The organism is Bradyrhizobium sp. GW821-FHT12B03, assembly GCF_058807535.1.
Window position 1 is genome coordinate 55386 of sequence record NZ_JBXAQU010000015.1, and the last position, 57534, is coordinate 112919.

Below are 57534 nucleotides of genomic sequence, written 5' to 3' on the forward strand. Positions count from 1 at the left end.
TCCTGCCGCAGCGCATTCAAAATAGCGTTCTTGGCGCTTTCGCAAGCACGTTTTTGCTGCCCGATTAACCGTGGCGCACAAAACGGTAGCGTGACCCCTTTGAAAATGCTTATTTTGTTGCGTTGCGTACTCTTCCCGCCCTGCGGCATAGCCCGCCGGGTTCCCGTTCTCAGCGTCTTGCAAGTGAGAGCCCATGGCGAAATCAGACCAACCCACCACCATCAAGAAATACGCGAACCGCCGGCTCTATAACACCGGAACGAGCACTTACGTGACGCTGGAAGACCTCGCCGCCATGGTCAAGGACGGCGAAGATTTCCTGGTCTACGACGCCAAGACCGGCGACGACATCACCCGCTCCGTGCTGGCCCAGATCATCTTCGAGCAGGAGAACAAGGCCGGCCAGAACCTGCTCCCGACCACCTTCCTGCGCCAGCTGATCCGCTTCTACGGCGACAGCATGCAGATGGTGGTGCCGAAATATCTGGAGCAGTCGATCGCGACGCTGACCCAGGAACAGGAGAAGTTCCGCAAGCAGATCGCCAACTCGCTCTCCGGAACCCCGTTTGCGCCGCTGGAAGAACAGGTCCGCCGCAACATGGAGCTGTTCCAGCAGACCTTCTCGATGTTCAAGCCGTTCGTCCCCACCGCGGGCCGCCCGGCGACAACGCCAGAGCCGGAGCCCGATGCCGGCGCCGAGCCGGCCAAGGACACCAACATCGACGATCTGCGCCAGCAGATGAAGGACATGCAGGAACGCCTCGAGCGGATGTCGAAGAAGGAAGAGTAGGTCCTTCGTTCGCGCTGCTGCGCCCGCATGCGGCGGGCGCGTCCTCGGGTGCTTTGCGCAGCCCCGATTTTTTTCTCGCGAACTCTAGCCCCGTCATCCCCGCGCAACGGCGAAGCCGTTGTCGCTGGAGGTGCGAGGCGCGCGGTGCATCGCATTGCGCGCCGAGCCTCGAAGGATGAGCGGCCGCGATGCAGCCGGGCTGTCGCCCTTCGAGGCCTCCGCTTCGCTCCGGCGCCTCAGGGGTGACGACCTCAGATTCATGCTCGCAGCACGAAGCGGCCGGCCCCTTACGCCGCCAGCTTCACCGCATGCGCAAAGTCCCAATAGAGCTTGCGCGCTTTGGTGTAGAACGGGCCCGGCTTCAGCTCGCGCTCGTCGATGCGAATCACCGGCGCGACCTTGGCGAAATTGCCGGTTGAAAAAATCTCGTCGGCGGCAAGGAAGTCCGCATAGCGCAGCGTCTTCTCGACCACGGTGACGCCGTCGCCGCGAAGCAGGTTGATGACGCGCTGGCGCGTGATGCCGTTGAGGAAGGTGCCGTTCGGCACCGGCGTGAACACCACGCCGTCCTTGGCCATGAACACGTTGGAATTGCCGAACTCGGCGACGTTGCCGAGCATGTCGAGCATCAGCGCGTTCTGGAAGCCGCGGGAGACCGCCTCCGCCAGCGCACGCGAATTGTTGGGATAAAGGCAGGCCGCTTTCGCCTCGACCGGCGCGCATTCGGCGGTGGGCCTGCGGAACGGCGACAGCGTAATCGCGTTGCCGACCGGTTTGGGCATCGGCGCCTCGTAGATGCACAGGCACCAATTGGTGGTCTCGGGGTCGAACAGCACGCCGCCGCCCGACCCGTTCTGCGCCCAGTACATCGGGCGGATATAGAGCTCGGCCTTCGCCGCGAAGCGCGCGATGCCTTCGTTCGCGAGCGTGAGCCAGGTGCCGGAATCGACCACCGGCTTCAGGCCAAAGTTGATCGCGGACTGATTGGCGCGGGCGACGTGACGGTCGAGATCGGGCGCGACGCCCTCGAACGCGCGCGCGCCGTCGAACACGACCGAGCCGAGCCAGGCTGCATGCGTCCGCGGCCCCATGATCGGCACATTGCCGTCATGCCATTTGCCCTCGAAGAAGGTCCAGCTCGGCGAATATTCGATGGGTTTCTTGATCTCGGCGATGACCGGCCTCCCCTGGAAAGATCCGGACACTATTATCCCAATTTCTAAATGATTTCCTGCGGGGAATGACCACCCTCCAGGGGAGGGTAAGACAGAGCAAACCGGATATAATCCCGGCGACGTTACGGAGGCCTCCATGCCGCTCGATCCGCTCGCAAAGCGTTTGTTGACCATGATGGCTGCGGCTGGGCCGCAGGCACGGAGTCGGCCGAGCGTCGAGGCGCGGCGGCAGTCGCTGGCGAAGCTGATGCAGTTTGCGCGGACTGACGCGCCTGATGTGACCGCGTCCGACGGCACGCTGCCCGGCCCCGGCGGCGAGCTTCCCTATCGGCTGTATTCGCCCGCAAGCGCCGGCGCGCGCGCGCCGGGCTTCGTGTTCTTTCATGGCGGCGGGCTGGTCGCCGGCAGCATCGCCACGCACGACCGCATCGCGGCGGCGCTTGCGCATGCTACCGGCTGCCGCCTGGTCTCGGTCGACTACCGCCTCGCGCCGGAGCACAAATTCCCCGCCGCCATGGACGATGCGATCGCCGCCACCGAATGGGTCGCGCGCGAAGCCTCGTCCCTCGGCATCGACGCCGAACGTCTCGTCGTCGGCGGCGATTCCGCCGGCGCAACGCTCGCCGCGATCGTGTGCCAGGAGGCGCTGCAGACCACCGGCCTCTCCATCGTCGCGCAATGCCTGATCTGCCCGGTGCTGGATTTCGAGGAGACATCGCCTTCGCGCGAGGCGTTCGCCGAGGGCCATCTGATCGATCGCATCACGATCGAAGCCGATCTCGCCGACTATCTGCCCGGCGACATCGATGCGGCCGATCCCCGCATCTCCCCTCTGCGCGCGACACGCCTTGCGGGCCTGCCGACCGCGATCATCCATACCGCCGAGTTCGACCCGATGCGCGACGAAGGCAATGCCTATGCGCGCAAGCTGCTGACCGCAGGCGTCGCCGTCGAGCACGTCTGCCATGACGGCATGGTCCACAATTTCCACGCCATGGGCGCAATCCTGCCACAAGCGCAGCTCGTGCTGTCGCAGATCGGCGAGCAGGTGCGGCGGGCGGTGGAGGCGTAAAGTCGCGAATCACGCGCGCGCATCGAGCACGGCCCTGGCTGCTACAACATATTCGGGCCAATGCGCGTCCGCATAGCGCTCGGCCTCCCGCACGCAGGTGATATCGGGCGCATGCGCGGCCGCAATCGTGCGTGCGAAGCGCTCTTCGGCGACCGTTACGTCACCGGGTTCGGCCGATGGCACGGCGGCGGCCACGGTGGTCGGAGCAACAGCAAGGCCCGCGATTCCGGCGAGCAGGATGCGGCGTGACGTGTTCATGGCTGTCGGTCTCCATTATCCCCGCCGGCGCTCTGGCCGGTGAGTATGTCAGTGCAATCGCCGCAGGGTAACCGCGCACCTCCGCGCCGTCCATCGATTGCGGCTGACGCTCAAGGAGCAACAACGTCACATCACCGCCCAAATGGCGCGGATGGCAAAGCCGTCCCATCAGACGACGCAGCGGCCGCCGCCCTGCCCGGAGCGCAACTGGCTGCGATCGTGGTGGATTTTCGGTAAGCGCCGCTCCCGAAACTTCACGGATATCGGAATACCCGGTGCAACCGCCTGTCATTGATGATGAAGGACTTTTCGCTCCCGGCGCGGTCCGCCCGCATCGCCCGGCGCGAGGGCCGGTGATTACCCCTCCCCGCGAGATCACCCACCGAGTTACCTCTCGGCAAGATGCTTGCGGCAGACTGGGCCGGTTTCGCCTGGGAGGTCGGAAATGCCCCGCTTGGTATCGGAACGAACGTTTCTGGCCGGCAAGATCATCTTCAATTTCGGTCAATCGACCATCGATTGCGTCGTGCGCCGGATGTCTGAAGATGGCGCGACGCTTGAGATGCAGAGCAGTATCGGCGTGCCCGAACGGTTCCAGCTCAGGCTCGCAAGCCAGGAGATCATCTCCTGCCGGGTGCTGTGGCGGTCGGACCGTCAGGTCGGGGTCGCGCTCGGAGCGGAAGATCATATCGGTCCCAAAGCCGAGAATGAGCAGGAACGACGGGCCGACTCGCTGATGCGCGGACAGATGCTCGCGCTTCGCGCTGCGCTCGATTTCGTCCCGCTCGGCATTGTGCTGCTGGATGCCAATCTCCGCGCGCAGTTGATCAACCGCGCGTTTCGGCGGATGTGGCTGTTGCCCGATGAAGTCGCCAACAGCAATCCGTCTTTCGCGACGCTGATGCACCACGGCCGCGATACTCTGGCCTACGAAATTCCTCCGGCCGACCTGGAGGCCTATGTGGCCGAGCGCGTGCGTCACGTGCAGGCGGGTGACGCCTCGCCGCGCGACCTCCGCCGCTCCGGCGGCGATGTCGTGCGCATGCAATGCACGCCGCTGCCTGACGGCGGGCGGATGCTGACCTATACGCCCGTCACCGATATCGTACGCTACTCCGACGAGCTGAAATTGCTGCGCGACGCGCTCGAGAATGTCGAGGACGGCGTGCTGTTGCTGGACCGCGATCTCAACGCCAGCTTCATGAACCGGCGGATGCGACGGTTCTGGGAGGTGAGCGAGCAGGAGGCGGATGGACACCCGACCTATGCATCGCTGGTGAGCCGGGCGCAGCGCGCGAGCGCCCCCAATCTCTCGACGAACGAAATGACGAAATTTCCCGCCAAGCGCGTCGCCGAGGTCAAAGCCGGGGACCACGTGCGCGACCTGCAGACGCCGGACGGCCGGCGCATCAGGGCGCATTGCACCACGATGTCGAATGGCGGCCGCATGCTGACCTATGTCGACATCACCGATCTGACGCAAAAAGCCGCGATGCTGGAGACGCTCGCAACCACCGATCCACTCACCGGCCTGTACAACCGCCGCCACTTCCTCAACAACCTCGATGCGGAATGGAGCCGCTTTCAGCGCTACTACCGCTCTGTCTCGGTGCTGATGCTCGACATCGACCACTTCAAGTCGGTCAACGATCGCTACGGCCACGCGGTGGGCGACGCCGCGATCAAGGCCGTTGCGGCCGCCTGCCTCGATGGCAAGCGCAAGTCGGACATCGTCGGCCGCCTCGGCGGTGAGGAATTCGCCGTTCTCCTGCCCGAGACCAGCATGTCCCGGGCAAGGATAGTCGCCGAGCGCATCCGCAAGCGCGTGATGAGTACACAGGTCACTGCCGATAAGATTCAGTTCGGTCTCACCGTGAGCATCGGCATCGCCGAGGCCACCGTCAGCATGTCCGGCATCGACGCACTGATGGGCGCGGCGGATCAGGTGCTCTACCAGGCCAAAGCCGAAGGCCGCAATCGCTGCATCGCCTGGGCGCCTCCACCGCCCGCAAGCAAGGCAGCGGAGTGATCGGGCAAGCCGCGTCTATTCAGGTACCGGCACGTCGAACGTGTTGAGCGTGACCGAGACCATGCAATAGACGCCGACGAGATAGGACAGCTCGGCCGCGCCGTGCTCGCCGAATTCCTTGACCGCCGCCCGATAGGTCAGCTCAGGCAGCACGCCGCCGCTCACCAGTGCCGAGGCCATGTCGTAGGCGACGGCTTCCTGCTTGGTGAGATCCACCGGCCGCTGTCCTGCGACGATGGTGGCGAGCTTCTCGTCGGACAGGCCGCGCTGCTCGGCCACCAGCACATGGGCATAGAGCTCGTAGCCGGACCGGAAATGCGAGCCTGTGACGAGGATCGCGACCTCGCGCACCGGTGCCGGCAATATTGGATTCGAGGCGATCGCCTTGACCAGTTCCCACACCGGCTTGCCGAAGCGCGGCTCGCGGATCCAGGGATTCCAGGGACCGAGCAGCGCGCCGTCGTCGCGCATGTTCACGAAGCCCTTGAAATGGTCCTTGATGCCGGCTCGCATGTCGTCATAGAGCGGCTTCTGTTCGTCGGTCAGATCTTTCGGATCGAGAATGGGAAGGCGCACGGCGAAATCTCCTCGTTGAGAAGATGCGAGGCTCGCTTGCGTCCGCGCCCAAGGCAAGTGAAGTTGCCGTGACATCCGGTCCGGGCCGTGGCCGCCCAACGGCGTCGGTTACGACGCCTCCGGGCGCGCCAGCGGCTCGCCCAGCGTATGCATCAGCCGGTTGGCCCAGCCAAAGATCGCAGCCGACAGCACCAGGTCGAGCTGCTCGAGCTCGCTCAGCCCGGCCTCGCCAAGTGCGCGCGCATCGTCTGCGCTCGCTTCGATCGGAGTCGTCGAGAGTTTTGTGGCGAAATTGAACAGTGCCTGCTGGCGTGCTTCCAGCGTGGCGTCGCGCTCGTCGGCAAAGATCTCCTCAACGACGTCGTCGCGCCCGGAGTAGTTGATGAAGCGCGAGGCGTGCACGGCGGCGCAATAGATGCAACGGTTCACAACCGAGGCACTCAACGCGCCGAGCTCGCGCTCGGCCGGGGACAGGCCGTCCTTGCCATACATGATGAGGTTGAACAGCGGTGAGCGCACGCTAAGCGATTCCGGGTCATGCGCCAGCGTCAGCACGTAAGGCGACACGCCCTTGTTGGAGGGCGTGACCTTCATCGCCGCGAGCTGTTCTGATGTCGCCGAGGCGAGCTCGACCGGCGTGACGTAGGGCGACCACGTCGGGATCGTGGCGGTGAAGCTGTGGACGACCTCGCTCATTGGGCCTGGACCTCCTTCAGCAGCCTGAGGCCGGCCACGACCCGCAACTGGTAATTCACGAAAGCGGCAAGCTCGGACAGCCGCACGATATCGGCCTCGCTGACACCGACCGCCTTCAGCGCCGCGATGTCCCGTCGCGTCGCCTCGCGCGGCGCCAGCGTCAGCAGGTCGGCGTGGCGGGCCATAGCGTCGTGCACGGAATCGCCACACACGCCGCCGGGCCGGGCAAGGGCAGCCAGGTCGAGATCGGTCGAATGCGCCAGATAGGATTCGTAATGCGCGGTCAGCGCCTCGTCGCCGAGATGCCGGCACATCCGCGCCGCGAGCGACGCCCGCAGGCCGTGGCTCAGGCCGCCGGACTCACGCGGCAGCAGCACCGCGTCATGGGCGGCTTCGCTGAGGCGCAAGATCTCGGCGCGGGCGTTCAGAGCCTGCCCGAGCCGCGACGCCGCCGGCACGCCGGCAATGGTTTCGATCAGCGTGGTCAAGCAATACTCCGCGGGCTCTGTGGGTTGGCAACGTCCTCCACGGCGAGCGTCAGCGGCTGCGCCGTATCCAGGAACGACAACAAGGCGGCCTCGTACGGCGCCGGATCGAGGCTGCGGGCTGTCAGCCATGCGGGGTCGTAATAGGACTGCCGGTAGCGCTCGCCGGAATCGCAGATCAGCGTGACCAGCGATCCGGTTTGGCCGGCGCTGCGCATCTCCGAGGCGATGCGGCACAGCGCCAGGAAATTGGTGCCGGTCGAGCCGCCCACCGGGCGGCGCAGCCGGCGCGACAGCACATTCATCGCCGCGATCGTCATCACATCCGGGATCTTCATCATGCGGTCGACGACACCAGGCACGAAGGAAGGTTCGCAGCGCGGCCTGCCGACGCCTTCGATCAGCGAGGGCCGCTCGCAAACATGGGAGCGGTCCTGCGAACGGAAGCAGTCGAAGAAGGCAGAATGCTCGACATCGGCGACGCACAGCCGCGTCGGATATTGGCGATAGCGCAAATAGCGCCCGATGGTCGCCGAGGTGCCGCCGGTGCCTGCGCCCATCACGATCCAGTCCGGCAGCGGGCGCGGCTCGCCCTGCAACTGCGTGAAGATCGACTCGGCGATGTTGTTGTTGCCTCGCCAGTCGGTGGCGCGCTCGGCGAAGGTGAACTGGTCCATATAGTGGCCGTTCAGCCGGGTCGCGAGCGCGGCGGCCTCCGCATAGAGCGCGCGGCCGTCGTCTATCAGATGGCAATTACCGCCATAATGCGCGATCGCGGCGATCTTCTCCGCCGAGGTCGTGCGCGGCATCACGGCGTAGAAGGGCACGCCGATCATCTGCGCGAAATAGGCCTCCGACACCGCGGTCGATCCCGACGAGGCCTCGACGACGGGCGTGCCCTCGCGGATGTGCCCGTTGCAGAGCGCGTAGAGGAACAGCGAGCGCGCCAGCCGGTGCTTCAGGCTGCCGGTCGGATGGGTGGATTCGTCCTTCAGATAGATGTCGATGCCCGACAGCGCCGGCACGATCAGCCGGATCAGATGCGTGTCGGCGGTGCGGCACTGGTCGGCCTCGATCGCGGCGACGGCTTCGTCAACCCAGCCGCGCCGGTAGGCCGGCCCGGCCGGATTGTGGTGGCGAAAGGCAGTTGGCTCGATCGGCATGACGTCAATCTCTCATAATACTTCTTGCGCATCAAGAAATATTGTTCATTCTATATACACATAATGCAGGCGACGTAATGCAAGCGATTTGGCCATGAACCAGGACGTTATCGATATCCGCCTTCTCGAGGCCTTCGCCGCCGTGATGTCCGCCGGCAGCATCACCGGCGCGGCACGGCTGCTTGGCCGGTCGCAGCCGGTCGTGACGCGTCAGATCCAGGATCTCGAGGCCGACGTCGGCTATCTCCTGTTCACGCGGAATGGTCCACGTATCAGCCCGACGCCGAAGGGCGTGCTGTTTCACGCCGAGGTCGAGCGGCTGCTGATGGGCTTGAAGCACATCCGCCAGCGCGCCAACGCGATCGGCGCGGGTGCGCTTCCCGTGCTCAGCCTGGCGGCGATCCCGGCGCTGGCAGCCGGCTTCGTCCCGGCCGCGCTCGCAGCGCTCGAACGCGAACTGCTGCCGAACCAGGTCCATGTGCAGGCGCTCGCGGCCGAGAATGTCGTGCAATCGGTGCTGTCGCAGTCGGTCGATTTCGGCCTTGCGAGCCTGCCGATCCAGCATCCCGGGCTCGACGTGCAATGGGTCTGCGAGGTGCCGTGCGTCGCCTGCCTCGCGATGGATCATCCGCTGGCGAAGAAGAAGGTCATTCGCCTGAAGGATCTCGGTGGCGTCCGGCTGCTGACGATGGCCAACCCCTACCGGCTTCGCCGCCGCGTCGAGGAAGCGCTGGAGCGCGAAGGCGTCGTACCCGCCGAGGTCATCGACACCAACGCGTCGCTGACGGCGATCGCCATGGCCAAGCAGTCGCTCGGCATCGCCGTGGTCGAGCCGGTGCTGACCTCCAGCCTGCCGGTGGAGGGCGTCGTCACCCGGCCGCTGGACGTGTCCATTCCCTTCCTGTTCGCCGCGATTGCGCCGACCGGGCGCGAGCTGTCGCCGACGGTCGCCGCGCTCAACGACGCGCTGCGCGCCGCGGTCGCGCTGATGCCCGGCGCAAAGCTGCATAGCGGCGCTGCCGCACTGGCCGAGGCCGGCGACGAAGCCGGTGAATTCGAGAAAGCTCCCTCATGACGACGACGACACCTGACACGGCGGGCCTCGCGGCCCTTGAAGCGCGCCTGAAGCAGGATCTGGCCTGGCTCGAACTGCCGGCCAAACCATGGGTGCCGCGACGCGTCGTCGATGGCGAGAGCGTCGTCGACGTCGTCATCGTCGGTGCCGGCATGGCCGGCCTGGTCGCCTCCGCCATGCTCAGGCGTCTCGGCATCGACAACCAGCTCGTGCTCGATCGGGCGCGCGCCGGCGAGGAAGGCCCCTGGGTCACGTTCGCGCGGATGCGGACGCTGCGCTCGCCCAAGGAATTGACCGGACCCGCGATGGGCATGCCGGCACTGACGTTCCGCGCCTTCTACGAGGCGCAGTACGGCAAGGAAGCCTGGCAGGCGCTCGACCGCGCGCCGCGCACGATGTGGATGGATTACCTGATCTGGTACCGCAAGGTGCTGGATCTGCCGGTCTGCAACGGGGTCTCGGTCGAGCGAATCCACGTCCGTTCCGACGAATTGTTCGCGCTCGACCTCAGTGAAGGCGGCACGTCGCGGCGAGTTCTCGCCCGGCACGTCGTGCTGGCGACGGGGCGCGACGGCCTCGGCGGCGCTTACGTGCCGCCGCTCGCCGACGGCATCGACCGCCGATTCTGGGCACATTCCGCCGACCCGATCGACTTCGAAAAGCTACGCGGCAAGCGCGTCGCCGTCGTCGGCGCCGGCGCATCGGCGATGGACAACGCGGCGATGGCGCTGGAGGCGGGCGCCGCGCGCCTCGATTTGTTCATCCGGCGCGCCGACATCCCGCGCGTCAACAAATTCACCGGCATCGGCAGCCAGGGCGTCGTGCACGGCTTTGCCGGGCTCACTGACGATTGGAAATGGCGCTTCCTCGATCACACGCTGAAGGCGCAGACGCCGCCGCCGCGCCAGAGCGTGCTGCGCGTCTCCACCTATCCGCAGGCGCATTTCCATCTCGCAAGCCCGATCGACGAACTCGCCGTCGCGGGAGATCATCTCGTGGTGACGACGTCGAAGGGCCGCTACGCGACCGATTTCATCATCTTCGGCACCGGCTTCAAGGTCGACCTCGCGCTGCGCGACGAGCTTGCCGCGTTCGCGCCGCATATCCGGTTCTGGCGCGACCGCTTCACGACGCCCGACGGCATGGACAATGCCGAGCTGGAGAACTCGCCAGACCTCGGCGACAGCTTCCAGTTCCAGGAGAAAGAGCCCGGCGCCTGCCCGATGCTGGCGCGGCTGCATTGCTTCAACTATCCGGCGACGCTGAGCCACGGAAAACTCTCCGGCGATATCCCTGCGATCAGCGAGGGCGCCGACCGGCTCGCGCGCGGCATCGTCCGCCGCCTCTTCGTCGAGGATCGCGAGATCCATTTCGCCAACCTCAAGGCCTTCGCCACGCCGGAACTCGCCGGCGACGAATGGCAGGATGCCGACGCCACCCATCAACCCGCCGAATAGGCCGAAACGGACAGGCAAGCGAGAGATGCAGACGAACAGGAAAGCCATCGCGGCCGCGATCGCCGGCAATGCGCTGGAGTGGTACGACTTCACGGTGTTCGCGCTGATGACACCGGTGATCAAGAACCTGTTCTTTCCGGTCGATCCGAAAGTCGCGGGCAGCGAGATCAACGCGCTGCTGCTGACCACCGCGCTGTTCGGCACCGGCTTCTTCATGCGGCCGATCGGCGGCCTCGTGCTCGGCTATTTCGGCGATCGCAGGGGGCGAAAGGCGGCGATGACGCTCGGCATGGGCATCATGGCGCTGTCGGTCGCGCTGTTGGCGTTGACGCCGACCTACGCCACGGCCGGCATCGTGGCGCCGCTGATCGTGCTGCTGGCGCGGCTGCTGCAGGGCTTTTCAGTCGGCGGCGAGTTCGGCACCTCGACCGCCTATCTGATCGAAGCCGCGCCCCCCGGCCGCACCGGCTTCTATGGCTCGTGGCAGATCGCCGGCCAGCTCATGGCGAACGTGCTCGGCGCAGTGCTGGGCGCCGCCCTGACGCTGACCTTCACGCAGGAGCAGCTTGCCGCCGGCGCCTGGCGCATTCCCTTCTTCGTCGGCCTCGTGATCGTTCCGATCCTGCTCTACATGCGCGCCAGCGTCATCGAGCCTGAGGCCTCCCGGCGCAGCATGGCGACGGTGCACAAGGACAATTTCATCGCCGCGCTGAAGAATCCCGGCCGCAATTTCCTGATCGGCATGGGCATGGTGGTGGCGAGTGCCGTGTCGTTCTACATCACCTTCGGCTACACCGTGACCTACGCCAAGGAGGTGCTGAAGCTGCCGCTGATGCAGAGCTTCCTGGTGCAGATGATCGCGGCGATCGTGATGGTGATCGTCGTCCCCATTGCCGGTGCCATCTCCGACCGCTATCCACGCAAGCCGTTGCTGCTGGTCTCCCTCATCGGCTATTTCGTCTCACTCTATCCGCTCTATGCCTGGGTGATCTCGGAGCCGTCGATCGCAAAGCTCCTGGTCGCCCAAATCGTCATCGGCTTCTTCAGCGCCTTCTTCCTCGGCGTCTACTGCACCACGCTGGTCGAGCTGTTTCCGATCCGCGTCCGCTCGACCGCGCTCGCGATCGTCAACAATGTCGCGGTGCTGGTGTTCGGCGGCTTTGCCCAGTTCTTCGTGACCTGGCTGATCGCGCTCACCGGCTCCCCGCTGGCGCCGATCTTCTATGTGATGATCGGCGTCGGCCTCGGGCTGATCGCGGTGATCGCGATGCGGCCGGAGGATGCCGGGCGGGAGCAGATCGTCGCGGACGGCGCCGTCGAACAGGCATCGTGAAGCCGCTCAAAACTCCAGCGGTGCGTTGTCGACGACCTCCTTCATGACGAAGAAGGTGCGGGTCTGGCGCACGCCGGGCAGCGCGATGAGCTGCTCGCCATGGATGCGGTTGAAGTCCTCCATGTCGCCGACGCGGATTTTCAGGAAATAGTCGAAGTCGCCGGCGACGAGGTGGCAGTCGAGCACGAATTTCAGCTTTGCGATGGCCTGCTCGAAGATCGCGAAGCTCTCCGGCGTCGAGCGGTCCAGCACGACGCCGACCATCACCAGCGTGCCCTTCGCCACCTTCTTCGGGGCGACCATGGCGCGCACAGCGGCGATGAAGCCGTCCTCGAACAGGCGCTGGGTGCGGCGATGGCAGGTGGCGGGGCTGAGAGCTACGGTTTCGGCCAGCTCGGCATTGCTGAGCCGGCCGTTATTTTGCAGCAATCTCAATATCTTGAGGTCGACGCGATCCAATCGAGAGGACATGGAAGAAGCTTCCGTTATTGAATTTATTTCTGAAAGAAATATTAGCCAAATCGACGATATCCGCAAGATAACGCGCAATATGGGCGCAGCATTCGAGAGCACATTCCTTCTCAGGTATGCTAGTCGCTGCGGCCAGATCAACGCCAATCGGGATGACCTGACCATGCTGGAAAAATTCGCGCGCTATCCGCTGACCTTCGGCCCGACGCCCATCGAGAAGCTGGAGCGGCTGTCGAAGCATCTCGGCGGCAATGTCGAGATCTATGCCAAGCGCGAAGACTGCAATTCCGGCCTCGCCTATGGCGGCAACAAGCTGCGCAAGCTCGAATACATCATCCCGGACGCGATCGCCTCCAACGCCGACACGCTGGTGTCGATCGGCGGCGTGCAGTCCAACCACACCCGCATGATCGCCGCCGTCGCCGCCAAGATCGGCATGAAGTGCCGCCTGGTGCAGGAAGCCTGGGTGCCGCACGAGGACGCCGTCTATGACCGCGTCGGCAACATCATGCTCTCGCGCATCATGGGCGCCGACGTGCGCCTGGTCGACGACGGCTTCGACATCGGCATCCGCAAGAGCTGGGAGCAGGCGATCGAGGAAGTGAAGGCGGCAGGCGGCAAGCCTTACGCGATTCCGGCCGGCGCCTCCGTGCACAAGTTTGGCGGCCTCGGCTATGTCGGCTTCGCCGAGGAAGTGCGCAAGCAGGAGAAAGAGCTCGGCTTCAAGTTCGATTACATCGTGGTCTGCACCGTCACCGGCTCCACCCATGCCGGCATGCTGGTCGGCTTCGCCGCCGACGGCCGGGCGCGCAAGGTGATCGGCATCGACGGGTCGTTCACCCCGGCGCAGACCAAGGCCCAGGTGCTCTCGATCGCCCAGAACACGGCCAAGCTCGTCGAGCTCGGCAAGGACATCGTTGCAGACGACGTCGTGCTGATCGAGGACTACGCCTATCCCGCCTATGGCGTGCCGTCGGAAGAGACCAAGGAAGCGATCCGCCTCACCGCGCGTCTCGAAGCCATGATCACCGACCCCGTCTACGAGGGCAAGTCGATGCAGGGCCTGATCGACCTGACGCAGAAGGGCTATTTCGAGAAGGGCGCGAAGGTCCTCTACGCCCATCTCGGCGGCGCGCCCGCGCTCAACGGCTACGGCTACGCGTTCCGGAACGGCTGAGGTTGCCCGCCTCGCGCCTCATTGACCGCTGTCGTCCCGGCGAAGGCCGGGACCCATACCCCAGGGAGAAGTTTGGCGAAGAACGTCGTCGCGCCTGCCCCAAGACAAATCACGCGGCATGGATCCCGGATCTGCGCTCCGCTTGCCCGGGATGACGATGTGAAGAGAGTTGGCGCGCTAACAACCGCTACCGCGTCCTGACGATCTGCAGCAGCTCCTCGCCATAATGCTCGAGCTTCTTGTCGCCGATGCCGGGCACGTTGCGCAGTTCGTCGAGCGTGGTCGGCCAGGCCCGGACGATGCCGTCGATGGTGGCATCGTGCAGCACGACATAGGCCGGCACGCCGCGCTCGCGCGCGATATCCGAGCGCCAGGCGCGCAAGCGCGCACGCAGCTCGGGATCGACATCGCCCTGCGGCGCGCTTGCGGCCGGCGCGAGATCGCCGCGGCGGGATTTTGTGCGACTGGAACGGATGCGGGTGCCGGGCGCCTCCTCGCGCAGCCATACTTCCGTCTCGCCACGCAACACGCCGCGCGAGGAATCCGTCAGCTTCAGCGCGCCATAAGCTTCGCTGTCACTCTGCAGATGGCCCATCGCCACCAGCTGCCGCAGCACAGTGCGCCATTGCTTCTCGTTGAGCTCGCGCCCGATGCCGAACACCGACAGCTTGTCGTGGCCGAACTGCGTGACCTTCTCGGTCAGGCGGCCGATCAGCACGTCGATCAGGTGCATCGCGCCGAAGCGCTGGCCGGTACGATAAGCGCAGGAGAGCAGTTTTTGCGCCAGCACCTTGCCATCGCGCATTTTCGGCGGCGTCAGGCAGTTGTCGCAATTGCCGCAGCTTTCGCCGTGCACGCTCTCGCCGAAATAGGCGAGCAGCCGCTTGCGCCGGCACTGCGCAGTCTCGGCGAGCCCGACCAGCGCGTCGAGCTTGCCGATCGACACGCGCTTGAAATCGTCGGAGCCGCTGGACTCGTCGATCATGCGGCGTTGCTGCACGATGTCGGAAAGGCCATAGGCCATCCAGGCGGCCGACGGCTTGCCGTCGCGGCCGGCGCGCCCCGTCTCCTGGTAATAGGCCTCGATGCTCTTGGGCAGATCGAGATGGGCGACGAAGCGCACGTCGGGCTTGTCGATGCCCATGCCGAAGGCGATGGTCGCCACGATGACGATGCCGTCCTCGTTGAGGAAGCGGTCCTGGTTGCGCGAGCGCACGCTGCTGTCGAGCCCGGCGTGGTAGGGCAGCGCGGCGATGCCGGCATCGTCGAGCGCGGCGGCGACCTCCTCGACCCGGTTTCGTGACAGGCAATAGACCACACCGGCGTCGCCGGCATGGCGCTCCCGGATGAACTCCTTGAGCTGCGACACCGCATTGCGCTTGTCGACGATCTCGTAGCGGATGTTGGGGCGATCGAAGCTGGAGACGAATTGCGGGGAACCGGCAAGCTGGAGCCGTTCGACGATTTCCTTCCGCGTCAGCTCGTCGGCGGTTGCGGTCAGCGCGATGCGCGGCACGTCGGGGAACCGCTCGGCGATAATGGAGAGGCCGACATATTCGGGGCGGAAGTCGTGGCCCCATTGCGAGACGCAGTGCGCCTCGTCGATGGCGAACAGCGCGACCTTGGCCTGCGCCAGCATCGACAGGCAGCGCGGCGTCACCAGCCGTTCCGGCGCGACATAGAGCAGGTCGAGATCGCCCGCGATCAGGCGCCGCTCGATGTCGGAGGCTTCCTGCGGCGTCAGCGACGAGTTCAGCGCGGCCGCGTTGACCCCGGCCTCGAGCAGGCCGGCGACCTGGTCGCGCATCAGCGCAATCAAGGGCGAGACCACGATGCCGCAGCCTTCGCGCAGCAATGACGGAAGCTGATAGCACAGCGACTTGCCGCCGCCGGTCGGCATCAGCACGAGGCAATTGCCGCCATCGGTGACGTGCCGGATGATCTCTCCCTGTGCCCCGCGGAAACCCGGCAGGCCGAACACCGAATGCAGCACCGACAGCGCATCACGGCCGTTGGCCGGCGCAGGCAGCGGAGCGGTGGAGGGGGCATTCATGGGCGTGTCGGAGACCGTGGGATTCGTCACAAGGCCAGTCGCATGCTGGCGCGGGCGTTGCAAGACTATCTTCTCCCTCTCCCGCCTGCGGGGAGAGGTGAAGAAATGTGCACTCTGAAAAGGAGGACGTAGAGCGTCCTACGCCCCGATCCGCCGCAGCGCCTCCGCGACGGTCACGATCGGCATGTTGCGCTTCCCGGCGGCCTCAAGCGCATGGCGCATCAAATGCGGCGTGCAGCCATAGGGGCTCGGCGCATCGACGACATCATGGCTGTAAAAGATCAGCCAGCCGCCGCTTTCGAGCGCTTCGTCGAAATAGCGATCGACGCCCGCTGCATCGATCTCGTAATTGACCAAAGGCGAGGCGCGCAGGAACTGGAGATCGATGACGTCGCGATTGACGCCCGGCAGGATGCCGCGCGCCGAGCGGAAAGCCTTTGTGAGCTGCGGCTTGAGCCAGACCGAGGCGATCCCATAGGGATAGGCGAAGTTCTCCAGCGTGATCGAGGAATCGATGCTGCGGAAATGGCTGCGGTTCCGCTCGATCTCCTGCGCCATGGCGGCCGCGTCGAGATCCGCCGAGCTCTGATGCGAGAAGGTGTGGCAAGCAATCTCGTGGCCGGCACGGTGAAGCCGTACCACCGCGTCATTCGACAGCCCACGCCAATGATCCGACGGCTGGTCGATCAGGCTGCCGGCGATGTAGTACGTGCCGCGGCCGCCATGCCCTTCGAGCAGCGAGGCGCCCTCGGCGGCGGCGCTATCGGGGGCGTCGTCGAAGGTGAAGCTGACCATCGGCGCGTGCACAGGCAAGCGGTGCGGCGCGGCGCGGAAATGCCGGGCCAGCCGATTGCTCACGCGTCCCTGGAGTGCCGACCACACGATCGCATGTCCCGTGATTCCGTATTCCTCTACTGAACCATTCGCACGCCGGTTGAGGCAAGCTTAACGCTTGGGTAATCCTAACGGGGATCACCCCCGTGGGCTAGCGCGCAAGGACCGACGCATCGGCGTCCGCGCCTAGATAGTGCAGCCAGTTACGGAATAGCGCCGCCGCCGCGCTGCCGGCGGCGATATCGGCGCGCAAATTCAGCGCCGGCAGCTCGTTGCTGAGCGCGGGATGGCGCTGGTGCCTCGCCTGCTTCTCGAAGCGCACAAGTTTCTCTTCCGTCGCTACGTCAAAATAGCTCACAGGCAGGTGCGGATAATTGTCGCGCTCACGCGCGAGGTAGCGGCCGATGTCGCGCAGATATTCGCGCTGGAGCGACAGCGCGTCATATTCCGGGTGGCCCTGGAAGAACACGAAGCGGCTGGCATATTGGCGGACGAAGACGTCGACACCGGCCTGGGCCGAGCGTGTCAAAACCTGATAACCGGCCTGGTCGAGATCGCTCTCGACGATCTCGTTCAGGCGCGAATGCGAGACTTTGAGCGGTGCCGGCACGGCATGCGTCAGGGAATCGCTCGTGACGGCTTCGCAATCGAAGACGCCGTGACATTTGGCCGGCAACCGTCGCCGCTTGATGCCGTCGAGGTGCAGCACCGCGGCATGCGCGGCGAGGCACGACCAGATCGTCGAGCGCGTATTGACCCTGGCCCAGTCGATCAGATCGGTGAGATCACGCCAATACGGCTCCTGATCGAGCTCGGGCGCGACCGGCTCGGCGCCGGTCACGATCAGCCCGTCGAAGCGCTGGCGCTTGAGATCGGCGAGATCGGAATATTCGCTCTCGACATGCCATTTCGCTTCGGGCGAGCGCTTCACCGACGGCAGCGAGAAGCAATGGAAGCGGATGCGGCGCGGGCCCGCGGCGGCCTGAAGCAGCTTCATGAACTGCCGCTCGGTCGCCTTCAGCGCCGGATCCGGCATGTTGTTGATCAGCCCGATGGTGAGCTCGGCGGCGGCATGATCGCGCGCCAGGTCGCCCTCGGCCGGCACCAGCGCCGGGCTCGATATGCCTTGATCCCTGTCGATCAGGACCGTCATCGGGGTCGTCGCCTACTCCGCGGCCTGGAGGCGCGACAACGGACAGGCCTTTTCCAGCGCCTGGTCGATATCCTCGATGATGTCGGCAGCATGCTCGATGCCGATCGAGAGGCGGATCGTCTCCGGCAGCACGCCGGCGGCGCGCTGCTGCTCCGCCGACATCTGACGGTGCGTGGTCGAGGCGGGATGGCAGGCCAGCGACTTGGCATCGCCGATATTGACGAGGCGCGTGATCAGCTTCAGGGCATCGTAGAAGGTCTTGCCGGCCTCCATGCCGCCCTTGATGCCGAAGGTGAACAGCGAGGAAGCGTTGCCGTCGAGATACTTTTGGACCAGCGGATAGTAGGGACTATCGGGAAAGCCCGTGTAATTCACCCAGGCGACACGCGGATCGTTACGCAGGAATTCAGCGACCTTGCGGGCGTTCTCGCAGTGGCGCTCCATGCGCAGCGCCACGGTCTCGATGCCCTGGAGCAGCAGGAAGGCGTTGAACGGCGAGAGCACCGCGCCCATGGTGCGCTGATAGACGCTGCGCGCGCGCTCGATATAGGCGGTCCTGCCGAAGCGCTCGGCATAGACAAGGCCGTGATAGGAGGCGTCCGGCTTGTTGTAAGCCGGGAAACGCTCGGCGTGCCTGGCCCACGGAAAATTTCCGGAATCGACGATGGCACCGCCGAGCGTGGTGCCGTGGCCGCCGAGGAATTTGGTCAGGGAGTGCACGGCGATGTCGGCGCCGTAGTCGAACGGCTTGAGCAGGATCGGGGTCGCGACCGTGTTGTCGACGATCAGCGGCACGCCATGGGCATGCGCGATTCTGGCCAGCGCCTCGATGTCGCAGACATTACCGGCGGGATTGCCGATAGTCTCGGCAAACACCGCGCGGGTGTTCTCGTCGATCAGCCTTTCGATCGCTTCGGGCTTGTCGCTCTCGGCGAAGCGGCCGGTGATGCCCTGCCGCGGCAGGATGTGCGACAGCAGCGTGTGCGTGGTGCCGTAGAGCTGCGGCACGGAGACGATGTTGCCGCCGTGATCGGCGACATTGACGAAGGCGAAATGCAGCGCTGCCTGGCCGGTTGCGACCGCGAGCGCGCCGACACCGCCTTCAAGCTGGGCGATACGCTTCTCAAGCACCGCGCTGGTCGGATTGGCGATGCGGCTGTAGCGATAGCCTTCGGCCTCGAGATTGAAGAGCGCCGCGCCGTGATCGGCACTATCGAAGGCGTAGGCCGCGGTCTGGTAGATCGGCACGGCAACCGCGTGCGTGGTGGCTTCGGGCTCATAGCCGGCGTGAATAGCGATCGTCTCGTTGCGCATCGTGCCACCTCCGCGTGGAGCGGGCCGCACTTATTGGCCTGTATGAGGCATGTGCGTTGTCCGCCGTCCTCGTGTTAGAGGCGGGTGGTAAAGCGGGCAATAATTCGTCTAGAGATCGAGGAAGTAACCCTAACACTTGTTGGGGAATTGGCTAAAATTCGAGTTAAATTGGATTAATGGATTGGTGCGGCTTGCCGCTGCCGCCACCGTGCCGTCAGGGCGGCGCGCCGAAGCCCTGCAACGCCGGGCCGGTGCGGCATAATGCCGGGCCGACGCGGCATCGTCGATGCGCGTGGCACGAACGCTCGGTGTCGCCGAGCTGCCGAATCCTCTCCGAGAGTCGCAGCTCGTCGAGATGACGCGGAATGATCGATCGAGCGATCGGTCGGCATGTCGCTCTCCCATACTGCAAGTCGACGCGTTCCTGCACGGCGCGGCATCCGCGCATGTCGGGGACAGGCATCAACGCAGGTCGCGCATAGCCCCGGGAGACCACGGAGCTCGCCGGGCCAGGCGCGCAAGATCAGCTGGTCTTTCTCGGCGATTTTCTCACGCTGATGAGATGATCTGAAACGATGCAGACACGCAGATTCACACTGCGGTCAACCCTTGCGTAAGTTCCGCGATGCTAGCGTCCGCGCCTCGATTTCGTCCAGGGATGCGTCTGCTTGACCTTTACCACCAGGAATGCTCGTCGCCTGTTCTCGCGTTTTGCTTCCGATCGAAATGGCAACATCGCCATCATCTTCGCGCTTGCGCTGGTCCCGTTGTTGTCATTCGTCGGCGCCGCCGTCGACTACTCCCTCGCCGCACGGGCGAGAGCGAAGCTGATGGCCGCGCTCGACACCGCCGTGCTGGTCGCCACCGCCAAGAGCGAGATCACGAAGACCGCGTCGGCCGCGCAGAGCGATGCACTGAACACCTTCGCCGGACAGATGTCTGCGTTCAGCATGACGTCGAGCGCCGTGACCATCACCGTGACCGACAGCGTCACCACCCGAACCGCCTCGGGAACGGCGACTTCGTCGGTGACGACCTATTTCATGGGAATCCTCGGCTACAAGACCCTCGACATTTCGGCATCCTCGACTGCCGCAGCCTCCTTGCCGTCCTACATCGACTTCTACGTACTGCTGGACAACTCGCCGTCGCAGGGCCTCGGCGCCACCACGGCCGACATGACCGCGCTGCAGAACGCGACATCCGACAGTTGCGCCTTCGCCTGCCACGACACCTACACGTCGAGTTCGAAGAAGACCAAGCAGACCAACAGCTATTATTCGATCGCGAAGAAGCTGGGGATCAAGATGCGAATCGACCTTGTGCGTGACGCGACGCAGTCCCTGACGGACACGGCCACTGCGAGCCAGCTGGTCAGCAACCAGTACCGGATGGCGGTCTACACCATGGGCGGCGATTGCAGCTCGATCGGCCTGACCACGATCTCGGCGCTCACCTCGAGCCTCTCTTCGGTCAAGACAGCCGTTGCAGGCGTCGACCTGATGACGATCCCCTACACCAATTACAACAACGAAATGTGTACGGATTTCGACGGCACCCTGTCGTCGATGAACGGTGCGATTCCGACGCCCGGCGACGGCTCCTCCTCCTCGCCGCAGAAATGGCTGTTCTTCGTCTCGGATGGCGTGGCCGACTATTACTATCCCTCGAACTGCAGCCAGACCGTGATCACCTCGTCGGGCCGATGCCAGGAGCCGCTGACGACGACGATCTGCGACACCATCAAGGCGCGCGGCGTCAAGATCGCGGTGCTCTACACCACCTATCTCGCGATCACCAACAACAGCTGGTACACCACCTACATCGCGCCGTGGCGCAGCGCGATCGCCACCAAGATGCAGGCCTGCGCGACCTCAGGCTACTATTACGAGGTCTCCAGCGATTCCAGCATCACCGATGCGCTGAACGCGCTGTTCCAGAAAGCGATCGCGGCCGCGCACCTGACGAACTGACTGATCTTCCCGCGGGCTTCGCGCCTGACGCGCGAAGCCCCTGAGCAGAGGTTCAGTCCATCGTCTCCCAGAGGCGATGGGTGAGCACGCCGGCGCGCTTCTCGATCGCCGCCGCGGCATCGAGCGCGAGATCCTCGCGATAGCGCCCGGTGATCAATTGCACGCCGATCGGCTTGCCCTCGTGCAGCGCCACCGGCACCACCGCGCCGGGCAGGCCCAGCACGTTGATCGCGGAGATGAAGCGGATCCCGCCCCAGAACACCTCCTGCACGCGCTCGGCGCTGATGGTGTCGTCGCGCGGGCCCGGCGTCGGGCTGACCGTGGTCGGCGCCAGCACGACCGGATACTCCTCGAAGAACAGCTGCCAGGCGCGAATGTGGCCGTTGCGCGCGGCCGTCGCCTGCATCCAGGCCTTGAGATCGAGCACATTGGCCTTGGTCTTCATGCCGTTCCACGCCTTGTGGAAGTCTTCGGACGTGACCTTCAGCATCCCGGCCTCCTGCATCACCATCGTCTCGTTGGTGATGATGTCGCACCAGGTCTGCCAGACGCCGTTGATGTCGGGCACCTCGACCTCGCTGACGCGATAGCCGGAACGCTCGAGGTGATCGGCGGCCTGGCGCAGCGCCGCGGCGACGGACGGGTCGACGTTCATGTCGTCGGGGATCTTCGCAAGCGCGACCTTGATCGGCCCTTTCGGCTTCGGTCCGACCAGCGGCGCCGGCACCCACCAGGGATCACGCGGATCGCGCTGGCTCATCACCTCCAACGCAAGACGGACGTCGGCGACGTGGCGGGCGAGCGGTCCCTGCGCCGACATCAGATGCGCCAGCATGGGGCGCTCGGCGGTTGCGCTTCCGTTGAAGGCGGGGATGCGGCCCTGCGTCGGCTTGATGGTGGCGACGCCGTTGCAATGCGCCGGCCAGCGCAGCGAGCCGCCGATGTCGTTGCCGTGGGCAATGGTGCCGATACCGGCGGCCACCGCCGAGCCCGCGCCGCCCGAGGAGCCACCGCAGGTAATGTCGGGGTCCCAGGGGTTCAGCGTCAGTCCATGCAGGGGATTGTCGGTGAAGCCGCGGAAGGAGAATTCCGGCGTATTGGTGAGACCGATGACGATGGCGCCGGCCTTCTTCAGGTTGCGGACAACAGGCGCATCCGAGGGTGCGATGTAATCCTTGTTGGCGGGCACGCCGTTGAAGTTTGGCCGGCCCTCATAGTCGACGTTTTCCTTGATGGTGATGGGCACGCCGTGCAGAAGGCCGAGCGCGCCGCCTTTGGCACGCTGCTTGTCGGCCGCGTGCGCGGCCTTCAGCGCCTCCTCGCTGAGATCGACAACGACCGCGTTCAGCCTGGGATTGACCGCGCGCATCCGATCCAGATGCGCCTCGACGGTCTCGACCGCGGAGATTGCGCCGTTGCGAATCGCGGCCGCGGTATCGACCGCGGACCATTGCCAGACCGCTCCCTTGGGACGGTGCGCCGTGGCCGATTTGCGCGGGGCAGCCTTCCTGACCGTCTTCCTGGCAGCCTTCGCGACGGCAACCTTGCGGGGGGTGCTCGTCCTGCTCGAGGTCTTCGTGCCTTTCCTTGAAACACTTTTCTTCTTGCTCGCCGTCTTCTTCGCCACGTCGCATCTCCTGAAATTGCGTCGCGGAGGTTATGGAGGTCACGCAACCGTGTACAGGCGCGTTTCTGCATGGCGCGTTGTCGCGACGCTCTGTCACGGCCCCGGAGCCAGAGACATTCGTGAACCTTTGGGCGCCCTGTCTTGACCCATATACTGGTTGAATGGTGAAACAAACTACCGTTGAGATTGCCGCATAACGACCCAGTTTTTTGAGCCAGCTATTTCGACATCGGCAGATTGGAGCATTTTCCATGCTCACGGAATTCGACGGCGGATACGGCGAACAACCCTTTCGCGACCTGTGCACCAACTACCCCGGCGCTGAAGCCTACGATCCCCACGATTTCCGGATTGAATGGGGGCCGATCTTTCACCGCGGCCGGCTCGACGGAACGGCGCGCGTGCTCATCGTCGGCCAGGACCCGGCCCAGCACGAGACGATCGTGCGCCGAATCCTGGTCGGCACCGCGGGCCGCCGGACCCAGGGCTTTCTGGCCAAGCTCGGCATCACGCAGAGCTACGTGATGGTGAACACGTTCCTGTACAGCGTCTACGGCCAGAGCGGCGGCTCCAAGCACAAGAACGAGCCCGGCATCGTCGAGTATCGCAACAAATGGTTCAAGGCCGTGCTGGGGCCCGGCAACATCGAAGCGGTCGTCTCGCTCGGCGGCCTCGCGGACGAGGCCTGGAAAGCGTGGCTGAAGACTGCCGACGGCGCGGCCTACAAGACCCTCGCCTATCAGCACATCACGCATCCGACCTGGCCGGAAAGCTCCGCGCATGACAACGCGACGCGGGCCGCAAATACCAAGATCATGCTGACCAAGTGGAATGCCGCACTCGCGGCGCTCGCGCCACAAATCCAGCATCCTGACGTGTCAACGACACTGGTGCCGTATGGCGACGCCTTCAAGCCGACCGAGCTGTTCGACATCATCGCAAAGGACCTTCCAGCGGGACTGCCGGCCTGGATGCGCGGCGACATACCATGGGCTGTTCGCCAGGGTGCTGACGCCGCAGCCAAGCGGCGCACGATCACGATCACCATTCCCGACGGAGTGATCCCATGAGCCCGGCCGCAAGCCCGACGCGATGGGCCCTGACCGGCCGGATCGTGACGATGGCCGCCGAGGGCGACGTCATCAAGAACGGGACGATCTTCATCGAGGACAACCGGATCGCCGCGATCGTCCCCAAGGGACAGCCGGCCCCGGTGGGCTTCGAGGCCGTCACCGCGGTGGCCACCGGCGGCACCATCTATCCCGGCCTGATCGAGCTGCATAATCACCTCAGCTACAACATCCTGCCGCTCTGGCGCGTGCCGCAGCTCTACGGCAATCGCGACCAATGGCAGAACGCCAAATCGTACAAGACGTCCGTGACCGGTCCGATGAGCGCGATCGCCCTTGCCGATGACGGCTCGCTGCTGCCGGCGCTGGTTCGCTATGTCGAAGCCAAGTGCATGGTGGCGGGCACCACGACGAGCCAGGGGATCACGCTGTCGAACTGGAGCGGCACGATCCACAAATACTACAAGGGCGCGTTGCGTGCCGCCGAGATCGGCAGCCCTCCGGATCTTCCGCGCGCACACTCGAAGATCCCCGATATCGATGCGCAGGACTGGGCGAAGTTCGACAAGGAGCTGAAATCGTCCGCGTGCTTCCTGCTGCATCTCAGTGAGGGCATCGATGCCAAGGCGCACAGCCACTTCCTCGCGCTGCGCAATTCCGAGGGCGATTGGGCGATCGAGCCGTCGCTGGCCGGCATTCATTGCACGGCACTCGATGCGACCGACTTCGGAACGATGGCCGAAAACCATGCCAAGGTCGTCTGGTCGCCCCTGAGCAATCTGCTGCTCTATGGCAAGACGACTGACGTCGTTGCCGCGCGCACCGCCGGGCTTACCATCGCGCTGGGCTCGGACTGGTCACCGTCCGGCAGCAAGAACCTGCTGGGCGAGCTGAAGGCAGCAAAGGTCGTGTCCGCACATTTCAATCTCGGCTTCAGCGACTACGACATCGTGTCGATGGCGACGCGCAATCCGGCCACGATCCTGAAATGGGACGGAAAGCTGGGGACGATCGCCAAGGGCAGGTTCGCCGACCTCCTGGTCGTGAAGGGCGTGACCGGCGATCCTTACGGCCATCTGATCAAGTCGCGCGAGCAGGACATCGTGCTCGTCGCCATCGGCGGACGGCCGCGCTACGGAACAAAGACGGTCATGCAAAAGGCGGGCGGAAGCGGCGAGGCCCTCAAGGTCGGCAGCAGCGCACGGGTGATCGACTTCTCCTCGCCCGATCAGGATCCAGGGATCGAGAAAGTCACACTGGCAGAGGCGACGACCCGCTTGCGCGCCGCGCTCGGCAATCTCGGCACGCTGCAGGCCCACAGCCTCGCCGTGAGCGACGCGATCGCGCGCGGAACGGTATCACGCACCGGATGGCGTCTCGCGCTGGACGAGCAGTTCGGCAACAATGTCCAATTGCGCCCGCGGCTGGAATATAACGGCGTCCGAACCGGCCCGGACCTGGCGGCGGTGGCAGCGGCGGCCGAGCCGCTGCACCCGATCAAGCTGGATGGCCTCACGGTGGCGGGCGATCCCGTCTTCATCGATACGCTGAAGAACGAGCCGAATCTTCCCGACGGAATCGCGACGGCAATCGCGGCTTTTTATTAGTCGTCCGTTACACCAGCGGCGGATTGAGCCGCGCAAAGCCCTCCTGGATGCGATAGGGATAATAGGGATAGGGCGGCATCACAGCGCTCGCCGCATCGAGACGCTTGATCTGCTCCGCACTCAGCGACCAGCCGACCGTGCCGAGATTGTCGCGCAGCTGTGCCTCGTCGCGGGCACCGATGATCACGGAGGAGACGGTGGGACGCGACAGCAACCAGGCGATCGCGACCTGCGGCACGGTGCGGCCGGTCTCCGCGGCAATCGCGTCCAACACGTCGACAACAGCGTAAAGCCGCTGCTCGTCCACGGGCGGGCCGAACTGCGCTGTGGCATGCAGGCGGCTCTCCTGCGGCAGCGGTTGGCCACGCCGGATCTTTCCGGTCAGCCGGCCCCAGCCCAGCGGACTCCACACCAGCGCGCCGACGCCCTGATCGCGCGCAAGCGGCATCAATTCCCACTCATAGTCGCGGCCGAGCAGCGAGTAATAGACCTGGTGCGCGACATAACGCGGCCAGCCGTGGCGGTCCGCGATGGCGAGCGACTTCATCAGCTGCCAGCCCGCGAAGTTGGAGACGCTGACATAGCGCAGCTTGCCGGCGCGCACGAGCGTATCGAGGGTCGACAGCACCTCCTCGATCGGCGTGAACGCGTCGAAGGCGTGGAGCTGGAGCAGGTCGATATAATCGGTGCCGAGCCGGCGCAGTCCCGCGTCGACCGAGGTCAGCAGCCGCTGCCGCGACGAGCCGGCATCGAGCGGGCCGTCGCCCATCGGCAGGCTCATCTTGGTCGAGATCAGCACCTTGTCGCGGCGCCCTTTGATCGCGGCACCGAGGATCTCCTCGGAGGCGCCGTTCGAATAGACATCGGCACTGTCGAACAGATTGACACCGGCATCGAGGCAGATGTCGACCAGCCTGCGCGCCTCCTCGATGCCGCTGCGGCCCCAGGCCGAGAACAGCGGACCCTGGCCACCGAAGGTGCCGGTGCCGAAGCTGAGAACGGGGACCTTAAGTCCGGAAGCGCCGAGATTGCGGTATTCCATGATCGCTCTCCTCTATTCCGCCGGACACGCCGCGACTGCGACCGTCATGCGGTCGAGCCGCAGGCTCCACAGCGCCAGCACGAGACCGACCGCGGTGATGCCGGCGGCGACCAGCGGCAGCGCGGAGAGACCGAACCCGCGGTCGATGGTGACGCCGCCGGCCCAGGCGCCGAGCGCGTTGCCGAGATTGAACGCGGCGATGTTGAGGCTCGAGGCGAGCGTGCGGCCGTTGGGCCCGGCAGCTTCGAGCACCCGGAGCTGCAGCGGCGCGACGGTTGCGAAGGCGGCGATGCCGAGCAGCAGGATCAGCGCGATGGACAGAATCTTGACCGACAGCACCGCGGCGAGGCCAAGCAGCACGATCGCGAGCGCAGCAAGCGTGCCGGTGAGGGCCCGGGCGAGGCCACGATCGGCGAGCTTGCCGCCGGCGACATTGCCGATCGCAAGACCCGCGCCGAACACCAGCAGGATCGGCGAGACCGATTGTTCCGAAAAGCCGGTGAAGCGCGTCAGGATCGGCTGGATGTAGGTAAGGACGACGAACAGGCCGGCAAAGCCGAACACCGTCATGGCAAGGCCGAGCAGCACCTGCGGACGGCCGAGCACCGCGACCTCCTCCGCGAGCGAGATCGGCTTGTCGCCATTGCCAACATGGCCGGGCACGAACGCAGCGACCACGGCGAAGGCGATCACGCCGATCACAGTCACCGCCCAGAACGCGGCGCGCCAGCCGAGCATCAGCCCGAACCAGGCGCCGAAGGGTACCCCGAGCAGCGTCGCAACCGTCAGGCCGATGAACATGGTCGATATCGCCGATGCGCGCTTGTCCTCGGCAACGAGGCTGGTGGCCACCACCGAGCCGACGCCGAAGAACGTGCCATGCGCGAGCGAGGTCAGCACCCGCGCCGCCATCAGCAATTCGTAGTTCGGCGCCAGCGCGCAGGCGGCATTGCCGAGCGTGAAGATCGCCATCAACGCCAGCAGCACGGTCTTGCGCGGCATCCGCCGCGTCGCCAGCGTCAAGACCGGCGCGCCGACGAACACGCCGAGCGCATAGCCGGAGATGAGCAGGCCCGCGACCGGCACGGAGACGTGCATGTCGGCGGCGACCTGGAGCAGGAGGCCCATGATGATGAATTCGGTGGTGCCGATGCCGAAGGCACCGGCGGTGAGCGCGAAGACGGCGGGAGGCATGCGTGGCTCCGATGGATGAGACTGATCACGCAGATAGCCGCGCTGCGGCAAAACCATTAGGCTGTCCGCAATCCAATCATTTGTGACGTGAATTCAACATGGCCCGTTTCGACACCAACCGCTCCGCCGAGATGGAGGTCTTCGTCCGCGTCGTCGATCTCGGCGGTTTCACCCAGGCCGCACGAAAACTGCGGCTGACGCCGTCGGGCGTGAGCAAGCTGATCTCGCGGCTGGAGGCGCGGCTCGGCTCGCGGCTGATCAACCGCACCACGCGCAAGCTGACGCTGACGGAGGAAGGCCAGGCCTTCTACCAGCGTTCGTTGCGCATCCTCGCCGAGATGGAGGAGGCCGAGCGCGAGGCGGCCTCAGGCGCGGCGCCGCGCGGCCGCCTCGCCGTGAACAGCAACATCCCTTTCGGCATGCTGCATCTGATGCCGCTGATCCCGCGCTTCCTCGAACAGCATCCCGACGTCACGCTCGATCTCGTGCTGACCGACACGCTGATCGACCTGATGCAGGAGCGCGCCGACGTCGCCATCCGCGTCGGCCCGCTGCGCGCCTCGCGCCTCGTCGCGCGCAAACTCGGCACCAGTCGCATGGTGGTGGTCGGCGCACCGAATTATCTCGCGCGCTTCGGCACGCCGAAAATTCCGGCCGATCTTGCCGAGCACCGCGGCATCGGCTGGACCTTTCCCCGCAGTATCCGCGGCTGGCCGTTCAAACGCGGCGACCGCACCGAGGAAGCCGTGCCGCCACCGGCGGCCCGCGCCAGCGATGGCGAAGCCGCCCGCCGCCTCGCGCTCGGCGGCGTCGGCCTTGCCCGCCTCGCCCTCTTCCACATCGGCCCCGACATCGAAGCCGGCCGCCTCGTCCCGGTGCTGCAAAACTACAACCCCGGCGACCGCGAGGACATCCATGCCGTCTATGTCGGCCACACCGCGCCCCTCCCCGCGCGCGTGCGCGCCTTCATCGATTTCCTGGCCGCGCACGTGCAGGTGAGCGATCCCGCGCTGAAGCGGGCGGGGGACGGGAGATGGAAATTGGTGGGATGAGGCCAATGGCGGAGAGAGTGTCAGTCAATCCCCGTTGATCTTCTTGGGCCAAAATCCACCATTTGAGCTACGGCCGGAAACTGGCGTTTCGCCTCCAATCTTTTCATGGAATCCATCGTGGCTCATCCAAGTAACGGCCCAAGCCTTCGATTTCTGTCGGCGGTGGACAGCAGGGTTGATTGGCGTTTGCCCTCCGAAGACAAAGGTCACACGTTCGAACCGAGTCGGGGGGCAGCACAGCCGGCCGGGCGCCGAAGCTCAATTAGGCCGTCGAGCGTGGCGAGGCACACGCTTCCGGAAATCGTCAAAAGCTGCTCCGGCCGTGGGTCTCTGTCGCGGGTGCTGAGGCGAGATGAGTAGAACCAACGATATCCGACCTTCGTCGGTGGCGACCATTTGAAGCGTGATTGGTCGCCCCTCGACGATCTTTCATGCCCACGAGAAGGTGGAAAAGCTTTGGCACGCTTGTCTCCTGTCGCCCTTGTCGAGATGTCATTTTCGCGGTCTAATTGGACCCGAGGCGTTTGATCGCCTGTTCGCACGCTTCGATGCCGCAGCGTGTCCCCGGCAAAGGCTGCCATTCCCATTCACGAAGGGACAATGGCGCTCGACCGCGAGATCATTGATCCTTCGTCAGACGCGGAGGATTTTTGATGAACCTCGACTCCTACAGGATCGCAGCCGAACCGTATTATGAACCGCTCGGCAACGAGATCGCGACGTTTCAAGCCGCCTATGCCGAACGCCTACCTGTGATGCTGAAAGGCCCGACCGGCTGCGGCAAGACCCGCTTCGTCGAGCACATGGCCTGGTGGCTCGGAAAACCCCTGATCACGGTTGCAGCGCATGAGGACATGACGGCGGCGGATCTCGCCGGACGTTATCTGCTCGAACCCTCCGGCACGGTCTGGCACGATGGCCCGCTCACGCTGGCGGCACGCCATGGTGGCATCTGCTACCTCGATGAAATCGTCGAGGCGCGGCAGGACACGACCGTCGTGATCCACCCCCTCACGGACGCACGGCGCATCCTGCCGCTGGAGAAGCACAACGAGATCGTGCCGGCACATTCCGACTTTCAGCTGACGATTTCATACAACCCCGGCTACCAAAGCGCGGTGAAAGATCTCAAGGAATCGACAAAACAGCGCTTTGTCGCGATCGATTTCGGCTATCCGCCGCCCTCGACCGAAGCCTCCATCATCGTGCGCGAAAGTGGCTCCGACGACGCGCTGGCCGGCATCCTGGTCGCGATCGGCGAGCGGTCGCGCAATTTGCAGGGGCACGGCCTCGACGAAGGCGCCTCCACGCGGATGCTGATCCATGCCGGACGCATGGTGCGCGCCGGCCTGCCGCTGGAACTGGCCGTGCAGTCCAGCATCGTTCTGCCGATCACCGATAATCCCGACATCAGGGCAGCGCTGAGCGACGCCATTCGGGCGTGCCTACCGTGACCACCACCAAGCTGCCGCCCACACTGCATCTGGTTCCCCCGGATCAGAAGGACAGCGCGACCCGGCGCCTGCACCGAATGATGCGCGAGCGCGAGAAGCTGCGGCCGATGTTCCTGGCTGCCTGGGATGCGCTATCCCACCATTTCGACGCCAGCGAGCTCGAGGCCTGGGCCGGCGCCGTGCTCACGCTCGCGCATGTCAACGCCGGTCCGGCGTGCCTGATCGCCTATTGGGAGGCGAGCCGGCACGGCGACGGCCGTCAGGAGATCGCACCGCTGCTTGCGGCCGGACAAGCTACCGCAGACATCTGCCGCCATGCCGGCGCACAATCCGCGACCGCTGCGTTGCAGGCCTTGCCGGCCGCAGGACGCGTGCTTGGCAACGGTCCCGCACTGGCGCGGTGGTGGCGGGTGATGGAAGCGCTGGCGCGGCAGGCACCGGAGTCAGTCACTTCGGTCGCGACCAACATTGGTGAGATCCTTGCGCCGGGCACGATCGACGCCTTTGAGAATTTCGTTGCGGCGGGGCTGAAGCTTGGGTCCGGCAACAAGGCGCGGCGGCTCGCCTTCTTCAATCTGCACGACGAACTGGCGCGCCGCATGATCGCGCGCGATCTCGACAGCGTGACTTTTCCGGAGGCGGAGGTCGAACTCAAGGCGTTCGTGACCGCGCTATGGGGCCGTAGCCCGTTGCTGCGCAGTTTTCCAGCCGACAACAGCCAAACGCCGCAGCGGCGCACCTCGATTGCTGGCCCCTTGATCCGGCTGCCCGAAACTTACCGCGGCGTGCGGGGAAACGGCGCCCGCGCGCTGTTTCGCGCGGCGGCCGCCCATGCCCAAGCCCATCTGGTGCTCGGTCAGGGACTGTTTCCGGTCGGCACGCTGAAGCCGCTGCAGATCGCGCTGGTCAATCTGATCGAGGACGCGCGGATCGAGACGCTGGCGATGCGGCAATTGCCGGGCTTGCGCCGGCTCTGGGCGCCCTATCACGTCGCCACCCCGTCCGGCGTCGTGGCGGCGCCGACCCTGCTGGCCCGGCTGGCGCGCGCGTTGTTCGATCCCTCCTACGCCGACGATGACAGTTTCGTCGCCAAGGGCCGTGAGATGTTTGCAGCGAGTGGGCCGCGAATCGACGATCCCGCCATCAGCCGCGAGATCGGGATGCTGCTCGGCAACGATCTCGGCCAGATGCGCGTGCAGTTCAACGCCAAAACCTATGTGGTCGAGCCGGTCTATCGCGACGATGGCCTGGGTCTGTGGGATTTCGGCGAGGATGCCCCTCCCTCCGGCGAAGTCATGGAGCTTCCGGTCGATGCCGTGCGGTTGGAGCGGCAGGAGGCGCCCAACGACGAAGGCATCAGCCGCGAGCCCGAAGAACAGGGCCAGCCGCATGGGCGCGGCCGCCCGGTGGCGCCGGACGATCGCGGCGTCGTCATCGCCAGATATCCGGAATGGGATCGCGAGCATCGAATCGAACGCGCCGAATGGACCGTGGTGCGCGAGGTGCCGGCACGCACCGGCGACCCGCGCAGCATCGAGGACGCGCTCGACCAAGCCGACGTGCTGCGCAACCGAATCGGCCGATTGGTACGCGGCGTGCGGATCGGGCGCACTATCCGCCTCAACCGCCAGCACGACGGACACGATCTCGATATCGATGCCGTGCTCGACGCCGGCATTGCGCTGCGCACCGGCCGCGAGCCCGACCCCCGCATATTCCGCTCGTCGACATCGATGCATCGCGACCTCGCCGCGCTGCTGCTGATCGACATTTCGGAATCGACGCGAGACAGGCTGGCCTCCGGCGCGACCATCCTCGATGTCGAGCGCCTCGCGGTCGCGGTGCTGGCCGAAGCGATGGACCGGCTCGGCGATCCCTTCAGCCTGTTGGCGTTTGCCTCCAACGGGCGCGAGGACGTCAAGATGACGACGGTGAAGTCCTTCGATGAGGCCTATGACCGGAGCTGCAGGGCGCGTCTTGCCGGCCTGAAGTCGGGCCTGTCGACCCGGCTCGGCACGGCGCTCCGTCATGCCGGTCATTTGATCGGAAGGGAAACGTCCGCACGCAAGCTCGTGATAGTTCTGACCGATGGCGAGCCGTCGGATATCGACGTCCCCGATCCACTCGACCTGGTCGAAGACGCCCGCCGCGCCGCGGTTGGGCTGCATGCCGCGGGTATCGACGCCTATGGCGTCGTGCTCGGGCCTCCGGGCATTCAGGCCGCGTCCCGGATTTTCGGCCGCGGCAATACCATGATGGTGCACCGGATCGAGGACTTGCCGGGCCGCCTTTCCGAACTCTATTTCAGGCTGGCGCGGCGGTAGTGCCGCCATCGTCGTCCAGAATGCTCATTCCGACCCGGCGCGACCAGAACAGTTCGCCGAGGCGAACGACATAGTTCTCCGCCCTCCCCTCGATGGCGACAAACAGCACCTCACCCTCGAAGCGGACCCGCCAGCCCAGATTGCCGACGTGGTAGCCGAGCTCAATCGCATCGCTGATCGAGCGCGGCTCCAGCCGCAGCCAGCGCTGGCCGGCCACCCGCACGACGATGGCGCTGACCTCGTCGAGCAGCAGCACCGCGCCATCGAAAAGCCTTTGATGGCGCGGCAGCGAGATCGCAAGCTCCTGCCCGTTGCGGGTCGTCGTCCGCAGCTGGTGGCGTTCGAGTTCCTCGCCCGAGAGCCGCACCTCGTCGACAGCGTTGTGATGCTCCAGCCGCAGGATCTTCTCCGAGAAAGCCGGCTCGAGGCGGCTGCCGAGGACATGGCTGATACTCAGCATGCGAAGACATTCCTCCCAGAAAGCGCAACCGGCCGAAACATCCGCTTTACGAGGCCAGAAGATCCTTCAGCTTGGTGTCGATGAAGTCGACATCCTTCGGGTTGGTGCCGGGCCCGCCAGCAAAATGCCCCCAGATCGAAGGCACCGGAATGAATTCGGCCTTTGGCATGTTGGCCACCTCGAACTTGCTGTCCTCGGGCGGGAAGTACAGATCGGTCTGGCCCGGCATGACGAAAGCCTTGGCTTTGATCGCGCCGAGCGCCGCCTTGAAGTCGCCCTTGTACAATTCGTTGTCGCTGATATCGCCGTTCTGCCAGGTCCAGAGCATGGTCAGGAGATTGTTGGGATCCTTGGGCAGGAAAAACCCTTCCCAGAACGCGACCAGAAAATCCTCCAGCGAGGAATAGCCGAGCACATCGAGGTCGAGCTTCTCACGGTAGAAGGCTTGCGAGAATCCCCAGCCGGCATAGACCCGCGCCGCCGCCCGGAGACCACGGGCCGGCTTCTCGGTGTACCAGCCTTCCTTCCAGGCGGCGTCCGCGGTCAGCGCGGCCTTGACGCCTTCGAGAAACACAAAATTGTGCCGCGAGCATTTCGCCGAGCCGCAGAATGGCGCGATCAGGTCCATCATGTCCGGATAGAGCGCGCCCCAGTGGAAGGTCTGCAGTGCCCCCATCGACCATCCCGTCACCAGGCGAATATGCTCGATGCCGAATTTCTCGGTGACGAGGCGGTGCTGCACCCGCACGTTGTCGCAGGCCGTCACCTTCGGGAAACGCGGTCCGTTGTAAGGCTCCGGCGTGTTGCTTGGCGACGACGACAGCCCGTTGCCGAGCATGTTCGGAATGATGATGAAATATTTCGTCGGATCGAGCGCGCGGCCTTCGCCGATCAGCCATTCATTGTCGTAGTGCTGGCCCGAATACCAGGTGGGGTAGACGATGACGTTATCCTTCTTCGGGCTGAGCGTACCGAATGTTTTGTAGGCCAACTTGCAATCGCGCAGCGTCGCCCCGCGCTGTAGCTTGACATCGCCGAGATCGTAGATTTCGTAATCGAGACTCATGATGAATGCCCTCGTTCTGGATATGTCGGAGTAGCGGGCCGGCCTCCGCAAAGGCCGGCCCGGCGGTCTTGGAAGCGTCAGAGCGGCTTCGCCACCGCCACCCGCGCGCCGCGCGATTTAGCGATGACATAATAGGCAATGCTCGCCACCAGCGCGGCCGAGATCGCGGTTGACAGATACGGCATCCGCTCCTCGACGATGAAGGCGCAGACCGAGCCGACCGCCCAGGCGATGAACGCATCAGGCCGCCAGTCGGCCTCGATCTTCGCATCGGGGCGGATCAGGTACTGGTCAACCAGGATGACGGCGCCGATCGGCGGCACTAGAATGCCGAGCAGCGACAACCACTGGATGAAGAACGCCCACACATTGCCGGCGGCGACGACGATGCCGATGGCACCGAGGATGATCGCCATCACCCGCATGTGGTTGCCGAGGATGCGCGACCAGCCGGTGGCCGCATTGTAGAGGCAGTGCGAGCAGACCGAGCCGAGGTTGATGTAGAGGAACAGGAATGCCAGCGCGCTCAGCCACGCCATCTGCTTGCCGTTCATGTAGCCGAACATGTTGTCGGCGCCAAAGGGGTTGGCGTTCGGCACCGCCAGCGCCGCCGTCATCACGCCACCGACCAGCATCGCGATCAGATTGGCGAACGGAAAGGCGCTGAAGGTGGCGACCAGCGACGCCGTCGGCGTCTTGGCCCAGCGGTTGAAATCCGCGGTCACCGTGCCGGCGTCAATGAACAGCGCCAGCACCACCGTGAGACCGACGCCCATCGACATCGTGGCGGTACCGTTGTTGCCGGCATAGTTGAAAATCGCCGACGCCGAGCTGGTGGACGCGGCGTCGAACGCGACGAACAGGCCGAGCAAGACGAAGAGCGGTACCGACACCAGCCCGATATAGTGCAATCCCTTCACGCCGACGAAGGTGATGCCAATATAGAGGAGCCCGGCGATGACCGTCATGGCCACATAGTTCAATCCATAGGTCGAACTGACAAGCGCGCCGGTGATCCCGGTCTGCACCGCGTACCAGCCGAGCAGCAAGGTCGACAGCAGGCCGGATGCGAACACGTAGCCTTTCTTGCCGAAGACGATGCTGGCAATCAGCGCGAAGTTCATGCCGCGCTTGGTGCCGATCAGGCCGAGCAACCCGACATAAGCGAACATGATGAGATTGCCGATGATCATCGCGGTCAGCGCCCGTGAAAAGCCCATGCCAAGCACGAGGATCGAGCCGGTCATGGCGCCGGTGATGATCATGGGAAAGCCGAGCCAGACCAACGTGACCGAGAACGCGCTGCGGCGCGAGCCGATCGGCACGGGCTCGTGCTCATATTCACTGCCGAGGAGATGATCGACCTGGTCCTCGGCGGCATGAAGGCCATCCGCGGCGGAGGCCGGCTTGGATACACTGCTTGTCATGGTTCGTCGTCCTTTAGGTAAGGGTGAAATTCGCGGATGATCTCTTGTTCGCCGTCGCGGGCGCGACGGCGGCAGCAAGCTCTGTTATTCTTGAGTTAGGCTTCGCCCTGCGCGACTCGCCCCGAAACGGAGAAGCCAGCCGGTAGCGCGAACGTCCTCCCCTGCTCATGCACCGGCGGAACGCGCCGCCGGTGCAAAGTCTCGCATGCCGTCAGCGATGGGCGACCTTCTTGGCCGGGATGCCCTCGATCGGGCATTCCTCCACGCCGACCGTGCTGCGCGTGAACGACTCGACCATTTCCCGGGTGCCTTCCGGATCGGCGATCCACTTGGCATAGAACTCGTAAGGACACGCCGCGACCCCGCGATCGCCTTCGCCGGAATTGATCATGCCGGTGTAGCCGCGGTGGACCAGCTTGAAGAGATGGTTCTGGGATTGACCGGTCTTGCGTGCGTCGCGGATCAGCGACTTCGACAATTGGGCATACTGGATGCCGTAGTCCTCTTCGCCGCATTCGCCGAGCGTACGGCCGTCGAAACCGACGATCGCCGAGTGACCGAAATAGGAGTAGACGCCGTCGAAGCCGGCGGCATTCGCCACCGCGACATAGACGTTGTTGGCCCATGCCATCGCCTTGGCCATGATCACCTGCTGATCCTTGGCCGGATACATGTAGCCTTGGCAGCGCACGATCAATTCGGCGCCCTTCATGGCGCAGTCGCGCCAGATTTCGGGATAGTTGCCATCGTCGCAGATGATCAGCGAGACCTTCAGCCCCTTCGGACCGTCTGACACATAGGTGCAGTTGCCGGGATACCAGCCCTCGATCGGAACCCAGGGCATGATCTTGCGGTATTTCTGCACGATCTCGCCCTTGTCGTTCATCAGGATCAGGGTGTTATAGGGCGCCTTCTTCGGATGCTCTTCATGACGCTCGCCGGTGAGCGAGAACACGCCCCAGACCTTCGCCTTGCGGCAGGCCTCGGCGAAAATCTCGGTCTCGTCGCCTGGCACCACGGAGGCCGTCTCATACATCTCCTTGGAGTCGTACATGATGCCGTGGGTCGAATACTCCGGGAAGATCACCAGATCCATGCCGGGAAGCCCGGTCTTCATGCCGACGATCATGTCGGCGATCTTGCGGGCGTTGTCGAGCACCTCGGCCTTGGTATGGAGCCGCGGCATCTTGTAGTTCACGACGGCGACGCCCACCGTGTCGTTGCTTGAAGAAATATCACCATGCAGCATATCGCTCTCCTTACCGTTGTCTGGTCACAAACTTCCCGGTGCCTTTCCTCCGCACCGCTTACGCCCGCCCCACCACGCGCCGGTCACACCGCCATATGGCGGTGAACCAGAGCGTCGCTGAGTTCGCCGATCTCGCCCGATGCCACCACGCGCCCCTTCTCCATCATGGCGAAGCGGTGCGCCGCACGGCGCACGAACGAGACATTCTGCTCGACCAGAACGACGGTTAGCCCGACGTCGCGGTTGAGCCGGATAATGATCTTTTCGATTTCCTCGACGATCGAGGGCTGGATGCCCTCGTTCGGCTCGTCGAGCAGGATGACCTTGGGATCGGCGGCGAGCGCGCGAGCGATCGCAAGCTGCTGTTGCTGGCCGCCGGAAAGCACGCCGCCGTTGCGGTCGAGATTGTTCATCAGATACGGGAACAGCTCCGCCACCAGCGGCGGAATCTCGCGCTTGCCGTCGGCGCGGGCAAACGAGCCCATCAGGATGTTTTCCCGGATCGAAAAATCCGGAATGATCTCGCGCCCCTGCGGGACATAGGCGATCCCGGCCCTGGCGCGGCGGAACGTCGGCTGTCGGCCGAGCTCGACCGCATCGAACCGGATCCCGCCGTTCATCCGGTCGGTCAGCCCCATCAACGTCTTCAACAAAGTGGTCTTGCCGGTGCCGTTGCGGCCGAGCACGGCAGTGACCTTGCCGTCGGGAACGTCGAGGCAGACGTCATGCAGGATGTGGCTGCGGTCGTAGAAGCTGTCGACATGGGCGAAGGCCAGCATCACGTGATCCCCTTCGATCCGAGATAGGCCTCTCGCACTTTCGGATTGTTCTCGATCTCCTCGACATTGCCTTCGGCCAGCACCTGGCCCAGATGCAGCACGGTGATGCGCTCCGCGATTTCGCGCACGAACGCCATGTCATGCTCGACCACGACAATGGTGTGGCGACCTCTGAGATTATTGACGATCTCCGAGGTCTTGTGCGTCTCCGCCTGGGTCATGCCGGCGGTCGGCTCGTCGAGCAGGATGATCTTTGGATTCTGCGTGATCAGTAATCCAAGCTCGAGCCATTGGGTCTGACCGTGGCTGAGATAGGCGGCGATGCGATCGGCTTCCTCAGTGAGGCCGATCAGCTCCAGCACTTCGTCGACGTTGCGCTCGGCCTCCGCGCTGAAGCCGAAGCGGAGATTGGCGAACACGCCGGGGTTGCGACAGCTCGCGACTTCGAGGTTGCGGCGGACGGTCAGTTCCTTGAACACGCTGGGGATCTGGAATTTTCGCCCGACGCCGGCGCGCGCGATCTTGTGCTCCTCCCAATTGGTGATGTCGGTGTCATGCAGGAAGACGCGGCCGGAGGTCGATTTGGTCTTGCCGGAGATCAGGTCCATCAGCGTGGTCTTGCCGGCGCCGTTGGCGCCCAGCAGCACGCGCAATTCGCCATCCTCGATCGTCATCGTCACGCCGTTGACGGCCTTGAAGCCTTCGAAGTCGACGCTCAGTCCATCGATGGTGAGTGCTGTCTGCGCCATTGCCCTACTCCGCCAGTTGCGACGACGGGTCGTCGCTCATGCGCACGGCAGAAGACGACGTGCGGGGCTTTCGGGTCACGATGCGATCGACGAGGTCATGGGCGAGGCCGGCGAGACCGCGCGGCAGATAGAGCACGACCAGGACGAAGATCAGGCCGATGATCGCCTTCCACGCCTCGGCAAAGCCCTCGGTCTCGCTCACGGTCGCCGAGATCATATTGATCAGGATGGCCCCGATGCAGGCGCCGAGGGTGGAGGAACGCCCGCCGACCGCGGCCCACACCACCATGGTGATGGAGAAAGACAGGTCCATGAAGGTCGGCGAGGCGAATTCCGAGACGACCACATAGAGCATGCCGGCGAAGCCTGCGATCGCCGCCGAGACCGCGAAGAAGAAGATCTGGTAGGCCGGCACGTCAAAGCCGAGATAGCGCGCCCGGACCTGATCGTCGCGCACCGCCTGCAGGATCAGCCCGGCGCGGGTGTCGATCAACAGCCGCGCCCCGACCAGCACCAGGCTCAGCGACACCGCGACGAGATAATAGGTCGGGACCACATAGGGGTCGAACTCGAGCTCGCCGACCTTGAACCAGCCGAGGTCGGTGAGGCCGTTGAAGCCGTTGGTGACGGGCTGGGAGTCGATCACGACGAGGCGGACCAGCAACACCAGCGCCAGTGTGATGATGGAAACGAACACGCCGGCGATGCGCTTGCGGAACACGATGGTGCCGAGCACCATTGCAATCAGAACCGGCAGGATCAGACCCATTGCGAGGCCGAACCACTGGTACTGGAACGGCAGCCACAGGAACGAGGCTTTGTTGATGCAGCAGAGTTCGGTCTTCGAGCCCGGCTCGGCGTTCCACAGCATGAAATCCGGCACCGGCCGGTCGGAGCCCTGCTGCAGGCTGGTCGTGCTCGCGAGCTTCAGCGACATCGCCAGCATGTAGGCACCAGCGCCGAAGAACAGGCCCTGGCCGAGGCTGAGGATACCGGCATAGCCCCAAGACAGCGCCACCGCGACGCCGAGCATGCCGTAGACCAGATATTTGGCGACGCGGTTGAGCCAGAACGAATCCATCACCAGCGGCGCGATCATGATGAAGACGACGAACACCGCGTAGACGGCCCAGTCGATCCGGCGCTTCGAACTCATCGTCAGCGGCCTTTCAGGGCGAACAGGCCCTTCGGCTTGAGAATGATGATCGCGATCACGACGCCGAACACGACCGCGCGCGCCAGGATGTCATTGGTCGCGGCCGCCACCAGCCCGTTGATTTCGCCGAGAATGCCGGCCGATAGCACCGACCCGAGCAGGCTGCCGACACCTCCCATCACCACCACCAGGAAGCCGTCGACCACCATCGACGTGCCCATGTCTGGAAACACCGTCTTGAAGCCGGACATCATCACGCCAGCGACGCCGGCAAGACCCGAGCCAAACGCAAAGGTCAGTGCATTGACGCGCGTGACGTCGATGCCGCAGGCGGCTGCCATCTTCGGATTGCGAATAATAGCGCGCACCTGGGTGCCGATCGACGTGCGGTAAATGATGAACCAGGTCGCCACCGCCAGAATCGCGGTGACCAGGATGATGAAAGCGCGGTAGCGGTTGATCCCGGCGCCGGCGATCTCGAACGCGCCCTGCAGGTTCGCGGGTACGCTGACGTTCTGCAGCCCCGGCCCCAATCCCTGGATGTGGACGCCGAGGAACGACAGGCCGAATTCCAGCCGCACCGCCTGCTGGATCAGGATCGCGATGCCCCAGGTCGCGAGCAGCGTATCGAGCAGGCGGCCATAGAGACGCCGTACCACGACACGTTCGATCAGGAGGCCGAGCAGCGCCGTGACGACGAAGGCGAGCGGGATAGCGACGAAGATGTTGGTGCCGAACCAGATGCCGGAGAGCACCGTGACATAGGCACCGACCATCACCATCTCGCCATGGGCCATGTTGATGACCCCCATGGCGCCATAGGTGATGGCAAGACCGAGGGCGACCAGAAGCAGGATCGACCCAAGGCTGAGACCGATGAAAAGAACTTCGAGCATGCCACCGTCCTGCCCATCCACCGCGCTCAGAGCGCGCGGTGGATGCTGCGTGCCGCGATCAGGTTTTGAGCTTGGCCGTTTCCAACCCGTGGCCCGTACAGAACAGATTGCTCGGGGTCTCACCGTAGGCGACGTAGGGCAGCGGGATCGTCGGCTCCTTGTAGGCGTCGATGATCTTGCCCTGCCCGTCCGGAAGCCACTGCGCGATGCGCGGCGTCAGGTAGGTGTGCAGATTGTCCGGATCGATCTTCACGTGGCCGTTGGGCGCGTCGAGCTCTTGGCCCTTGACCGCCTCGCGGATTGCAACCGGCGTGATCTCGGCGGCCTTCTCCGCCGCCTGTTTCCACAGGAAGACCTGGAAGTAGGAGGATTCCAGCGCGTGATGCGTCACTGCCTTCGGATCCTTGACGAACGCGCGGTAGCGCTCGACGAAGGCCTTGTTGCGGTCGGTATCGATCGCCTGGAAGTACGGGAACGAGGTGTAGCTGCCCACGGCGTATTCCGCACCCATCGCCGCGATCTCGATCTCGGAGGTCACGGTGGCGCAGATCGGCAATTTATCGTGGGTGAGGCCCTGATTCTTGTACTCGCGGTAGAACGCGACCACGGAATCGCCGACCACGTTGGACAGCACCACGTCGCAGCCGGAGCCCTTGATCTTGTTGACCATCGAGCCCCATTCGGAATGGCCGAGCTCGAGATATTCGTCGGCGATCCACTCACCGCCGTTCTTCTCGATCAGGATCTTGGAGACCTTCGCCATCTCGCGCGGATAGATGTAGTTCGAGCCGACGATGAAGAACTTCTTCTTGCCCAGCGTCGTGATGATCCAGGGAATGAAGTTCGAGAGCTGCTGGTTCGGAACGGCGCCGGTGTAGACGACGTTCTTCGAGCATTCGAAACCTTCGTAATAGGTCGGGTAGAAATACAAATTGTTGCGCTTCTCGAACACCGGCAGAACCGCCTTGCGGCTTGCCGAGGTGTAGGAGCCGAACACGGTCGGCACCTTGTCCTGGATGACGAGCTTGGAAGCCTTTTCGTTGTAGGTCTTCGGATCGGACGCACCGTCTTCGGCGATCGCCGTCACCTTCATGCCCTTGATGCCGCCTGCGGCGTTGATTTCGCTGATCGCCATCATGGTGGCGTCGTGCAGCGACTTCTCGATGATCGAGAGACCGCCGGTCAGCGAGAACAACACACCGACCTTCACCTCGCCCGCGGCACGCGCGCCGGTCTGGAACACCCAAGGCGACGTAATCACCGTGCTCGAGGCGAGCAAACTATTCCTGAGAAACCTGCGTCTATCGATCGCCATAACTCCACTCCCCATGTGTCAAGGCATAGCTAGCCGTTCGCGCCGAAGCGCGTTGTTTCCAACCAAAAAATTCCCAGAGCAGATCAAGCCTCCGAAAGCGCATATGCGCCGGCGGTGTTACTCGACCCAGAAAGCAAAAAAGCCCGACGGATCCTCGCGGATCCTTCGGGCTGCCTAGCCAGAGTCAAACCAGCAACATCGATGGTTCAACAAACGTCAGAGGAGAATTTTCTCCGTCGACGTTTTAAAAACTAATCACCTTTCACGCGATATTGCAATAGTTCGTTTGCGTGGATGATTGCGGCCGCCATGTCGTCCATCGACAGCCGCTTCGACATCGCCTGACGGCGGATGCTCTCGTACGCTTCCGCTTCATTCAACCCCTGACCGTCCATCAGGATCACTTTTGCCTTCTGAATGCGTTGAATGCCGGCGAGCTTGCGCTCCAGCTTGCGTACGCGCTTTTCGGCATCGCGACGCTCCAGCCACAGGCTGCGCGCGATCGTGATGTTGGTGAGAACGCCGAACGGGCGAATGGGGCGCTCGATCACGGCGACCGCGCCCGCCTCGAGCACAAGCTGCAGCGTCGACGGGTCTTCGTAGCTGACCACCGCGATCAACGTCGGACGATGGCGATCATCCGATTTCAAAAGCCGCTGAATTTCCTGACGGACATCATGCTCGATCGCCAGCAGCACGATGTCCGCGCCATCGGCCCAGCAATCCGGTACAGGCCATTGGGTTTCCACCATGCAACCGATGCGGCGGAGGTGTTCGACGAGTTTCGTGCGTTCGGCGTCCGGCGGATGCACGACTTGGACCCGCAACCCCCGCAAGTCACGAAGAATTTGGATTGCCACGTCCAGCTCTCCGTTACGGGGTGCTCATGAGTGGAGCAGCGGCAGTTCGTCCACCGACCAGTCGTCCAGGCTCTGGACCACACAGTACGGATCCGGCTTGACACGGACGCCGGGATTCCACACCGCCTGAAAGCGGCCGTTGCGGTCGAGGCGCGCGATGCGCGGCCATAAATAAGTATGGTTGTTCTCCGGGTCGATCCGCACCCGCCCCTGCGGTGCGTCAAACTCGGCATCTCGCAAATTCGCCAGCACCTGCTCGGGATCGTCGGTGCCGCATTTGGCGACCGCCCGCATCGCCAGGTGCAGCTGAAAATAGGAAGCTTCCGCACCTGCAGTGACGGGCGCTTCCGCGCCGTATTTCTCCTTGAAACTGCTGACAAAGCGCCGCGCGGCAGGCGAGGACAGCGTCTCGAAGAACGGCGCGGCCGTGATGTGACCCTCGGCGGCCTCGTTACCCATCTCCGCGACCTCGGCCTCGCTGGTGGTTAGGCTCGCAATCGGCATCCGCGTCGGATCGAAACCGGCGGCGCGGTAGGCGCCATAGAGTTCGGCAGTGCCGCTGCCGACCACAGTCGAGAAGATCACGTCCGGCGAGGTCTTCTTGATGCGGCTGATGACCCGCTCGAAATCCTTCGGGTCCGGATAGAGCGGCACATAGATCTCGTCGAGCACCTTGCCCTTGCCCTGGCTGACGAAGTCGCCCATCACGCGGTTCGACTCGTAGGGGTAGATGTAGTTCGAGCCGACGAACAGGAAGCGATTGCCGTAAGCCGAGAGCAGGAACCTTGCGAGTTGAAGCGAGTTCTGGTTGGGCGCCGCGCCGGTATAAATGCAGTGCCGCGAATACTCGAATCCCTCGTAGAGGGTGGGATAGAACAGCAGGCCCCGATGAGCCTCGGCGACCGGCAGCACGGCCTTACGCGTGCTTGACATGTAGCAGGCGAACAGCAGCTTTATCTTGTCCACCTGAAACAACCGCTCCGCGAAGGAACGAAATTTTTTCGGATCGGACGCCGGATCATACATGACGGGCTCTATGGGCCGGCCAAGAACGCCGCCGCTCGCATTGATCTCCCCGATCGCCAGCAGCGTCGCATTGAGCTGCGTCCGCTCGATCGCCGAAGTCACGCCGGTCTGCGAAAACAGCACGCCGACACGCCAGGGAACCGAATTATCCTCGACCAACGTCATAGTAAGCCAGATCACTCCGCGTGCAGCAAGATGACCTCCAACCTGCTCGTCGGACCTTATTACCGAATAGACGCGATTGGGAATATGCCTGTTGGACTTTTTTGGTCGCCTTCTAGTCGAGCCGAGCAACTCGGCAAACCAAGGTACCGGCTGCGGGTCAGGCTGGGCGGTGGCGGATACCCCCACGCTATACTCGCCGCATTGAACGCAGGAGCGCGAGCCTACCCCCACCATCGGAAGGCCTAACCGGCGCAACCGCGTTGACGCGGATACTTTGCGGCATGAGTTCGACGACAAGCGACTTCACCATCTGATGAACGGCCGCCTTGCGCGGTATCGACACCGAACTCCTCCAGCATCGCAACATCGGCCCGGACCGACGCGCTGAGTTCGGCGACGGCATAGCCGATGCCGCGGCCCCGCCCGTCACGACAACGGTCTTGCCGTCCAGCTTGAATTTATCGATCGCCGTCATGATCGTCTGCAGTACTGTTTGGGGGCACATGGGCTCTTCGCTTCCGCCGAGACGCAGATGCGCCGCCCGGTTCCGCTAGCTGGAAAACAGATAGGCCCGTTCGGGGTCGAATGTCAGCGCGACCTTCTCGCCGACGGATGTCGCCACGTCCGGCGTCGTCAACACGCGCATTGTCCCGCCATCGATGGTCTGGACGATGACGACATTTTCCTTGCCGTGGCGCTCGACGGCCCAGACCTCGCCTGTGATCGAGGGCGCCGCCGAGCCGTCCGATATCCGCATATGCTGAGGGCGGATGCCGAGCCAATGGGTTGAGCCGCGCCCACCCGCCCGCTCGCGCAATCGTTCCGGCAAGGCGATGCAGGAGTTTTTTGCCTGCAGCTGCGGTGTACCTGCGCCTTCGCCGAGGACGCCCTCGATGAAGTTCATTGCCGGTGAGCCGATGAAGCCGGCCACGAAACGGGTATTCGGCCTGTTGTAGATCTCATCGGGAGAGCCGACCTGCTCGACCCTTCCCTTGTTCATCACCACGATGACGTCGCCCATCGTCATGGCTTCGATCTGATCGTGGGTCACGAAAACGGTGGTGACACCGAGCGTCTTCTGCAGATGAACCAGCTCGGCCCGCAGCGAATTGCGCAGCGCGGCATCCAGCGCCGAGAACGGCTCGTCCATCAGGAACACCGACGGTTGCCTGACGATCGCCTTGGCCAAAGCGACCCGCTGCCGCTCGCCGCCGGACAGCGCGCTTGGCTTCTTGGCCAACAAGTGGTCGACTTTCAGGAACTGCGTCGCCGACGAGATCCGCGTCTTGATTTCGCCGACGGACAACCCCGCGTGCCGGAGGCTCATCTGAATATTGGCCAGCGCCGTCAGATGCGGATAGAGCAGGGCCGACTGAAACACCATCGCCACGTTGCGCGCATGCGGCGGGAGGTCGGTCACCGACCTGCCGTCGAACAGCACCTGTCCCTCGGTCGGAGTCTCGAACCCGGCGATCATGTTCAACGTCGTCGTCTTGCCGCAGCCGGACGGCCCGAGAAAGACGACGAACTTGCCGCTTTCGAATTCTAGATTGGTGTCCTCAACGGCCGTCTCCGAGCCGAACACCTTCCGCAATCCTTCGAGCCTGATCGTGGTCATGCGCAATCCCGGGCTTGCCAATCAATGAATCGCATCGACCATGCCGAGCGATGCGATGTGGCGCTGCAGATAGTAGGCAACCAGCGCTGCAGGAACGATTGATATCCACAACGATGCCGAGAGAAGCCCCGGTTGCGGCTGGAGGAACAGGAATCCGGATACCGCAGTCGGCAGCGTCGCCGCATCCGTGCCGTTCACGAGCTGCGTGGCGAACACGAATTCGTTCCAGGCGAACAGGAAGGACACCACCGCCGCGACCGCGATGCCGCTTCTCGCCATCGGAATCACCACACGCAGCAGCGTTCCTAGCCGCGAAAATCCATCGATCCGCGCCAACCGCTCGACCGGCGGCAAGTTGCGGAAGTATCCGATCAGCATCCAAGTCACGAACGGCACCGTCACTGTTAGATTGACGATGACCAGTCCAAACCGCGTGCCAGTCAGGCCGAGCTGGATAAACAGGATGTAGAACGGAATGAGCGTGGAGACGGGTGGGACCGCGACGGAAAACAGGATGGCCATCAGCAGCGCCGTCTTGCCGCGGAAGGAAAACCGCCCGAACGCATAAGCCAGGGGAACGACGATCATCAGGGTGATCACAGTTACGGCCGCGGCGACGATGAGGCTGTTGATAAGGCCGTTGATCACTTGCCGCGCCTGGCCGGCCGGCATGAAATACGTGCCGTTTGCATCGGTGAAGCCGAATCCAAAAATGTTGAAGAACGCGGCGAGATGCGGATGGAGCGGAAAGATCGGTGCCGGAAAGGCCACGGCTTCGACCGGCGAGAACAACGCAGTCTTGAGCGTCCAGTAGATCGGCAGCAGCGTCCAGACCACGGCGACCGTGACCGAGAAAGCATAGCCCGCGCAGCGCAGCACCCTCCTGCCCATCACGGATTCTCCAGCTTGCGACCCCACAGGAAATGCAGCGCGAGCGCTGATCCGATGGTAAGGAACAAGAGATAGAACGACATCGCCGCCGACAGCCCGTAGTTCGATTGCCGGAACGCCAGTTCGTAGAGCCGGTAGGTCAGCGTCGACGAGGCGTCGCCGGGGCCACCGGCGGACATCACGTAGATGAAGTCGAGCTGCTTCATCGAGAGAATCATCGCAATGCTGGTGAACACGAACAACGAGTAGTGCAGTGGCGGCAACGTCACGTGCACGAAGCGCTCCCAGGCCGTCAATTGATCCAGCCCCGCAAGGTCATAGAGCCGGCTTGGGATGGTCTTCAGACTGGCGAGCAGGAAGAAGGCCACCAGCGGAGCGATGTTCCAGGCATTTCCGAGCGCCAGCAGATCGACGATGTGGCGACCGGAGATCAGGGAAATCTCGGTCGCCGCGTCTGGCGTGTTGGTGCCGAGGATCAGGTTGATCAGCGATGACGCCACACCGGTCTGACCACGCGCGAGATAAGCCCACATCACCCCCGCCCCGTACAGCGAAACCGACCAGGGCAGGATGATGATCGTTCCCAGAATCGAGCGCCATTTGCCCGCGCGATTCATCAGCATTGCCAGCGCAAGCCCGATCCCAATCGAGAGAACGACCGACAGCAGGACAAACCTGACCGTCACCAGTGTGGACCACCAGAAGTCGGGCGACAGCAGCGCTTCCTGGTAGTTGGCGAAGCCGGCGTAGCTGGTGCGGAAACCGCCGAAGAAGCTCACCTCCTGGAACGACAGCCAGATCGCATAGCCCATCGGGTAGATCATCACCAGCAGCAGGAAGGCAATGACCGGCACCGACAGCAGCAGTGCGAACTGTCCGCTGGACAATTCCCGTCGATGCGTCGTCACCACTTGCCATCCCGCATTTCGGGACCACCGGGGCGCTGGTGTCGCGATGATCCCATCTTCATCGTTTACCCGAGCTTGTACTTCTTGTTGAGGGAAGCGAGCTGGGCGTTGATCTCCCCGATCACCTTCTCAACGGATTCGTCGTTGCGCAGGAATTGGCCAAGCCGGTTGCGAAGGTACGTATTGTATTCTTCGGCGTAGATGGTCTTCCAAGTGTCGGGATGCGGTGCTTTTGAATAGACCGCCAGCAGCGCGTCGAAGTCTCCCTCAGCGACAAGATTTTTCTTGAAGGCTGCCTTGGTCGTTTCGCTCTCCATGACGGTCTTGTAGGCCGAAAACAGCATGGAGTTCTCTGCCCAGCGCTGGCCCACGGCTACCTTTCCGGTCTGGTCCTTGTACCCGTACCAGCTCTGGAACCGCGCCACATCGACATCGAGGGCAGCCGACCGCTTGCGCGCCGACTTGATATACATGGCGGAATCCAGCAGGCCCCAGCTCTGGCCCTGATAGGGCAGGAAGCTCGTCTTTCCGGCGACCTTGGACTTGGTGGGATCGTTGAAGACAGCGAGGTTGTATGAGGCTTGCGTCGAGTACAGATACCGGCCGGAGCTGAACGCATCGACGATCGCAGCCTCGTTGAACGACAGCACCTCTTCCTTCACGAGACCAGCATTGTAGATCGCCTTCCAGGCCGTGAGCGTCTTGCCACCCGCACCGTCGACCGTGAGCTGCGGTGCAAAGGTCTTGGGATCAATCTGCGCACCGCCGCGGTTGATGACCTCCCAGATGAAGGCCCAGCTGATGCCGTAGAACTCATTAAACCAGTGCGGCATGTAAAGGTCCTTGCCGCCCTTCTTGGCGAGATCCAGCACCTGGGCATAGAACTCGTCCCAGTTCTTGGGAGGGACGCCATCGACGCCGAGTTCTTTCTGCTTGTCGGTGTTGACGACGACCAGGCCCCGAATCGCCAGGAAGTAGGACAGGCCAAGCAGCTTGTTCTTGTAGGTGAAAGCGTTGCGGGCATTGTCATACATGTCCGCCTTGATCTGCTCGATGTTTGGCACGTCGTCGGCCGGAGCGATCCAGCCGGCCTCGAGGAAGCGTACGGCCGTCGGCGGATTGCCGTAGATGATGTCGAGCTTGTCGCCGGCGATCAGCGATTTTTCCATCAGGGTCGGATAGTCGCCATGCGTGACCGTCTGATAGTCGACATGCCCGCCCTGTTCGCTGTTGTACCGATTGACATTGTCGGCCACCACCTCGGGCTTGAAGGGCCAGCCGCGGAAATAGACGGCCTCGGTGCTGGTGGGCTTCAGTTCGGCCCCCTCGGCCGTGGCTTGGCTGGCAGAGCCACCGATGACCAGCGGCGTTAAGCTCGTTGCTCCCATCACTTTGAGCAGCGTTCGGCGATCGATATTCGTCATTGGCCTTGCTCCTGATTCAAAACTGGTCCCGATCTTTCCACCGATGCCGCAATTCGAAGCGGCCAACGGCCTCTCGTTGCCCGCGGCCGGCCGCGTTGCCCGGTCCGGCTTTGGAATTCGCTAAGTCATGTAGACCCCACCGGTAACGTTGATGCCCTGGCCGGTCATGAAGCGCGCGGCATCGGAAGCCAGGAACAACACGACGTCGGCGACGTCGTCGGGCTCCTCAAGCCGTCCGAGTGGCGTTTGCGCGACGTAGTCGGCGATGACCGCCTCCGGAGTGAGGCCGCGCAGTTGCGCTTCCCACGCGACTTCACGCGACTGCATCGATGTCCTGACGAAGCCCGGACAGACCGCGTTCACCCGCACGCCATACGGCGCGAGCTCGCGGGCGAGCGCCTGGGTCCATCCGAGTACGGCGAATTTGCTGGCCGAGTAATGTGCCAGCAACGGCGCGCCGACCTTTGCTGCGAGCGACGCCGTATTGATGATGACGCCGCCGCCTCCGTCGGCAAGCAGCCGACGTGCGACGATCTGGTTGGTGAGGAAAACACCGCGGGTGTTGACGCGGAAGTTGAAGTCCCAATCCTCGTCGGTCAAGTCCACGGCGCGCGCCATGGTAGAGACGCCGGCATTGGAAACCAGAATGTCGCAACCGCCGAAAAGCGCGAACACGCGCGCGAAGACCGGCTCGACCGAGCCACGCAGGCTGACGTCGACATGGAAGGCCTCTGCACCGGCCCCGATTTCAGCTGCGACAGCCTGTGCGCTTTCGAGATCGAGATCGCCGACGGCGACGCGCGCGCCTTGATTGGCAAAGGCCAACGCGATGGCGCGTCCGATACCGGCCCCCGCGCCGGTGACGATCACACGCTTGCCATCGAATTTGCCCATGCGCCGAGGCCCTTCCCGTCCGAACGCGGATCAGCACATCCAGATCGCCGCTCAAACGAAAACGAACAAAACTACACATAATCGAACATTACAAGCCTAAATGTTGGTTGACTATGTTCGATTATTGCTTATTTTGCAGCCTGACCGGGCGATAAGCGAACGTTTGCGATAGACTCGTGTTCGAATCGTCTCGAAGGAGCAATACGTGTCCGCCACTCGCCCCACCGGCCAAAGACAGCCGCCGCAGATGCGGCAGGCCTTCCTGGTCGACACCGCACGCAAACGCGGCGTCCTGGTCGTTTCCGATGTCGCAGCCGAACTCGGTGTTTCGGAAATGACGATCCGGCGCGACCTGGATGAACTCGGGCGCAACGGAACGCTGATCAGAACCCATGGCGGCGCCATGGCACCGGACGAAACTCTGCCCACCCCGATCGATCGCGACGAGCCCGCATTCGATGCACGATTGCGGCGCAATGACGAGGCCAAGCGCCGCCTCGCGATCGCAGCCGGCGAATTGATCGGGTCGCGACAGACGATCGCCTTGGACGTCGGGTCGACGACCTATCGGCTCGCCGAGTTGCTGAGCGAGCGTGCCAATCTTCGTTTTTTCACGTCGAGCCTGCGCGCCGCAAGCCTGCTGGCGATCGCAAAGCGTGACGTTCACGTGCCGGGCGGGCAGGTGCGCGGCGAGGAGCCATCGGCGAGTGGAAGCACTGCGCTGGAGCAATTCGAACGTTTCTGGTTCGACATTGCCTTCATCGGCGTCTCCGGCATCACCGCCGACGGTCTGTTCGATTACTCACCCGATGACAGCGAGCTGAAGCGCCTCTACTTGCGTCGATCGTCGCTGAAGGTGGTCGTATGCGACAGCTCGAAATTCCATCGCATGTCGCTGGTTCACGTCAGCGACTTCTCGGCCATCGACACGCTGGTGACCGACGCACCGCCGCCTGAAGACATCGCTGCGGCGCTCGACGCCGCCGGCGTGGAAACCCGTATCGTTGGGCCTGCAGACACGCTTGGATCGGGACACGAGGAACGAAAGAGGTACTCACGATGATGTTCGATTTCTTCGCCCCCAAGAAGAAAGCCGTTATTGCGATGATCCATATCGGCGCATTACCGGGGACCCCGTTGTACGATGCCGACGGCGGCGTCGCGAAGCTGATCGATGATGCGGCGCGCGATGCCGAGGCCCTGCAATCGGGTGGCGTGGACGCGGTGATGTTCGGCAACGAGAACGACCGCCCTTACGTGAGATCTGCTCCACTCGAGGGAGTCGCGGCGATGACCGCCGTCGTTCAGGCGGTCAAGCCTGCCCTAAACGTGCCATTCGGCGTCAACTACCTCTGGGACCCATCGGCGAGCGTGGCCATTGCGGCTGCAACCGGCGCACGGTTCGTCCGGGAGATATTCACCGGCGTGTTTGCCTCCGACATGGGCGTTTGGGCCCCCGACTGCGCCGGAGCATCGCGGCTGCGTCGAAACCTCGGCCGCCAGGATCTGAAGCTGCTTTTCAATATCAACGCGGAGTTCGCCCATTCACTTGATGCGCGGCCAATCGAGCTTCGCGCCAAGAGCGCCATCTTCTCATCGCTTGCCGACGCAATCCTGGTTTCCGGGCCGATTACCGGACAGCCGGCTGACGAATCCGACCTTCGCAAGGTCTGCGAGGCGATCCACGATGCTCCTGTGTTCGCGAACACCGGTGTCACTGTTGACAATGTCCGCGACGTTCTAGCGGTGGCGGATGGGGCGATTGTGGGAACGCATTTCAAGGTCGACGGCAACACCTGGAACGTCGTCGACGGCGCCCGCGTACGCCGCTTCATGGACGTCGTAGAGAAGCTGCGCTGAAGGATCGATCACCGACATGTCTCATGTCATCGGCATCGACGTCGGCACCACCTCGACGATCGGGATTCTCATCAGGCTTCCCGATCAGACGCTGGCGCTGGAATCGCGGCCGGTCGAGCTGCGCTCGCCACATCCGGGGTGGGCGGAGGAAGACCCCGAGCAGTGGTGGAAAAACGTCTGCGAGATCACGCGCGCACTGATCGCAAACAGCGGCGTTGCGCCGGGCGACGTTGCCGCGATCGGCGTCGCGGGCATGCTTCCGGCGGTCGTACTGCTGGACAAGCATGATCGGTTGCTGCGACCAAGCATCCAGCAGAGCGATGGCCGCTGCGTCGCCGAGGTCGCGGAGCTCCGCACCGAGATCGACGATCGTGCGTTTACGGAGTTCGCCGGTAACGGCCTCAATCAGCAACTGCTCGCCGCAAAGACCCGATGGATCGAACGGCACGAGCCGGAGGTCTTCGCCAGGATCGCAACCGTGTTCGGCTCCTACGACTACATCAACTTCCGCTTCACCGGTGAAAAGCGGATCGAGCAGAACTGGGCGCTGGAGGCCGGGCTGACCGATTTGCGGGCTGCCAAATTGAGCGCGTCGCTGATCGCTCACACCCATTTGCCCGAGCGCACCGTACCGCAACGGGCGATGTCAAGCGAGATCATCGGCGTCGTGACGCCGGCCGCGGCGGCGCAATGCGGCCTCGCCGCCGGCACGCCCGTGGTGGGCGGCGCAGCTGACTTCATCGCCTCCGGGCTAGCTTCGGGGCTCGCGCGCCGCGGCGACTGCTTGTTGAAGTTCGGCGGTTCGGTCGATGTGCTCGCAGTCTCCGAGAATGCGCGGCCGGATCCGCGACTATTCCTCGACTATCATCTAATGCCGGACCTCTACGTGCCCAACGGCTGCATGTCGACCGGCGGGTCGGCGCTCAACTGGTTTGTCGCCAATTTCGGCAGCGGCACCGCCGCGGACGCCGACGTGGCGGGGCTCAGCCCGCATCAATATCTCGATCGTCTGGCTGCGCGCGTCCCGCCCCGCGCCGACGGCGTGGCCATCGTGCCCTATTTTCTCGGCGAGAAGACCCCGATCCACGACGCCGCAGCGCGGGGCATGATCTCCGGGCTCAGCTTCAGCCATGGCGTCGCGCATCTGTGGCGCGCGCTGCTCGAATCCTATGCCTACGCGATACGTCATCATCTCGAGGTGTTCGCCGAAACGGGCGCAGAGACCGTGCAATTCCGTGCCTCCGACGGCGGCTCGAACAGCCTGACCTGGATGCAGATCGTCGCCGACGTCATTCAGAAGCCCTTGCAACTCTCGCCGCGGCATCCGGGCTCCTGCCTGGGCGCGGCATGGACCGCCGCCATCGGCACCAGCCTCACGGACGATTGGGCAGGCATCACCAACCTCACCGGCCACAGCAACCGCATCGAGCCGAATCCCGTCAACACCCAGGCCTACTCCGACGGCTATGCCGTGTTCCGCGAGTTCTATCGCCGCATGCAGGATTTCGAGCGCGGAGCGCGCGCGTGAGGATCACCGCAGTCGCCTGGGACATCGACGGGACGCTGGTCGACAGCGAACCCTTGCATCATCAGGCGCTGCTCGAGGCCTCGGCGAGGTTCAACGTCGATCTCGCCGGCCTGCCGCCTCTTGCCTTCCGAGGCGTCCACATGGAAGACGTCTGGTCAAGACTTCGAAGCCGCTTTCCGGCGACGCTGACACGTGCCGAATGGCTCGGCGAAATCGAAAGCCACTACATCGCAGGCGCGTGCCGGCTGCGCGCGCTGCCAGGCGCGCGGGAAGCGATCCAGCGACTTGATCACGCCGGCATTGCGCAAGTCTGTGTCTCCAATTCCAGCCGGCGCATCGTTGATGCCAATCTCGCCAACATGGGAGTTCTGCCCTATCTGCAATTCTCGATCAGCCTGGATGACGTTGCCAATGGCAAGCCGCATCCTGAACCCTACACCACGGCGGTGCGGCGCATCGGCATCGAACCACAGTGCCTGCTCGCCATCGAGGACAGCGAAAGCGGCCTCGCCTCGGCATCCGCTGCCGGCCTGCGCACCGCGGCGATCGGACATGAAACCACAGGCCGCGCCGACTGGCAGATCGACAGCCTGACCGAAGTCGTCGACATTGTTCTGCCCCCGGTGTCCGGCCAGCCGGACGAAGCACGCAGGTAGTCCGGAGGAGCCGACGAACGAGCCATGTACAAGATCGATCCCGTCAGCGACCGTCCCTTCGCCGAGGAGTTTCGCCGCAAACCGATCGGCGGGCACAGTCCCGGACTGATGCGCATCCTTTCAATCCTGCGTGTCGACCCGAGCGGCCACCAGATCATCATCGTCTGCCGCAAGCCGTTCGCCAAATGGACGCTCGCGACGATGCCGCCGCGCCGCGCCGACCCGATCCGCTTCGAGGACGAGACCATTTTTGCGAGCCGTGAGGAGGCCGAATGGGAAGTGTTTCGGCGCCGCTGGCACGCTGCTACGGGCGAACACCTCGATGGCACATTGCAAGATTGAAATGGACTCCGGTTCAATGGAAGGCCGCGCTGGATGCTGAAGGTTACGGGTTATCCCGATCGCTATTCCGTTGCCCCCGGCGAGACGATCGCCTTCAAAATCTCGCTTGAAGAGGCGGACCGGTTCGAGGCTCGCGTCGTTCGCGTCGTGCATGGCGATTGCAATCCGCAAGGCCCGGGCCTGAAGTTCATCCATGTGCCAACCGCGCTCGACGGTTCGCACCCCGGACGCAAGCAGGTCGGCGACGCCGGATCCTACATGGTAGTCGACGATGCGCCCGACCTCGGCGCACGCGCCTTCACTTTTCTTGCGACCGTTTGGCCCACTTTGCTCGGGCGCGGCGAGCAGACGCTGTTCACGCAATCGGATCCGGCCGCGCGGCGAGGCGTCTGGATCGGTCTGTCGCCGCAGGGCGCGCTTGCCGCAAGGATTTCCGCCGGCGCCAGGCCGGTCTTGGAAGCTTCCACCGGCAAGCCTATGCTGGTCCGGCAATGGTACGCGGTCGCCGTCTCGTTCGATCCCGCCACGGGTCAGTTGCGGCTGGAACAGCGTAATTTGCGCAGCTACGCGCTGGTCGACGATTCCGGGTACGCCGAAACACCGTCCGTGACGCCGCCGCATGCGCCACGCCCCTGGGTGCAGACCTTCCACCTGGCCGGACAGCCGGAGAGTTCCGGCCGCGTCGAGACGCATTTCGACGGCAAGATCGAGCGGCCGGCCCTGCTGGCCGGCATCCATCCGATCACGACGCAGGAGCGGTTGAGTGCGTCCCCCGTGTCGCCCGAGCTCGCGAAAGCTGTAATCGCGCGCTGGGATTTCGGCCGCGAAATCGAGACCGACCGCGCGATCGACATCGGACCCGACGGCCTGCATGGCCGCCTCGTCCATCTGCCGACCCGCGCGATGCGGGGATCGAACTGGGACGGCGAGGCCCACGACTACCGGCAGCGCCCGGACCAGTACGGCGCCATCCACTTCCACCACGACGATGTCTACGACCTTGGATGGGACACCAGCGTTGAGGTGACACTTCCCGACGACATCCGCAGCGGTCCCTACGCCCTGCACGTGTCCTGCGGCGACAGCGACGAAAACGCCACGCGCGAGGACTACCTCGCCTTCTTCGTTCGCCCGCCGCGCGATGCGCGGCAGCGTCGCGCGCGGCCGAAGGTGGCCTTCCTTGCGCCGACGGCCTCCTATCTCGCTTACGCCAACCATGGCGAGCACATCACCGCGCGCGGCGCCGAGTTGCAGATGAACCACCTGCTGCCGTTCGGGCATGCAGACGTCTATCTCTATGATCACCCCGAACTTGGCGGCTCGCTCTACGATTGCCACACCGACGGCTCCGGCGTCTGCTATTCGAGCCGACTGCGCCCGGTGCTGAACTTCTCGCCGCGCTACCATTCCTGGCTCGGCGGCCACGGCTCGGCGCTGTATCAGTATAATGCGGACACCCATCTGTTCGACTGGCTCGAGCACAAGGGCGTCGACTACGACGTCATCACCGACGAAGATTTGCATGAGGAAGGCTACGCGCTGATCAAGGACTACCGGGTCATCATGACGGGAACGCATCCGGAATACCATTCGACGCCGATGTGGGACGCGATGAAGGCCTGGATCGATCGCGGCGGCCGCCTGATGTATATGGGAGGCAACGGCTGGTATTGGCGGATCGCGTTCCACAAGTCGTTGCCCGGCGTCATCGAGGTCCGTCGCGCCGAGGATGGAATCCGGACCTGGATGGCCGAGCCGGGCGAATATTATCATTCCTTCACCGGCGAGCTCGGCGGATTGTGGCGGCGCATCGGCCGGCCACCGAACCTGATTTGCGGCGTCGGATTCATCGCGCAAGGCTTTGACGTCAGCGGCTTCTACCGTCGCGCACCCGATGCCGCCGATCCGCGCGCCGCCTTCATCTTCGAAGGCGTCGAGGACGAAATCATCGGTGATTTCGGGCTGATCGGTGGCGGCGCTGCCGGTATCGAGCTGGACTGCCTCGCAACCGAGCTCGGCTCTCCGCCCAACATGCTCCGCCTTGCCTCCTCCGACGGCCATTCCCCGATGATGCTGCTCGTCAACGAGGAGTTCGGCGTCGTGCCGCCCAACCTCGGCGCCGACGTCAACCCACGCGTCAAAGCTGACCTCGCTTTCGGAGAAACATCTTCGGGCGGAGCCTTGTTCTGCACGTCGTCGATCGCCTGGTGCGGGTCGCTATCGCACAATATGTATGACAACAACATCTCCAGGATCACCTGGAACGTGCTGTCTCGCTTTCTGGACGAGCAGGACTTCCCAAGCTGAGTCCAGATTGCCTCGGGATCCGATAGCAGGCAGATGGCGATTGCCGCGAAGGGTGATGAAGCTTCAGAGGGCCGCTGGCGGCATCGAACGAGGTCGCTCGATGTTGGCCGAACCTGCCGGCGTCAGATCCAGCTGGCGCTGAGAGGGTATCGCGGGTTTGTTCGACCGCGGCCGCAATTTGCCTGAGCCGCGAGGCGGCGCACTTCGACCTTACGGTTCCGATTCCGTTAAACCCACGCAAGCCTACCTCTCGCGCGAGAAGATGGGTGGTACCGACTGTGCAGAGCCTCGCGGAATTCGTAGTCTGGCGTGGAAAATCGTGCAAATGGCGGAGAGAGTGTCAGTCAATCCCCGTTGAAAGATACGGCGTTTTCACTGTTCCTGGACCAAAACCCACCGTTCAAGCTACGGCCGAAAATGAATTTTCGCCTCCGACAAAGGCCGGCCATCGACAACGCGCAGGCCAGCCTGATCGCTTCGGTATTTTCCCTGCGAAAGCAAGCGTCAACCCAGTCGGTGCAGGAACTGGACCATCAGTGACTGTAACGGACGCGATTTGCAACCTCCCATCGGCTTTCAGGTCGCGCGACGCTGCCTGGTCTCATGCATCAGGTACATCGCCCCGATCCCTACCAAACTGCTTGCCATGAGATACCAGGCCGGGGCCAGTGGATTTCCGGTGGCAACGATCAGCCAGGTCACAATCACCTGTGCACTGCCGCCGAACACGGTAACGGCCGTCGCGTAGGCAATCGACAGACCCGTACTGCGAACGGAGGCTGGAAAGCTTTCGGGAATCAGGGTCAGTCCGACCGCGCCTCCCAACGACGTCAGCACCGAAAGCGTTCCCGACGCTATCACGAGCGCGGCCAAAGTCTTGTGGCTGCTGAGCAGGAGGAAAGCCGGATATGCCGCGATCACCAGGGCGACTTGCGACAGAATCATGATTGGCTTTCGACCAACCCGATCGGCGAGATAACCACCGAAGAGACTCGCCACGACCCGACCAATGCCGATCGTCAGGGTTGCCATGAAAGCGACCGTCGCATCCATCTTCAGTGTCGTCAGCGCGAAAGACGTCAAGTAGTTTCCGACATAGATCGCGATCGTCGTCGCGGTGATGACCAGGATCGCGAGAATGAGGGTGCGGGGGTGGCCGAGCACCAGTTCGCTCAAGACAGCCGAGGTCGTGGGATGAATGGGCGCCTCGACGTCGTCGGGAAGACTTCTGCGGATCACCAGCCCCACGGGAATAATCGCAAGTCCGATCACGAAAGGCACGCGCCAACCCCATTCCTGCATTTCCGTCGGAGATAGAAGGGACGAAAGCACGACCCCCAGCAATCCGGAACAGATGACGGAGATGCCCTGGCTGGCGAGTTGCCAACTCGCATACGAAGCCTTCTTGTCTGCCGGAGCCGCTTCCAGCAGATATGTCGTGGCCGGTCCAACTTCGCCTCCCAGAGCAAACCCCTGCACCAGCCTTGCAAATACGACCAGTGCA

At 63.9% G+C, this 57534-nt stretch carries 50 protein-coding genes (1 of these 50 cut by a window edge); 19 read left to right on the top strand and 31 right to left on the bottom strand.

From position 1 onward, the window contains the following. Window positions 1–193 precede the first annotated feature (193 nt). The gene (phaR, locus tag AC1RUR_RS25690) at window positions 194–790 is read left to right on the top strand and encodes a polyhydroxyalkanoate synthesis repressor PhaR (RefSeq protein WP_492849149.1); all 597 of its coding nucleotides are present in this window, start codon (window positions 194–196) and stop codon (window positions 788–790) included. 287 nt (window positions 791–1077) lie between these two features. Here the strand turns inward: phaR and AC1RUR_RS25695 are convergent, their stop codons facing one another. Continuing rightward, window positions 1078–1965 carry a branched-chain amino acid aminotransferase gene (locus AC1RUR_RS25695; protein WP_492849382.1) on the bottom strand — a complete coding sequence of 296 codons (888 nt, stop codon included), beginning with the start codon at window positions 1963–1965 and terminating at the stop codon, window positions 1078–1080. 136 nt (window positions 1966–2101) lie between these two features. On the opposite strand from AC1RUR_RS25695, the gene AC1RUR_RS25700 reads away from it, so the two are divergent. Next, on the top strand, window positions 2102–3037 hold the full coding sequence (locus AC1RUR_RS25700; RefSeq protein WP_492849151.1) for an alpha/beta hydrolase: 936 nt from the start codon (window positions 2102–2104) through the stop codon (window positions 3035–3037). Window positions 3038–3046: 9 nt separating this feature from the next. Here the strand turns inward: AC1RUR_RS25700 and AC1RUR_RS25705 are convergent, their stop codons facing one another. Continuing rightward, window positions 3047–3295: a hypothetical protein gene (locus tag AC1RUR_RS25705; RefSeq protein WP_492849153.1), complete on the bottom strand. Its 249-nt coding sequence runs from the start codon at window positions 3293–3295 to the stop codon at window positions 3047–3049. Window positions 3296–3740: 445 nt separating this feature from the next. On the opposite strand from AC1RUR_RS25705, the gene AC1RUR_RS25710 reads away from it, so the two are divergent. Further along, on the top strand, window positions 3741–5324 hold the full coding sequence (locus AC1RUR_RS25710) for a sensor domain-containing diguanylate cyclase (RefSeq protein ID WP_492849155.1): 1584 nt from the start codon (window positions 3741–3743) through the stop codon (window positions 5322–5324). Window positions 5325–5339: 15 nt separating this feature from the next. Here AC1RUR_RS25710 and AC1RUR_RS25715 read toward each other — a convergent pair whose 3' ends face one another. The 4 genes from AC1RUR_RS25715 to AC1RUR_RS25730 form a co-directional block, all read right to left on the bottom strand. Beyond that, window positions 5340–5900, bottom strand: coding sequence for a carboxymuconolactone decarboxylase family protein (locus tag AC1RUR_RS25715; RefSeq protein ID WP_492849157.1), 561 nt, complete (start codon window positions 5898–5900; stop codon window positions 5340–5342). Between the two features lie 108 nt (window positions 5901–6008). Next, complete coding sequence (locus AC1RUR_RS25720) at window positions 6009–6596, bottom strand: peroxidase-related enzyme (RefSeq protein ID WP_492849158.1); 588 nt, start codon at window positions 6594–6596, stop codon at window positions 6009–6011. After that, window positions 6593–7084, bottom strand: a complete 492-nt coding sequence (locus tag AC1RUR_RS25725; RefSeq protein WP_492849160.1) for a CMD domain-containing protein — start codon at window positions 7082–7084, stop codon at window positions 6593–6595. Before AC1RUR_RS25725 ends, AC1RUR_RS25720 begins: the two co-directional genes overlap by 4 nt. Next, window positions 7081–8244, bottom strand: a complete 1164-nt coding sequence (locus tag AC1RUR_RS25730; protein WP_492849161.1) for a PLP-dependent cysteine synthase family protein — start codon at window positions 8242–8244, stop codon at window positions 7081–7083. Before AC1RUR_RS25730 ends, AC1RUR_RS25725 begins: the two co-directional genes overlap by 4 nt. Window positions 8245–8338: 94 nt before the next feature. On the opposite strand from AC1RUR_RS25730, the gene AC1RUR_RS25735 reads away from it, so the two are divergent. The 3 genes from AC1RUR_RS25735 to AC1RUR_RS25745 are packed head-to-tail and all read left to right on the top strand — an operon-like array spanning window position 8339 to window position 12109. After that, window positions 8339–9319, top strand: a complete 981-nt coding sequence (locus tag AC1RUR_RS25735) for a LysR family transcriptional regulator (protein ID WP_492849164.1) — start codon at window positions 8339–8341, stop codon at window positions 9317–9319. Next, entirely contained in the window at window positions 9316–10776 is a 1461-nt protein-coding gene (locus AC1RUR_RS25740) for an NAD(P)-binding domain-containing protein (RefSeq protein WP_492849166.1), read from the top strand. The genes AC1RUR_RS25735 and AC1RUR_RS25740 overlap by 4 nt, the downstream gene beginning before the upstream one ends. Before the next feature lie 25 nt (window positions 10777–10801). Then, window positions 10802–12109, top strand: coding sequence for a citrate-proton symporter (locus AC1RUR_RS25745; protein WP_492849168.1), 1308 nt, complete (start codon window positions 10802–10804; stop codon window positions 12107–12109). Window positions 12110–12115: 6 nt separating this feature from the next. Here the strand turns inward: AC1RUR_RS25745 and AC1RUR_RS25750 are convergent, their stop codons facing one another. Continuing rightward, window positions 12116–12580: an Lrp/AsnC family transcriptional regulator gene (locus AC1RUR_RS25750; protein WP_492849170.1), complete on the bottom strand. Its 465-nt coding sequence runs from the start codon at window positions 12578–12580 to the stop codon at window positions 12116–12118. Between the two features lie 163 nt (window positions 12581–12743). On the opposite strand from AC1RUR_RS25750, the gene AC1RUR_RS25755 reads away from it, so the two are divergent. Beyond that, a complete protein-coding gene (locus tag AC1RUR_RS25755; protein ID WP_492849172.1) occupies window positions 12744–13757 on the top strand; it encodes a 1-aminocyclopropane-1-carboxylate deaminase in 1014 nt (337 codons plus the stop codon). Window positions 13758–13944: 187 nt separating this feature from the next. Here the strand turns inward: AC1RUR_RS25755 and recQ are convergent, their stop codons facing one another. From recQ to AC1RUR_RS25775, 4 genes are all read right to left on the bottom strand, one after another. Further along, window positions 13945–15810, bottom strand: a complete 1866-nt coding sequence (gene recQ, locus AC1RUR_RS25760) for a DNA helicase RecQ (RefSeq protein WP_492849174.1) — start codon at window positions 15808–15810, stop codon at window positions 13945–13947. 138 nt (window positions 15811–15948) lie between these two features. Beyond that, window positions 15949–16692 carry a polysaccharide deacetylase family protein gene (locus AC1RUR_RS25765; RefSeq protein ID WP_492849176.1) on the bottom strand — a complete coding sequence of 248 codons (744 nt, stop codon included), beginning with the start codon at window positions 16690–16692 and terminating at the stop codon, window positions 15949–15951. 103 nt (window positions 16693–16795) lie between these two features. Continuing rightward, a complete protein-coding gene (gene metA, locus AC1RUR_RS25770) occupies window positions 16796–17797 on the bottom strand; it encodes a homoserine O-succinyltransferase MetA (protein ID WP_492849178.1) in 1002 nt (333 codons plus the stop codon). 12 nt (window positions 17798–17809) lie between these two features. Then, window positions 17810–19111: an O-acetylhomoserine aminocarboxypropyltransferase/cysteine synthase family protein gene (locus tag AC1RUR_RS25775; protein WP_492849180.1), complete on the bottom strand. Its 1302-nt coding sequence runs from the start codon at window positions 19109–19111 to the stop codon at window positions 17810–17812. Between the two features lie 668 nt (window positions 19112–19779). Here AC1RUR_RS25775 and AC1RUR_RS25780 point away from each other — a divergent pair. After that, window positions 19780–21084 carry a TadE/TadG family type IV pilus assembly protein gene (locus AC1RUR_RS25780; RefSeq protein ID WP_492849182.1) on the top strand — a complete coding sequence of 435 codons (1305 nt, stop codon included), beginning with the start codon at window positions 19780–19782 and terminating at the stop codon, window positions 21082–21084. Window positions 21085–21136: 52 nt separating this feature from the next. Here the strand turns inward: AC1RUR_RS25780 and AC1RUR_RS25785 are convergent, their stop codons facing one another. After that, window positions 21137–22711: an amidase family protein gene (locus AC1RUR_RS25785; RefSeq protein WP_492849184.1), complete on the bottom strand. Its 1575-nt coding sequence runs from the start codon at window positions 22709–22711 to the stop codon at window positions 21137–21139. 251 nt (window positions 22712–22962) lie between these two features. Between AC1RUR_RS25785 and AC1RUR_RS25790 the strand changes: the two genes are divergently transcribed. Both AC1RUR_RS25790 and AC1RUR_RS25795 read left to right on the top strand, forming a co-directional pair. Further along, complete coding sequence (locus tag AC1RUR_RS25790; protein WP_492849186.1) at window positions 22963–23781, top strand: uracil-DNA glycosylase family protein; 819 nt, start codon at window positions 22963–22965, stop codon at window positions 23779–23781. Then, window positions 23778–25388: an amidohydrolase family protein gene (locus tag AC1RUR_RS25795; RefSeq protein WP_492849188.1), complete on the top strand. Its 1611-nt coding sequence runs from the start codon at window positions 23778–23780 to the stop codon at window positions 25386–25388. Before AC1RUR_RS25790 ends, AC1RUR_RS25795 begins: the two co-directional genes overlap by 4 nt. A gap of 7 nt (window positions 25389–25395) precedes the next feature. On the opposite strand, the gene AC1RUR_RS25800 is transcribed toward AC1RUR_RS25795, so the two are convergent. Together AC1RUR_RS25800 and AC1RUR_RS25805 are read right to left on the bottom strand one after the other, a co-directional pair. Further along, complete coding sequence (locus tag AC1RUR_RS25800; protein ID WP_492849190.1) at window positions 25396–26430, bottom strand: aldo/keto reductase; 1035 nt, start codon at window positions 26428–26430, stop codon at window positions 25396–25398. A 12-nt stretch (window positions 26431–26442) separates the two neighbouring features. Further along, on the bottom strand, window positions 26443–27624 hold the full coding sequence (locus tag AC1RUR_RS25805; RefSeq protein WP_492849192.1) for an MFS transporter: 1182 nt from the start codon (window positions 27622–27624) through the stop codon (window positions 26443–26445). Window positions 27625–27722: 98 nt separating this feature from the next. On the opposite strand from AC1RUR_RS25805, the gene AC1RUR_RS25810 reads away from it, so the two are divergent. From AC1RUR_RS25810 to AC1RUR_RS25820, 3 genes are all read left to right on the top strand, one after another. Next, window positions 27723–28676, top strand: coding sequence for a LysR family transcriptional regulator (locus tag AC1RUR_RS25810; protein WP_492849194.1), 954 nt, complete (start codon window positions 27723–27725; stop codon window positions 28674–28676). Window positions 28677–29329: 653 nt separating this feature from the next. Further along, window positions 29330–30130, top strand: coding sequence for a CbbQ/NirQ/NorQ/GpvN family protein (locus tag AC1RUR_RS25815; protein WP_492849196.1), 801 nt, complete (start codon window positions 29330–29332; stop codon window positions 30128–30130). Beyond that, window positions 30127–32454 (top strand): nitric oxide reductase activation protein NorD, encoded by a 2328-nt coding sequence (locus tag AC1RUR_RS25820; protein WP_492849198.1) that lies wholly within the window; start codon window positions 30127–30129, stop codon window positions 32452–32454. Before AC1RUR_RS25815 ends, AC1RUR_RS25820 begins: the two co-directional genes overlap by 4 nt. Here AC1RUR_RS25820 and ureE read toward each other — a convergent pair. The 16 genes from ureE to AC1RUR_RS25900 form a co-directional block, all read right to left on the bottom strand. After that, window positions 32435–32914, bottom strand: a complete 480-nt coding sequence (gene ureE / locus AC1RUR_RS25825; protein WP_492849200.1) for an urease accessory protein UreE — start codon at window positions 32912–32914, stop codon at window positions 32435–32437. The genes AC1RUR_RS25820 and ureE overlap by 20 nt on opposite strands. 46 nt (window positions 32915–32960) lie before the next feature. Continuing rightward, a complete protein-coding gene (locus tag AC1RUR_RS25830; RefSeq protein WP_492849202.1) occupies window positions 32961–33980 on the bottom strand; it encodes an alpha/beta fold hydrolase in 1020 nt (339 codons plus the stop codon). Between the two features lie 77 nt (window positions 33981–34057). After that, complete coding sequence (locus tag AC1RUR_RS25835) at window positions 34058–35407, bottom strand: purine-cytosine permease family protein (RefSeq protein WP_492849204.1); 1350 nt, start codon at window positions 35405–35407, stop codon at window positions 34058–34060. A gap of 211 nt (window positions 35408–35618) precedes the next feature. Next, window positions 35619–36656, bottom strand: a complete 1038-nt coding sequence (locus AC1RUR_RS25840) for an aliphatic amidase (protein ID WP_492849206.1) — start codon at window positions 36654–36656, stop codon at window positions 35619–35621. 83 nt (window positions 36657–36739) lie between these two features. Continuing rightward, a complete protein-coding gene (gene urtE / locus AC1RUR_RS25845) occupies window positions 36740–37435 on the bottom strand; it encodes an urea ABC transporter ATP-binding subunit UrtE (RefSeq protein WP_492849208.1) in 696 nt (231 codons plus the stop codon). Then, the gene (urtD, locus tag AC1RUR_RS25850; RefSeq protein WP_492849210.1) at window positions 37435–38184 is read right to left on the bottom strand and encodes an urea ABC transporter ATP-binding protein UrtD; all 750 of its coding nucleotides are present in this window, start codon (window positions 38182–38184) and stop codon (window positions 37435–37437) included. The genes urtE and urtD overlap by 1 nt, the downstream gene beginning before the upstream one ends. A 4-nt stretch (window positions 38185–38188) precedes the next feature. After that, on the bottom strand, window positions 38189–39340 hold the full coding sequence (urtC, locus tag AC1RUR_RS25855) for an urea ABC transporter permease subunit UrtC (protein ID WP_492849212.1): 1152 nt from the start codon (window positions 39338–39340) through the stop codon (window positions 38189–38191). Window positions 39341–39342: 2 nt separating this feature from the next. Continuing rightward, window positions 39343–40236, bottom strand: a complete 894-nt coding sequence (gene urtB, locus AC1RUR_RS25860; protein WP_492849214.1) for an urea ABC transporter permease subunit UrtB — start codon at window positions 40234–40236, stop codon at window positions 39343–39345. A 58-nt stretch (window positions 40237–40294) separates the two neighbouring features. After that, window positions 40295–41551, bottom strand: coding sequence for an ABC transporter substrate-binding protein (locus tag AC1RUR_RS25865; protein WP_492849216.1), 1257 nt, complete (start codon window positions 41549–41551; stop codon window positions 40295–40297). A gap of 251 nt (window positions 41552–41802) precedes the next feature. Continuing rightward, complete coding sequence (locus AC1RUR_RS25870) at window positions 41803–42411, bottom strand: ANTAR domain-containing response regulator (protein WP_492849218.1); 609 nt, start codon at window positions 42409–42411, stop codon at window positions 41803–41805. Window positions 42412–42435: 24 nt separating this feature from the next. Then, window positions 42436–43602, bottom strand: coding sequence for a transporter substrate-binding domain-containing protein (locus AC1RUR_RS25875; protein ID WP_492849384.1), 1167 nt, complete (start codon window positions 43600–43602; stop codon window positions 42436–42438). Between the two features lie 550 nt (window positions 43603–44152). Further along, the gene (locus AC1RUR_RS25880) at window positions 44153–45220 is read right to left on the bottom strand and encodes an ABC transporter ATP-binding protein (RefSeq protein WP_492849220.1); all 1068 of its coding nucleotides are present in this window, start codon (window positions 45218–45220) and stop codon (window positions 44153–44155) included. A 21-nt stretch (window positions 45221–45241) separates the two neighbouring features. Continuing rightward, entirely contained in the window at window positions 45242–46057 is an 816-nt protein-coding gene (locus AC1RUR_RS25885; protein ID WP_492849222.1) for a carbohydrate ABC transporter permease, read from the bottom strand. A 53-nt stretch (window positions 46058–46110) separates the two neighbouring features. Then, the gene (locus AC1RUR_RS25890) at window positions 46111–47019 is read right to left on the bottom strand and encodes a carbohydrate ABC transporter permease (protein ID WP_492849224.1); all 909 of its coding nucleotides are present in this window, start codon (window positions 47017–47019) and stop codon (window positions 46111–46113) included. Window positions 47020–47084: 65 nt separating this feature from the next. Then, window positions 47085–48443: an ABC transporter substrate-binding protein gene (locus AC1RUR_RS25895; RefSeq protein WP_492849226.1), complete on the bottom strand. Its 1359-nt coding sequence runs from the start codon at window positions 48441–48443 to the stop codon at window positions 47085–47087. Window positions 48444–48563: 120 nt separating this feature from the next. Continuing rightward, window positions 48564–49337, bottom strand: coding sequence for an SDR family NAD(P)-dependent oxidoreductase (locus tag AC1RUR_RS25900; protein ID WP_492849228.1), 774 nt, complete (start codon window positions 49335–49337; stop codon window positions 48564–48566). 247 nt (window positions 49338–49584) lie between these two features. On the opposite strand from AC1RUR_RS25900, the gene AC1RUR_RS25905 reads away from it, so the two are divergent. Genes AC1RUR_RS25905 through AC1RUR_RS25930 form a run of 6 tightly spaced genes read left to right on the top strand, consistent with a single transcriptional unit; the run spans window position 49585 to window position 56030 of the window. Further along, entirely contained in the window at window positions 49585–50400 is an 816-nt protein-coding gene (locus tag AC1RUR_RS25905) for a DeoR/GlpR family DNA-binding transcription regulator (protein ID WP_492849230.1), read from the top strand. After that, complete coding sequence (locus AC1RUR_RS25910; protein WP_492849232.1) at window positions 50397–51197, top strand: BtpA/SgcQ family protein; 801 nt, start codon at window positions 50397–50399, stop codon at window positions 51195–51197. The genes AC1RUR_RS25905 and AC1RUR_RS25910 overlap by 4 nt, the downstream gene beginning before the upstream one ends. Before the next feature lie 16 nt (window positions 51198–51213). Continuing rightward, window positions 51214–52725, top strand: coding sequence for an FGGY-family carbohydrate kinase (locus AC1RUR_RS25915; protein WP_492849234.1), 1512 nt, complete (start codon window positions 51214–51216; stop codon window positions 52723–52725). Further along, window positions 52722–53381, top strand: a complete 660-nt coding sequence (locus tag AC1RUR_RS25920; protein WP_492849236.1) for an HAD family hydrolase — start codon at window positions 52722–52724, stop codon at window positions 53379–53381. Before AC1RUR_RS25915 ends, AC1RUR_RS25920 begins: the two co-directional genes overlap by 4 nt. A 24-nt stretch (window positions 53382–53405) precedes the next feature. After that, on the top strand, window positions 53406–53723 hold the full coding sequence (locus tag AC1RUR_RS25925) for a N,N-dimethylformamidase alpha subunit family protein (RefSeq protein ID WP_492849238.1): 318 nt from the start codon (window positions 53406–53408) through the stop codon (window positions 53721–53723). A 33-nt stretch (window positions 53724–53756) separates the two neighbouring features. Beyond that, window positions 53757–56030 (top strand): N,N-dimethylformamidase beta subunit family domain-containing protein, encoded by a 2274-nt coding sequence (locus AC1RUR_RS25930; RefSeq protein WP_492849240.1) that lies wholly within the window; start codon window positions 53757–53759, stop codon window positions 56028–56030. A 576-nt stretch (window positions 56031–56606) separates the two neighbouring features. On the opposite strand, the gene AC1RUR_RS25935 is transcribed toward AC1RUR_RS25930, so the two are convergent. Continuing rightward, a protein-coding gene (locus AC1RUR_RS25935) for an MFS transporter (RefSeq protein ID WP_492849242.1) crosses the window boundary here: on the bottom strand, window positions 56607–57534 show its 3' portion. 365 nt of this gene lie beyond the right edge of the window; 928 of the gene's 1293 nt are visible here — the last part of the coding sequence; the start codon falls outside the window, past its right edge; its stop codon occupies window positions 56607–56609.

What these genes read in the sequence shown, in the direction of transcription:
- phaR (WP_492849149.1), top strand. Translation starts at nt 194, where the DNA reads ATGGCGAAATCAGACCAACCCACCACCATCAAGAAATACGCGAACCGC.
- AC1RUR_RS25700 (WP_492849151.1), top strand. Translation starts at nt 2,102, where the DNA reads ATGCCGCTCGATCCGCTCGCAAAGCGTTTGTTGACCATGATGGCTGCG.
- AC1RUR_RS25705 (WP_492849153.1), bottom strand. Translation starts at nt 3,295, where the DNA reads ATGAACACGTCACGCCGCATCCTGCTCGCCGGAATCGCGGGCCTTGCT.
- AC1RUR_RS25710 (WP_492849155.1), top strand. Translation starts at nt 3,741, where the DNA reads ATGCCCCGCTTGGTATCGGAACGAACGTTTCTGGCCGGCAAGATCATC.
- AC1RUR_RS25720 (WP_492849158.1), bottom strand. Translation starts at nt 6,596, where the DNA reads ATGAGCGAGGTCGTCCACAGCTTCACCGCCACGATCCCGACGTGGTCG.
- AC1RUR_RS25730 (WP_492849161.1), bottom strand. Translation starts at nt 8,244, where the DNA reads ATGCCGATCGAGCCAACTGCCTTTCGCCACCACAATCCGGCCGGGCCG.
- AC1RUR_RS25735 (WP_492849164.1), top strand. Translation starts at nt 8,339, where the DNA reads ATGAACCAGGACGTTATCGATATCCGCCTTCTCGAGGCCTTCGCCGCC.
- AC1RUR_RS25740 (WP_492849166.1), top strand. Translation starts at nt 9,316, where the DNA reads ATGACGACGACGACACCTGACACGGCGGGCCTCGCGGCCCTTGAAGCG.
- AC1RUR_RS25745 (WP_492849168.1), top strand. Translation starts at nt 10,802, where the DNA reads ATGCAGACGAACAGGAAAGCCATCGCGGCCGCGATCGCCGGCAATGCG.
- AC1RUR_RS25750 (WP_492849170.1), bottom strand. Translation starts at nt 12,580, where the DNA reads ATGTCCTCTCGATTGGATCGCGTCGACCTCAAGATATTGAGATTGCTG.
- AC1RUR_RS25755 (WP_492849172.1), top strand. Translation starts at nt 12,744, where the DNA reads ATGCTGGAAAAATTCGCGCGCTATCCGCTGACCTTCGGCCCGACGCCC.
- recQ (WP_492849174.1), bottom strand. Translation starts at nt 15,810, where the DNA reads ATGAATGCCCCCTCCACCGCTCCGCTGCCTGCGCCGGCCAACGGCCGT.
- metA (WP_492849178.1), bottom strand. Translation starts at nt 17,797, where the DNA reads ATGACGGTCCTGATCGACAGGGATCAAGGCATATCGAGCCCGGCGCTG.
- AC1RUR_RS25775 (WP_492849180.1), bottom strand. Translation starts at nt 19,111, where the DNA reads ATGCGCAACGAGACGATCGCTATTCACGCCGGCTATGAGCCCGAAGCC.
- AC1RUR_RS25790 (WP_492849186.1), top strand. Translation starts at nt 22,963, where the DNA reads ATGCTCACGGAATTCGACGGCGGATACGGCGAACAACCCTTTCGCGAC.
- AC1RUR_RS25795 (WP_492849188.1), top strand. Translation starts at nt 23,778, where the DNA reads ATGAGCCCGGCCGCAAGCCCGACGCGATGGGCCCTGACCGGCCGGATC.
- AC1RUR_RS25800 (WP_492849190.1), bottom strand. Translation starts at nt 26,430, where the DNA reads ATGGAATACCGCAATCTCGGCGCTTCCGGACTTAAGGTCCCCGTTCTC.
- AC1RUR_RS25805 (WP_492849192.1), bottom strand. Translation starts at nt 27,624, where the DNA reads ATGCCTCCCGCCGTCTTCGCGCTCACCGCCGGTGCCTTCGGCATCGGC.
- AC1RUR_RS25810 (WP_492849194.1), top strand. Translation starts at nt 27,723, where the DNA reads ATGGCCCGTTTCGACACCAACCGCTCCGCCGAGATGGAGGTCTTCGTC.
- AC1RUR_RS25815 (WP_492849196.1), top strand. Translation starts at nt 29,330, where the DNA reads ATGAACCTCGACTCCTACAGGATCGCAGCCGAACCGTATTATGAACCG.
- ureE (WP_492849200.1), bottom strand. Translation starts at nt 32,914, where the DNA reads ATGCTGAGTATCAGCCATGTCCTCGGCAGCCGCCTCGAGCCGGCTTTC.
- AC1RUR_RS25830 (WP_492849202.1), bottom strand. Translation starts at nt 33,980, where the DNA reads ATGAGTCTCGATTACGAAATCTACGATCTCGGCGATGTCAAGCTACAG.
- AC1RUR_RS25835 (WP_492849204.1), bottom strand. Translation starts at nt 35,407, where the DNA reads ATGACAAGCAGTGTATCCAAGCCGGCCTCCGCCGCGGATGGCCTTCAT.
- AC1RUR_RS25840 (WP_492849206.1), bottom strand. Translation starts at nt 36,656, where the DNA reads ATGCTGCATGGTGATATTTCTTCAAGCAACGACACGGTGGGCGTCGCC.
- urtE (WP_492849208.1), bottom strand. Translation starts at nt 37,435, where the DNA reads ATGCTGGCCTTCGCCCATGTCGACAGCTTCTACGACCGCAGCCACATC.
- urtD (WP_492849210.1), bottom strand. Translation starts at nt 38,184, where the DNA reads ATGGCGCAGACAGCACTCACCATCGATGGACTGAGCGTCGACTTCGAA.
- urtC (WP_492849212.1), bottom strand. Translation starts at nt 39,340, where the DNA reads ATGAGTTCGAAGCGCCGGATCGACTGGGCCGTCTACGCGGTGTTCGTC.
- urtB (WP_492849214.1), bottom strand. Translation starts at nt 40,236, where the DNA reads ATGCTCGAAGTTCTTTTCATCGGTCTCAGCCTTGGGTCGATCCTGCTT.
- AC1RUR_RS25865 (WP_492849216.1), bottom strand. Translation starts at nt 41,551, where the DNA reads ATGGCGATCGATAGACGCAGGTTTCTCAGGAATAGTTTGCTCGCCTCG.
- AC1RUR_RS25875 (WP_492849384.1), bottom strand. Translation starts at nt 43,602, where the DNA reads ATGACGTTGGTCGAGGATAATTCGGTTCCCTGGCGTGTCGGCGTGCTG.
- AC1RUR_RS25880 (WP_492849220.1), bottom strand. Translation starts at nt 45,220, where the DNA reads ATGACCACGATCAGGCTCGAAGGATTGCGGAAGGTGTTCGGCTCGGAG.
- AC1RUR_RS25895 (WP_492849226.1), bottom strand. Translation starts at nt 48,443, where the DNA reads ATGACGAATATCGATCGCCGAACGCTGCTCAAAGTGATGGGAGCAACG.
- AC1RUR_RS25900 (WP_492849228.1), bottom strand. Translation starts at nt 49,337, where the DNA reads ATGGGCAAATTCGATGGCAAGCGTGTGATCGTCACCGGCGCGGGGGCC.
- AC1RUR_RS25905 (WP_492849230.1), top strand. Translation starts at nt 49,585, where the DNA reads ATGCGGCAGGCCTTCCTGGTCGACACCGCACGCAAACGCGGCGTCCTG.
- AC1RUR_RS25910 (WP_492849232.1), top strand. Translation starts at nt 50,397, where the DNA reads ATGATGTTCGATTTCTTCGCCCCCAAGAAGAAAGCCGTTATTGCGATG.
- AC1RUR_RS25915 (WP_492849234.1), top strand. Translation starts at nt 51,214, where the DNA reads ATGTCTCATGTCATCGGCATCGACGTCGGCACCACCTCGACGATCGGG.
- AC1RUR_RS25925 (WP_492849238.1), top strand. Translation starts at nt 53,406, where the DNA reads ATGTACAAGATCGATCCCGTCAGCGACCGTCCCTTCGCCGAGGAGTTT.
- AC1RUR_RS25930 (WP_492849240.1), top strand. Translation starts at nt 53,757, where the DNA reads ATGCTGAAGGTTACGGGTTATCCCGATCGCTATTCCGTTGCCCCCGGC.